The sequence below is a fragment of the Yoonia vestfoldensis genome (assembly GCF_002158905.1).
GTDB classification, from domain to species: Bacteria; Pseudomonadota; Alphaproteobacteria; order Rhodobacterales; family Rhodobacteraceae; genus Yoonia; species Yoonia vestfoldensis_B.
Map to the genome: position 1 here is coordinate 2,283,504 of NZ_CP021431.1, position 56,240 is coordinate 2,339,743.

The 56,240-nt window shown below is 61.4% G+C and carries 53 protein-coding genes and 2 pseudogenes (2 of these 55 cut by a window edge); 37 read left to right on the top strand and 18 right to left on the bottom strand.

What is annotated here, in order from left to right; translation table 11 throughout:
- The 7 genes from ilvE to LOKVESSMR4R_RS11415 all read left to right on the top strand — a co-directional run.
- Positions 1–79, top strand: partial view of a branched-chain-amino-acid transaminase gene (gene ilvE, locus LOKVESSMR4R_RS11385; protein WP_087208479.1) — the final stretch only. It extends 815 nt beyond the left edge of the window; 79 of the gene's 894 nt are visible here — the last part of the coding sequence; its start codon lies off the left edge, out of view; its stop codon occupies positions 77–79.
- Positions 61–1,677: a thiamine pyrophosphate-binding protein gene (locus LOKVESSMR4R_RS11390; protein WP_087208481.1), complete on the top strand. Its 1,617-nt coding sequence runs from the start codon at positions 61–63 to the stop codon at positions 1,675–1,677. The genes ilvE and LOKVESSMR4R_RS11390 overlap by 19 nt, the downstream gene beginning before the upstream one ends.
- 10 nt (positions 1,678–1,687) lie before the next feature.
- Positions 1,688–3,136, top strand: a complete 1,449-nt coding sequence (locus LOKVESSMR4R_RS11395) for an NAD-dependent succinate-semialdehyde dehydrogenase (RefSeq protein ID WP_087208483.1) — start codon at positions 1,688–1,690, stop codon at positions 3,134–3,136.
- A gap of 4 nt (positions 3,137–3,140) precedes the next feature.
- Positions 3,141–4,280, top strand: a complete 1,140-nt coding sequence (locus LOKVESSMR4R_RS11400) for an acyl-CoA dehydrogenase family protein (RefSeq protein WP_087208485.1) — start codon at positions 3,141–3,143, stop codon at positions 4,278–4,280.
- Positions 4,277–5,302 (top strand): enoyl-CoA hydratase/isomerase family protein, encoded by a 1,026-nt coding sequence (locus tag LOKVESSMR4R_RS11405; protein WP_087208488.1) that lies wholly within the window; start codon positions 4,277–4,279, stop codon positions 5,300–5,302. Before LOKVESSMR4R_RS11400 ends, LOKVESSMR4R_RS11405 begins: the two co-directional genes overlap by 4 nt.
- Positions 5,299–6,156 (top strand): 3-hydroxyisobutyrate dehydrogenase, encoded by an 858-nt coding sequence (gene mmsB / locus LOKVESSMR4R_RS11410; RefSeq protein WP_087208490.1) that lies wholly within the window; start codon positions 5,299–5,301, stop codon positions 6,154–6,156. Before LOKVESSMR4R_RS11405 ends, mmsB begins: the two co-directional genes overlap by 4 nt.
- Before the next feature lie 93 nt (positions 6,157–6,249).
- The gene (locus LOKVESSMR4R_RS11415) at positions 6,250–7,269 is read left to right on the top strand and encodes a YeiH family protein (RefSeq protein ID WP_087208493.1); all 1,020 of its coding nucleotides are present in this window, start codon (positions 6,250–6,252) and stop codon (positions 7,267–7,269) included.
- A gap of 71 nt (positions 7,270–7,340) precedes the next feature.
- Here the strand turns inward: LOKVESSMR4R_RS11415 and LOKVESSMR4R_RS20155 are convergent, their stop codons facing one another.
- Together LOKVESSMR4R_RS20155 and LOKVESSMR4R_RS11420 are read right to left on the bottom strand one after the other, a co-directional pair.
- Positions 7,341–7,517, bottom strand: a complete 177-nt coding sequence (locus LOKVESSMR4R_RS20155; RefSeq protein ID WP_157898191.1) for a hypothetical protein — start codon at positions 7,515–7,517, stop codon at positions 7,341–7,343.
- A gap of 2 nt (positions 7,518–7,519) precedes the next feature.
- Positions 7,520–7,738 (bottom strand): hypothetical protein, encoded by a 219-nt coding sequence (locus LOKVESSMR4R_RS11420; protein WP_087208495.1) that lies wholly within the window; start codon positions 7,736–7,738, stop codon positions 7,520–7,522.
- Positions 7,739–7,922: 184 nt separating this feature from the next.
- Between LOKVESSMR4R_RS11420 and LOKVESSMR4R_RS11425 the strand changes: the two genes are divergently transcribed.
- The 3 genes from LOKVESSMR4R_RS11425 (at position 7,923) to LOKVESSMR4R_RS20160 (ending at position 9,429) form a co-directional block, all read left to right on the top strand.
- Positions 7,923–8,114 carry a thermonuclease family protein gene (locus LOKVESSMR4R_RS11425; protein ID WP_087208497.1) on the top strand — a complete coding sequence of 64 codons (192 nt, stop codon included), beginning with the start codon at positions 7,923–7,925 and terminating at the stop codon, positions 8,112–8,114.
- Between the two features lie 186 nt (positions 8,115–8,300).
- Complete coding sequence (locus LOKVESSMR4R_RS20580; protein ID WP_237331772.1) at positions 8,301–8,996, top strand: hypothetical protein; 696 nt, start codon at positions 8,301–8,303, stop codon at positions 8,994–8,996.
- A 244-nt stretch (positions 8,997–9,240) separates the two neighbouring features.
- Positions 9,241–9,429, top strand: a complete 189-nt coding sequence (locus LOKVESSMR4R_RS20160) for a hypothetical protein (RefSeq protein ID WP_157898192.1) — start codon at positions 9,241–9,243, stop codon at positions 9,427–9,429.
- Here LOKVESSMR4R_RS20160 and LOKVESSMR4R_RS11440 read toward each other — a convergent pair.
- Positions 9,426–9,722, bottom strand: coding sequence for a hypothetical protein (locus LOKVESSMR4R_RS11440; protein ID WP_237331773.1), 297 nt, complete (start codon positions 9,720–9,722; stop codon positions 9,426–9,428). The genes LOKVESSMR4R_RS20160 and LOKVESSMR4R_RS11440 overlap by 4 nt on opposite strands.
- A gap of 183 nt (positions 9,723–9,905) precedes the next feature.
- Between LOKVESSMR4R_RS11440 and LOKVESSMR4R_RS11445 the strand changes: the two genes are divergently transcribed.
- Together LOKVESSMR4R_RS11445 and LOKVESSMR4R_RS11450 are read left to right on the top strand one after the other, a co-directional pair.
- Positions 9,906–10,259: a hypothetical protein gene (locus tag LOKVESSMR4R_RS11445; RefSeq protein ID WP_087213119.1), complete on the top strand. Its 354-nt coding sequence runs from the start codon at positions 9,906–9,908 to the stop codon at positions 10,257–10,259.
- 43 nt (positions 10,260–10,302) lie between these two features.
- Positions 10,303–10,878 (top strand): lytic transglycosylase domain-containing protein, encoded by a 576-nt coding sequence (locus LOKVESSMR4R_RS11450; RefSeq protein WP_087208503.1) that lies wholly within the window; start codon positions 10,303–10,305, stop codon positions 10,876–10,878.
- Positions 10,879–11,216: 338 nt separating this feature from the next.
- Here LOKVESSMR4R_RS11450 and LOKVESSMR4R_RS11455 read toward each other — a convergent pair whose 3' ends face one another.
- On the bottom strand, positions 11,217–11,528 hold the full coding sequence (locus LOKVESSMR4R_RS11455) for an ETC complex I subunit (RefSeq protein WP_087208505.1): 312 nt from the start codon (positions 11,526–11,528) through the stop codon (positions 11,217–11,219).
- A 100-nt stretch (positions 11,529–11,628) separates the two neighbouring features.
- A complete protein-coding gene (locus tag LOKVESSMR4R_RS11460; protein ID WP_087208507.1) occupies positions 11,629–12,861 on the bottom strand; it encodes an aminopeptidase in 1,233 nt (410 codons plus the stop codon).
- Between the two features lie 93 nt (positions 12,862–12,954).
- On the opposite strand from LOKVESSMR4R_RS11460, the gene uvrB reads away from it, so the two are divergent.
- Positions 12,955–15,156, top strand: coding sequence for an excinuclease ABC subunit UvrB (uvrB, locus tag LOKVESSMR4R_RS11465; RefSeq protein ID WP_087213122.1), 2,202 nt, complete (start codon positions 12,955–12,957; stop codon positions 15,154–15,156).
- A 70-nt stretch (positions 15,157–15,226) separates the two neighbouring features.
- On the opposite strand, the gene LOKVESSMR4R_RS11470 is transcribed toward uvrB, so the two are convergent.
- A complete protein-coding gene (locus LOKVESSMR4R_RS11470; RefSeq protein ID WP_087208509.1) occupies positions 15,227–15,490 on the bottom strand; it encodes a zf-TFIIB domain-containing protein in 264 nt (87 codons plus the stop codon).
- A gap of 116 nt (positions 15,491–15,606) precedes the next feature.
- Here LOKVESSMR4R_RS11470 and LOKVESSMR4R_RS11475 point away from each other — a divergent pair, with 116 nt between their 5' ends.
- On the top strand, positions 15,607–16,029 hold the full coding sequence (locus tag LOKVESSMR4R_RS11475; protein ID WP_087208511.1) for an excinuclease ABC subunit B: 423 nt from the start codon (positions 15,607–15,609) through the stop codon (positions 16,027–16,029).
- Positions 16,026–16,487, top strand: coding sequence for a pyridoxamine 5-phosphate oxidase (locus tag LOKVESSMR4R_RS11480; protein ID WP_087208513.1), 462 nt, complete (start codon positions 16,026–16,028; stop codon positions 16,485–16,487). The genes LOKVESSMR4R_RS11475 and LOKVESSMR4R_RS11480 overlap by 4 nt, the downstream gene beginning before the upstream one ends.
- On the opposite strand, the gene LOKVESSMR4R_RS11485 is transcribed toward LOKVESSMR4R_RS11480, so the two are convergent.
- Genes LOKVESSMR4R_RS11485 through LOKVESSMR4R_RS11500 form a run of 4 tightly spaced genes read right to left on the bottom strand, consistent with a single transcriptional unit; the run spans position 16,467 to position 20,257 of the window.
- Positions 16,467–17,006 carry an NYN domain-containing protein gene (locus tag LOKVESSMR4R_RS11485; protein ID WP_087208516.1) on the bottom strand — a complete coding sequence of 180 codons (540 nt, stop codon included), beginning with the start codon at positions 17,004–17,006 and terminating at the stop codon, positions 16,467–16,469. The genes LOKVESSMR4R_RS11480 and LOKVESSMR4R_RS11485 overlap by 21 nt on opposite strands.
- Before the next feature lie 45 nt (positions 17,007–17,051).
- Entirely contained in the window at positions 17,052–18,386 is a 1,335-nt protein-coding gene (locus tag LOKVESSMR4R_RS11490) for an ABC transporter permease (RefSeq protein ID WP_087208518.1), read from the bottom strand.
- Complete coding sequence (locus LOKVESSMR4R_RS11495; protein ID WP_087208520.1) at positions 18,386–19,189, bottom strand: taurine ABC transporter ATP-binding protein; 804 nt, start codon at positions 19,187–19,189, stop codon at positions 18,386–18,388. Before LOKVESSMR4R_RS11495 ends, LOKVESSMR4R_RS11490 begins: the two co-directional genes overlap by 1 nt.
- Before the next feature lie 60 nt (positions 19,190–19,249).
- On the bottom strand, positions 19,250–20,257 hold the full coding sequence (locus LOKVESSMR4R_RS11500; RefSeq protein ID WP_087208522.1) for an ABC transporter substrate-binding protein: 1,008 nt from the start codon (positions 20,255–20,257) through the stop codon (positions 19,250–19,252).
- A 453-nt stretch (positions 20,258–20,710) separates the two neighbouring features.
- Here LOKVESSMR4R_RS11500 and LOKVESSMR4R_RS11510 point away from each other — a divergent pair, with 453 nt between their 5' ends.
- Together LOKVESSMR4R_RS11510 and LOKVESSMR4R_RS11515 are read left to right on the top strand one after the other, a co-directional pair.
- Entirely contained in the window at positions 20,711–22,093 is a 1,383-nt protein-coding gene (locus LOKVESSMR4R_RS11510) for an aspartate aminotransferase family protein (protein ID WP_087208526.1), read from the top strand.
- A 60-nt stretch (positions 22,094–22,153) separates the two neighbouring features.
- Positions 22,154–23,101 (top strand): annotated as a pseudogene (locus tag LOKVESSMR4R_RS11515) (PLP-dependent aminotransferase family protein); the annotation flags it as partial.
- A gap of 259 nt (positions 23,102–23,360) precedes the next feature.
- Here LOKVESSMR4R_RS11515 and LOKVESSMR4R_RS11520 read toward each other — a convergent pair.
- A complete protein-coding gene (locus tag LOKVESSMR4R_RS11520; RefSeq protein WP_087205670.1) occupies positions 23,361–24,536 on the bottom strand; it encodes an IS5 family transposase in 1,176 nt (391 codons plus the stop codon).
- Positions 24,537–24,617: 81 nt separating this feature from the next.
- Here LOKVESSMR4R_RS11520 and LOKVESSMR4R_RS11525 point away from each other — a divergent pair.
- The 9 genes and pseudogenes from LOKVESSMR4R_RS11525 to LOKVESSMR4R_RS11560 form a co-directional block, all read left to right on the top strand.
- A pseudogene (locus LOKVESSMR4R_RS11525) lies at positions 24,618–25,145 on the top strand (aminotransferase class I/II-fold pyridoxal phosphate-dependent enzyme); the annotation flags it as partial.
- A gap of 102 nt (positions 25,146–25,247) precedes the next feature.
- Positions 25,248–27,020: a sulfoacetaldehyde acetyltransferase gene (gene xsc / locus LOKVESSMR4R_RS11530; protein WP_087208528.1), complete on the top strand. Its 1,773-nt coding sequence runs from the start codon at positions 25,248–25,250 to the stop codon at positions 27,018–27,020.
- Positions 27,017–27,766, top strand: coding sequence for a TSUP family transporter (locus tag LOKVESSMR4R_RS11535; protein WP_087208530.1), 750 nt, complete (start codon positions 27,017–27,019; stop codon positions 27,764–27,766). The genes xsc and LOKVESSMR4R_RS11535 overlap by 4 nt, the downstream gene beginning before the upstream one ends.
- 11 nt (positions 27,767–27,777) lie before the next feature.
- Positions 27,778–28,716 carry a phosphate acyltransferase gene (locus LOKVESSMR4R_RS11540; protein WP_087213126.1) on the top strand — a complete coding sequence of 313 codons (939 nt, stop codon included), beginning with the start codon at positions 27,778–27,780 and terminating at the stop codon, positions 28,714–28,716.
- Positions 28,713–29,795, top strand: coding sequence for an acetate/propionate family kinase (locus LOKVESSMR4R_RS11545; RefSeq protein WP_087208532.1), 1,083 nt, complete (start codon positions 28,713–28,715; stop codon positions 29,793–29,795). Before LOKVESSMR4R_RS11540 ends, LOKVESSMR4R_RS11545 begins: the two co-directional genes overlap by 4 nt.
- Positions 29,785–32,610 (top strand): molybdopterin oxidoreductase family protein, encoded by a 2,826-nt coding sequence (locus LOKVESSMR4R_RS11550; protein ID WP_087208534.1) that lies wholly within the window; start codon positions 29,785–29,787, stop codon positions 32,608–32,610. Before LOKVESSMR4R_RS11545 ends, LOKVESSMR4R_RS11550 begins: the two co-directional genes overlap by 11 nt.
- On the top strand, positions 32,592–32,720 hold the full coding sequence (locus LOKVESSMR4R_RS20710; protein ID WP_257790128.1) for a hypothetical protein: 129 nt from the start codon (positions 32,592–32,594) through the stop codon (positions 32,718–32,720). Before LOKVESSMR4R_RS11550 ends, LOKVESSMR4R_RS20710 begins: the two co-directional genes overlap by 19 nt.
- Positions 32,721–32,815: 95 nt before the next feature.
- The gene (locus LOKVESSMR4R_RS11555; protein ID WP_087208536.1) at positions 32,816–33,577 is read left to right on the top strand and encodes a 4Fe-4S dicluster domain-containing protein; all 762 of its coding nucleotides are present in this window, start codon (positions 32,816–32,818) and stop codon (positions 33,575–33,577) included.
- Complete coding sequence (locus LOKVESSMR4R_RS11560; protein ID WP_087208538.1) at positions 33,577–34,449, top strand: dimethyl sulfoxide reductase anchor subunit family protein; 873 nt, start codon at positions 33,577–33,579, stop codon at positions 34,447–34,449. Before LOKVESSMR4R_RS11555 ends, LOKVESSMR4R_RS11560 begins: the two co-directional genes overlap by 1 nt.
- 67 nt (positions 34,450–34,516) lie before the next feature.
- Here LOKVESSMR4R_RS11560 and LOKVESSMR4R_RS11565 read toward each other — a convergent pair whose 3' ends face one another.
- Genes LOKVESSMR4R_RS11565 through LOKVESSMR4R_RS11575 form a run of 3 tightly spaced genes read right to left on the bottom strand, consistent with a single transcriptional unit; the run spans position 34,517 to position 37,618 of the window.
- Positions 34,517–35,728 (bottom strand): threonine ammonia-lyase, encoded by a 1,212-nt coding sequence (locus LOKVESSMR4R_RS11565; RefSeq protein WP_087208540.1) that lies wholly within the window; start codon positions 35,726–35,728, stop codon positions 34,517–34,519.
- Between the two features lie 30 nt (positions 35,729–35,758).
- Positions 35,759–36,820 carry an ABC transporter ATP-binding protein gene (locus tag LOKVESSMR4R_RS11570; protein WP_087208542.1) on the bottom strand — a complete coding sequence of 354 codons (1,062 nt, stop codon included), beginning with the start codon at positions 36,818–36,820 and terminating at the stop codon, positions 35,759–35,761.
- Between the two features lie 3 nt (positions 36,821–36,823).
- Complete coding sequence (locus tag LOKVESSMR4R_RS11575) at positions 36,824–37,618, bottom strand: IclR family transcriptional regulator (protein ID WP_087208544.1); 795 nt, start codon at positions 37,616–37,618, stop codon at positions 36,824–36,826.
- A gap of 154 nt (positions 37,619–37,772) precedes the next feature.
- Between LOKVESSMR4R_RS11575 and LOKVESSMR4R_RS11580 the strand changes: the two genes are divergently transcribed.
- The 11 genes from LOKVESSMR4R_RS11580 (at position 37,773) to mnmH (ending at position 50,202) form a co-directional block, all read left to right on the top strand.
- Entirely contained in the window at positions 37,773–39,032 is a 1,260-nt protein-coding gene (locus LOKVESSMR4R_RS11580; protein WP_087208546.1) for an ABC transporter substrate-binding protein, read from the top strand.
- A gap of 99 nt (positions 39,033–39,131) precedes the next feature.
- Entirely contained in the window at positions 39,132–40,091 is a 960-nt protein-coding gene (locus LOKVESSMR4R_RS11585) for a carbohydrate ABC transporter permease (RefSeq protein ID WP_087208548.1), read from the top strand.
- Between the two features lie 96 nt (positions 40,092–40,187).
- Entirely contained in the window at positions 40,188–41,036 is an 849-nt protein-coding gene (locus tag LOKVESSMR4R_RS11590; RefSeq protein WP_087208550.1) for a carbohydrate ABC transporter permease, read from the top strand.
- 7 nt (positions 41,037–41,043) lie between these two features.
- Positions 41,044–43,128: an alpha-galactosidase gene (locus LOKVESSMR4R_RS11595; RefSeq protein ID WP_087208552.1), complete on the top strand. Its 2,085-nt coding sequence runs from the start codon at positions 41,044–41,046 to the stop codon at positions 43,126–43,128.
- Entirely contained in the window at positions 43,125–43,883 is a 759-nt protein-coding gene (locus LOKVESSMR4R_RS11600; RefSeq protein ID WP_087208554.1) for an SDR family NAD(P)-dependent oxidoreductase, read from the top strand. Before LOKVESSMR4R_RS11595 ends, LOKVESSMR4R_RS11600 begins: the two co-directional genes overlap by 4 nt.
- A complete protein-coding gene (locus LOKVESSMR4R_RS11605; protein ID WP_087208556.1) occupies positions 43,880–44,782 on the top strand; it encodes a 2-dehydro-3-deoxygalactonokinase in 903 nt (300 codons plus the stop codon). The genes LOKVESSMR4R_RS11600 and LOKVESSMR4R_RS11605 overlap by 4 nt, the downstream gene beginning before the upstream one ends.
- 2 nt (positions 44,783–44,784) lie before the next feature.
- Positions 44,785–45,390 carry a 2-dehydro-3-deoxy-6-phosphogalactonate aldolase gene (locus LOKVESSMR4R_RS11610; RefSeq protein WP_087208558.1) on the top strand — a complete coding sequence of 202 codons (606 nt, stop codon included), beginning with the start codon at positions 44,785–44,787 and terminating at the stop codon, positions 45,388–45,390.
- Positions 45,387–46,208: an SMP-30/gluconolactonase/LRE family protein gene (locus LOKVESSMR4R_RS11615; RefSeq protein ID WP_087208560.1), complete on the top strand. Its 822-nt coding sequence runs from the start codon at positions 45,387–45,389 to the stop codon at positions 46,206–46,208. Before LOKVESSMR4R_RS11610 ends, LOKVESSMR4R_RS11615 begins: the two co-directional genes overlap by 4 nt.
- 41 nt (positions 46,209–46,249) lie before the next feature.
- Positions 46,250–48,151: a beta-galactosidase gene (locus tag LOKVESSMR4R_RS11620; protein WP_087208562.1), complete on the top strand. Its 1,902-nt coding sequence runs from the start codon at positions 46,250–46,252 to the stop codon at positions 48,149–48,151.
- Positions 48,151–49,092, top strand: coding sequence for an aldose epimerase family protein (locus LOKVESSMR4R_RS11625; protein ID WP_087208565.1), 942 nt, complete (start codon positions 48,151–48,153; stop codon positions 49,090–49,092). Before LOKVESSMR4R_RS11620 ends, LOKVESSMR4R_RS11625 begins: the two co-directional genes overlap by 1 nt.
- A gap of 57 nt (positions 49,093–49,149) precedes the next feature.
- Positions 49,150–50,202 (top strand): tRNA 2-selenouridine(34) synthase MnmH, encoded by a 1,053-nt coding sequence (mnmH, locus tag LOKVESSMR4R_RS11630; RefSeq protein WP_087208567.1) that lies wholly within the window; start codon positions 49,150–49,152, stop codon positions 50,200–50,202.
- Here mnmH and selD read toward each other — a convergent pair.
- The 4 genes in view from selD to LOKVESSMR4R_RS11650 are tightly spaced (at most 24 nt apart) and all read right to left on the bottom strand, a layout consistent with a single transcriptional unit that may run on beyond the window.
- A complete protein-coding gene (gene selD, locus LOKVESSMR4R_RS11635; protein WP_087208569.1) occupies positions 50,189–52,285 on the bottom strand; it encodes a selenide, water dikinase SelD in 2,097 nt (698 codons plus the stop codon). The two genes, mnmH and selD, sit on opposite strands and share 14 nt — an antisense overlap.
- A 24-nt stretch (positions 52,286–52,309) precedes the next feature.
- Complete coding sequence (locus LOKVESSMR4R_RS11640; RefSeq protein WP_087208571.1) at positions 52,310–52,867, bottom strand: pyridoxamine 5'-phosphate oxidase family protein; 558 nt, start codon at positions 52,865–52,867, stop codon at positions 52,310–52,312.
- Entirely contained in the window at positions 52,860–53,885 is a 1,026-nt protein-coding gene (locus LOKVESSMR4R_RS11645) for a lipocalin-like domain-containing protein (RefSeq protein WP_087208573.1), read from the bottom strand. Before LOKVESSMR4R_RS11645 ends, LOKVESSMR4R_RS11640 begins: the two co-directional genes overlap by 8 nt.
- Positions 53,875–56,240, bottom strand: partial view of an ABC transporter permease gene (locus LOKVESSMR4R_RS11650; protein ID WP_087208575.1) — the 3' portion only. It continues 16 nt past the right edge of the window; only the last 2,366 of its 2,382 coding nucleotides appear in the window; its start codon lies off the right edge, out of view; its stop codon occupies positions 53,875–53,877. The genes LOKVESSMR4R_RS11645 and LOKVESSMR4R_RS11650 overlap by 11 nt, the downstream gene beginning before the upstream one ends.

Consider the following 56,240-nt stretch of genomic DNA (forward strand, 5'->3'; position numbering starts at 1 on the left):
CCAGACCTTGCGGTCACAATTTGATGCGCTGACTCAAGGCACTGACACCAGCCACCCCGAATGGAGAACTTACCTGTGACAACTGGCGCGGATATCATTGCACAAGCCCTGTATAAATCCGGCGTACGCTACGCGTTTGGCATTCCTGGTGGCGAGGTATTGGCCCTTGTGGATGCTTTGGTGCGCACAGGGATTCAATTTGTGATCGCGCGTCATGAAAATGCAGCTGGTTTTATGGCTGAAGGCGCCTACCGCGCCACAGGGGCGCCGGGCGTGTTGGTTGCAACCGTGGGACCAGGTGTTGCGAATGGATTGAATTCGGTCGCCAACGCCGCCCAAGAGCGCGTGCCGCTGATCGTGCTGACAGGCAAAGTGCCCGAAGAAGAGACGCTGACCTATACCCATCAGATTTTTGATCATCAGGCCGCCCTCCGCCCGTTTGTCAAAGCCAGCTTTGAGGCCCGCATCGGGGCATGTGATCTGGTGATCGACAAGGCCGTGGCCATTGCGACGTCCAACCGCCCCGGTGCGGTTCATATTGACCTGCCCATACCTGTGGCGAATGCCGACCACGCACCGCATCGATCAGCCCCCGACATCATCCCGGCCCCGCTTGCGCCTGCCAGCGGCATCGCAACTGAAACCGCCCAAAAGCGTTTCAGCGCGGCAGAGCGGCCGATCATCGTTGCGGGACAGGATCTGTTGAATGAAGAGGGAGGACCGGACGCTGTTGCGGCCTTTGCCACCAAACACAACATCCCGGTCGTAACCACATATAAGGCTAAAGGGGTCTTGGCTGAGGAACATTCACTGTCCTTGGGCGGTCACGGGCTAAGTCCGAAATCCGATGCGATCATCTTGCCGCTTTTGGCGCAGTCGGACTGCGTTATTTGCGCAGGCTACGATCCGATTGAAATGCGCATGGGCTGGCGCGACCCATTTGCACCCGGTACCGCGATCTCATTTGTGCAAGCACAAAACGACCACTTTATGCATCGCGAAGATATCCTGATCACCGTGCCATCGGCGCAGGGACTGGTCTTGTTTGATGGGTTGGAACCAACCGCAGTCTGGCCCGACGGCGCGCCTGCCAAAGCACGCGCTGATCTAAGCGCGGCCTTCGGCCAAACCGATGCTTGGACGCCAGCGTCGCTTTATCACACGCTGAATGATGCCTTGCCAAGGGACATCGCTGTCACGGTGGACAGTGGTGCGCACCGCATTTTGTGGAGCCAGATCATGACCTGCACACGGCCGAACCAGTTGTTGCAGTCAACAGGGCTGTGCACAATGGGCTGCGCCTTGCCACTGGCCACGGGCCACGCATTGGCTAGCGGCAAACCGGTTGTTGCGGTCATGGGGGACGGCTGTTTGGACATGGTTCTGGGCGAGCTTGCGACGCTGCGCGATCTTGCCCTGCCCGTGACGGTTGTTGTGGTGGTCGATGGATCGTATTCATTGATCGCGCATAAACAACGCGGCGAAGGCTATCAATCAGCAGGCGTAGATTTCGGTGTCACCGATTACGCGGCCACGGCGCAGGCGATGGGGATTGCGTCAAGCACCGCTCGCGATGCCGAGGCGCTGCGTAATACGGTACAAGACGCCATACACAGTGGCAAACCTACGTTGATTGCTGTGCCTATGCCGCGCGGCGCGTATCACACTCAAATCTAAGGACGCAGAGATGGCAAAAGAACCCGGTTTCAACACGCTGAAATTGTTGATCGACGGGCGTTGGTGCGACGGCGGATCAGGCGGCTCAGAGCCTGTGTATAACCCTGCCGATGGGACGGTCCTCGGCCAACTCGCCCATGCGGATGCATCAGATCTGGATCGTGCCTTGGCGGCGTCTCAAAAGGGGTTTGATCACTGGCGCCATGTCTCAGCCGTTGAGCGGCAGGCGGTGATTGACCGCACCGTTGCGCTGATAAAGGACCGCCGCGATGTAATTGCACGAATTCTGACGCTGGAGATGGGGAAACCGCTTGCAGAGTCCTTGGTCGAGGTTGATTTCGCCACCGATACGTTGAAGTGGTATGGCGAAGAAGGGCGGCGGGTCTATGGCCGCATTTTGCCGCCGCGAGCACCGGGACTGCGGTCGCATGTGCTCAAAGAGCCAGTCGGCCCCGTCATCGGTTTTGTGGCGTGGAATTTTCCAGCGGTGAATGTGATACGCAAAGTGGCCGGCGCCGTGGCATCAGGCTGTTCCATCGTGCTGAAACCGAGCGAGGAAACGCCGGGGACTGCCATTGCCATCGCGCAGTGCTTTCTGGACGCGGGCCTGCCGGACGGCGTTTTGAACCTTGTCTTTGGCGTGCCGGACATGATCTCGCGGCACCTGATGGCGTCACCTGTTCCGCGCAAAGTTACGGTTACGGGATCGACGGCTGTGGGCAAGCACCTAACACGTTTGGCGGCGGATACCTTGAAACGGTGCACCATGGAGCTGGGCGGCCACGCGCCCGTGGTCATCGCAGCGGACGCCGATATCGATCTTGCGGTGTCGCAGTTGATTGGGGCCAAGCGACGTAATGCGGGTCAGGTTTGCACGTCGCCCACGCGGTTCATCGTGGAACAAGATGCTTACGCTGATGTTTGCGATGCGTTCAGTGCGGCATTCGAAAAGACCAAAGTGTCGGATGGTCTGCAAGAAGGCGCACAGATGGGACCGCTGATTGCACGGCGCCGATGCGAATGGATGGATCAGCTGACCGAAGACGCCCTGTCAAAGGGGGCGCGGGTTCTGTGTGGTGGCGAAAGAATGGGCAATCAAGGATCGTTTTATAAGCCAACCGTCATTGCAGATGCGGGCCCGGATATGATGGCGATGAACGACGAACCTTTTGGCCCAATGGTTTTGATCATGCCAGTGCCCGATTTGGATGCAGCGCTGACAGAGGCAAACCGCCTTGACATCGGCCTTGCAGCCTATGGCTATACCACGTCGCAACGCAGCGCACTTGATCTGCAAAATGGACTGAATGCCGGCGTCGTGGGGATCAACAACGCAGGTGTGAGCCTGCCCGAAGCACCGTTCGGTGGCGTTGACGAAACAGGCCAAGGGTCAGAAGGCGGCAGCGAAGGGATCGAGACATTCCTGCGCACAAAATTTGTGAATGAGTTGGCGGTGTAAGCAGATGGATTTTTCACAAACAGAAGAACAAACCGCAATTTTCGATCTGGCCCTCGCATTTGGCGCTGAGCATATCGCCCCCAACGCGCAAGCGTGGGATGAGGCGGGTGAAATCCCCAAGGACCTTTGGCCGAAACTGGCAGAGCTTGGCTTCGGCGGTCTTTTTGTGTCTGACGCTTCAGGCGGGATTGGCCTGACCCGCCTTGAGGGAACGTTTGTATTCGAAGCGCTTAGCCATAGCTGCGCGTCTGTCGCAGCACTCCTGTCTATTCACAATATGTGCGCCGCAATGGTGGATAAATTCGGGTCGGACGATCTGAAATCGCGCATCTTGGGCCCTACAATCGAAATGGAAAAGCTGCTGGCCTATTGCCTGACCGAGCCGGGGTCTGGGTCTGACGCAGCAGCATTAAAAACGCGCGCTGTACGAACGGGCGGCGGGTATGAATTGACTGGCACCAAGGCCTTTATCTCCGGTGGTGGGTATTCTGATGCCTATATCGTCATGTGCCGCACAGGCGACGCCGGCCCCAAAGGGATCAGCGCAATTGTTGTCGACGACGGGGCTGACGGCCTTAGCTTTGGCGGGCTGGAAACCAAGATGGGTTGGAAATCGCAACCCACCCGACAGGTGCAATTGGACAAATGTGTAACGCCCGCCAGCAACTTGCTTGGCCAAGAAGGCCACGGGTTCACCTATGCGATGCAAGGACTTGACGGAGGCCGTCTGAATATCGCGGCATGTTCACTGGGCGCGGCCCAAGCTGCGATGAATCAGACCGTGGCTTATCTGAACGAACGCAAGGCCTTTGGACAAAACCTCGCTCAGTTCCAGGCGCTGCAATTCAAAATGGGTGCTGCGGAAATCAAATTGCAAGCCGCACGGGTCCTGTTGCGCCAAGCCGCGTGGAAATTGGACACCGGCGCGCCTGATGCCACGCACCATTGCGCGATTGCAAAGGCCTACGTGACAGAGGTCGGATCCGAGGTTGTGAACCAGTGCCTTCAACTGCATGGCGGCTATGGCTATCTCTCTGACTACGGGCTTGAAAAACGTCTACGCGACATTCGGGTGCACGAGATTTTGGAAGGCACCAACGAGATCATGCACATGATCATCAGTCGTAATTTGCTGAAACCATGACGATTTGGTGCAGGATAGAAGACGTGGCCGGACGCATAACGCTTCAGCGTCCAGATGCGCTTAACGCGTTAACACATGCGATGTGCCTCGAAGTTGACAAGGCATTAGACGCATGGCGCGATAAGGTAAGCATTGTCATAATTGACGCCGATGGAGACAAAGCGTTTTGCGCAGGTGGCGATATCGCAGACCTTTATGCGTCTGCACAGCGCGGTGACGTCACCTATGGGCAGACATTCTGGCGCGACGAATACCGGATGAACGCCAAGATCGCTGCATATCCTGTCCCCATCGTCAGTTTCTTGCACGGGTTCACGATGGGCGGCGGCGTCGGGTTGGGATGCCATGCCGCGCACCGAATTGTTTGCGAGACAAGCAAAATCGCGATGCCGGAATGCGGGATCGGGCTTGTTCCTGACGTGGGCGGATCAAGGATACTTGCGCGCGCACCAAAGCGCTACGGAGTCTTTCTTGGCCTCACAGGGCAACGTATGGGCCCAGAGGATGCGATATACGCGGGCTTTGCGGATTGCTTTGTTCCGCAAGCCCTTTGGGCGGACTTGAAGTCGGCACTAATCCACAGCGGAGATACCGCAGCTATCGCAGAAGTCGCAAACGAGGTTTCGCCGCCTGATATTCCCGTTGACATTGAGACTCTGTTTGCTGGAAGGGATCTGCGTACGATCCGTGATCGGCTTGCTGAGATCGATGATCCTGCATTCGTCCACGCCCGGGCGGCCTTGTCGCGTAATGCGCCGCTTGCGATGGCAGCGTTTCTTGAAATGATCGGCCGCTTGGGCACCACACCAACGCTGCATGACGCGCTGACCCTTGAATACCGGTATACGTCACGGTCCATCGCGCAAGGCGATTTCATCGAAGGCATTCGGGCAGCCGTCATTGACAAAAATAATGCACCGCAGTGGCACCACGCAAACGAACCCGACGTACCGCGAGATTTGGTTTTGAACATGCTCGCAACTCTTGGTGACGATGAGCTGAATTTGGAGGGAATAGGATGAAAATAGGGTTTATTGGGCTGGGCAATATGGGCGGGCCGATGGCCGCAAACCTTGTCAAAGCGGGGCATGAGGTTGTGGGGTTTGATGTCACATCGCCACACATCGACGGGGTAGCAGCCGCAGCGTCTGCGGCAGAGGCAGCGCAGGGCGCAGATGTCGTGATCACGATGCTGCCCAACGGCGAAATCCTCCGTAATGTTGTGGCGGAGATTTTACCGTCAATGTCACCTCAGACGTTGTTTTGTGACTGCTCGACTGTCGATGTCGCAACGACAAAAAACGTCGCAGACCTGTGTGCTGCCGCATCTATTGCGGCCATCGACGCGCCTGTTTCAGGCGGAATTGGGGGGGCTGTGAACGGAACACTTACGTTCATGGTGGGCGGCAGCGTTGACGCGGTTGCAGCCATAGCGCCTTTGCTAAATATTCTTGGTCAGAAAACTGTGCATTGTGGCCCGTGCGGCACCGGCCAGGCTGCAAAAGTTTGCAACAACATGATCCTCGGCGTGACCATGATCGCCACCTGCGAGGCCTTTGCACTGGCTGATAAGATCGGGTTGGACCGCGAAAAATTGTTCGACGTGGTGTCAACATCATCAGGATCAAGCTGGTCCATGAACACCTATACCCCAGTCCCGGGCGTTGGCGCAAAAAGCCCGGCTGACGATGATTACAAACCGGGATTTGCAGCGGAGTTGATGCTCAAGGATCTGCGCCTGTCGCAAGATGCTGCACAGTCGGTTGATGCGGATACGCCGATGGGGCAACTGGCCCAGAATCTCTACGCGCAATTTGTTGAAAACGAAGGCGGCGCGGGCCAAGATTTTTCGGCAATCCTGCTGACATATACTTAGGCGATTACGCGCCCCGCTTCCAATCAAATTGAAAGCGGTATCGTCCTATAAAGGACATTCCGGCTCTCTAGAAGTATACTCATAGCAAGGTTCATGCAGATTATGAATATTCGATTTCTCGACTTGCTCAGCATACATGCTCTATTTCCAGGTTTCTTGATCTCGGCGTTGATCGCACTGGCGGCCCAATTCATTTCCGAACACTACGGGGCACCCGCTATGCTGATGGCTTTGCTTTTTGGCATCGCATTAAACTTTCTGTCTGAAGATTCGCGCTGCAAATCAGGTATTGCGTTTGCCGCGCGTCCAGTTTTGCGATTTGGTGTCGCGCTCCTTGGGCTCCGTATCAGCTTTGATATGGCGGCAGATTTAGGTTGGCCAATTGTTGGCATTGTTGTTAGCGGCGTGATCGTCACTATTTTGTTCGGGTTGGTGATTGCCCGTTTCTTTGGCCATGGGTCGCGTTTTGCATTTTTGTCCGCTGGGTCCGTCGCGATTTGCGGCGCGTCCGCGGCGATGGCAATTTCTGCGATTTTACCGCGCGACGAACGAACTGAAGAACGACTTGTTTTTACGGTTGTCGGGGTTACAATACTCTCGACCCTTGCCATGATCGTATATCCGATTATCGCCCATTTCATGGAATACGATGCCAGAACGGCGGGCATTTTCATCGGCGCAACAATTCACGATGTGGCCCAGGTTGTCGGAGCGGGATTTTCGATCTCCGAGGAGACTGGCGATGTTGCTACCGTCGTAAAGCTCATCCGAGTGGCCATGCTGGCGCCCATCATTTTGGTGGCTACAGTCGTCATTAGGCGTTCTAGCGGTGGCGATATGGACAGCACCAATCGACCTCCATTCGTGCCCTTTTTTCTCGCTGCATTTGCGGTGCTTGTTTTTCTTAACTCCTTTGGACTGTTTCCGCCCGCGCTGACTTTATTGGGGGCAGAGGTATCCCGCTGGGCGCTCTTGACGGCCATCGCCGCAGTCGGAATGAAATCCGCCTTGAAAGAAGTCCTAAAGGTCGGATTGCCGGCTATCTCACTTTTGATTGCAGAAACACTGTTCATAGGTTGTTTTACCGTATCATCACTGCTTTGGGTGTCCTGACGTTCTGTCGATTGCGTGGATGCCCCTCTCGACGGCATCGCAATGAGCCATTGTAGTGAGTGTTAGAGCCATCACAAAGGGAAGAAGTATACATTTCCGAAGTTACCCTTATCGGTATAGATTTGGCGAAACGCGTTCTCCAGATGCACGGGGCTCGCAGGGACGGTTTCGCAAAACACCGCGGACATGACGATGGTTGAAATCACGCCAAGCGGCGTGCTGATCATTTCAATTAGAAGTTCCTTCATAGTCACTCTCCTTTCGCTGCGGCCGACAGGCTGCGCTCCAACTCAGCTGCAAAGTCGCTCAAAACGTTCTGCCGGGATTCAAGGGCCGCATCTTCTGAAAGACGCTCGATCTCGGCCGCGAGCTCCGCCCGCTCGCTGTTAGCTTTTCCAATCCATGCCACAGCAACACCGCCAACGATTATCGCTGCAACCAGGGCTCCAATTTTCTGTTCTCGGCTCATGGCCACCTCCTGTTAAGAGCACACCATCAACCGGAGCGATTCACGGTGCCTCTGCCAAGCAATCGGCATGTCTGGACGCCTGGTTGAGGGCCACGCAAAAAAAATTGCGGCAGGACGATCCGATCAGGTTACTTGCATCTACTGAAGGCGTCGCGACAGATGCCGCTGGTCAAAGATTCAGGGCATGTACCGGTTCATATTACTTATCCTGCTTCAGTTCGTCGCCGTACCACCGGCCTACACCGTCCATGTGACCGGCATCGCCAACGTAATCGATGACGACACGCTGGAAATCCAGGGGCAGCGCATCTGGATGCATGGGATCGATGCTCCAGAAAGCCGGCAGATCTTCGAGAACCCAGCGGACCAGCGCTAGCGGTGCGAGCAGGAGGCCGCATTTCTCCGTGAAATTAGGAAGCAGTTAAACGCAATCACATGCCTCGCGACGACAGAATTCATGTTCCAAAAATCTACATAAACCTTATTATGCGCCCCTATACTTAGCGTTGCGATAGTATATTATTGTATGTATGCTAAACTCCTATCCCGGAGGCTCCACAGCATGCGCCATTTACTCAAGAAGCTCCTCCCCTCGGTCGCAGTCGCTTTGACCGTGACAAGTTCTTCGCTGCCAATACCCGCCCGCGCGCAAACATACCCGATCGATTGCGCGATCCTCTTGTGTCTGTCTGGCGGCTGGCCCGCTTCCGACCCTTGCGCCCGAGCCCGCGCCGAGTTCATCCGGCGGATTACACCTTGGCCAGTGGAACCGCCGCTGCAAATCTGGCGCTGTCCCATGGGCGCCTCTTATGAGAGCGATCGGCTATCAAACAACGCTGGCCGCATCTTTGAAGCCTTGTACCGGGCGAACAGCCGTCGACCACTCCAATCCTTGCCAGTCGACGATCTCGTTCCCACTGATCGGGCACTCCGGCTCGCTCAGGATCGCGCAGACATCGATATCAGCGGACCTGAGTTCAACTTCGTGCGTTCCATCCGCGTCTTCGATGTACGGTATGCCCGACAGCACGAGTCTGGGCGCGATGGTGACTGCAACCGAAGCGCGGCCGTGGTTCTCGGCACTTACGGGACCCAAGGTGACTTCGCCTGGCAAAGGTCTTCCGTCACAGCTCTTCCTTCGGCTCACGTAGGCCTTGATCGCTGGGGCGAGCATTGCCCTGGCATTTATCACCGGTCCGTCTTCGTCGAGTGGCGGGACTATGAGGGCAACTACGGTTTTGAACAGGTGAACTACTAACAGCGATCGGAAATCCAGCACTCATGTTCTTCGCGAGTCGTATTGTCGGGGCAGAAACTGAATGTTGCATCTTCCGAAAGATGAGCGAGTTTCCGCAACCTAATCAGAGTGTTGTGCGGATTTCAGCCGCGCTGGCGCTCGTTTACAGCAACGCTTCGCCCGAAACCCTTACCAAATCAAGTCATGATTGTTTTTGTCCTGATCATGGGAAACGCTCAGCTAAGATTTGACCAATGAGCGCGTCATGAATGATAATCCATCAGACCTTTTGGAAGCCGTTCCTGTATTCAGATTGGTGTGCCCGAATACCGGTGAGGTTGTAGGCGTCGAATACCATTGGAACAATGGCGAAGCGGGCATTTTGTGGCGCGCCGACCCCATCGACAATTATGTGCGACAACCGTTGCAAAGCTCGAATCCGACAAACTGTTAGCGATTCCCGTCGCCTTGGCCCTGCAGAAACCGTGCATAATCTTGACTGACTTCTCTTGCCTCCTCAAACGCTCGGGCCCGCTCTTCGTCCAAACACCGGAAATACGCCTGCACATCGTGGATGTAGGTCTCAAAGTCTTGGCTTATCAGGTCTGCAAATTCGGCAATTGCAACCGAGTCATTGGGGACAAATGGACGGGCTGGCGGAAAGCATGTCTGCGCATCAGCTGCACCTGAAATAACAAGAGTCAATAATATAGCCTGTGGGATACGCTGCAGTCGCTTCATCTTCATGCGCAAATCTCCTACAGTGGGCAAGCATTAAGGTAATTCACCGGTTTTGGCGAAGGTCTGCCGACTGGACAGCCGAAGCGATAATATCACTTGATGCTCGAAAATATACTTTCGTATGTTCGTCCTGTCCATGGTGGACAAGGCGATCATGCGTCTCAAATGAAGAGAAGTGTGACCGCAGGTATGAACTGGGACATCGAAGCACCAAATGTGGTCACTGAAGCCAGATTCCGCGATCTCGTGGAGAGCGGCTATAGCGCCGAGATCTTGTGCCAGGAACCTGCGCACAAGAAAGGCCCCAGCTATTATGGGGTCTGGATCATGCGTGCGGTCTCTGACGAGGGCGTGGAAAAGCTGCTTGTCACGGCCCGTACCCGAACGACCTACAACGACATCAAGATTCGAGAGTTCAAAACCATCACTGGCGTCGTGTCTTTCCTCATCGGCATCGGCTTCTCTCATGCCGATGTCCCGCTCGAGGAAGGCCAGCGGACAACGCATAAGCTGGCTGCTTCCGAAAAGAGCAGCAGCAAGTAGCCTTCTCTTTTTCTGGTTTCTGGCGGGTCCCGCCTCCACGCAAATGGTGCTGGTCATGGAGAGCGATGGCTCTCTGACCTCGTCCCGCTCCCAGGACAGTTTTGCCCGCAACTACAATGACGGCATAGGTCAGGGGTCTGCTGCTGATGAGCTAGCGATCCTCGGTGAAGATGAACCAGATATTGAACCTGACGAATTGCGTCTTGCAGCCTTCTCGCGGCCCGCTCCCCTGCCCCGCGCCGATGTTCTAGCGGCCATCGAAGCCACAGCTATGCGTTATGCCGGGCATCCCGGGCTGCGGCGTGCCGACCTCTCCGCCCGAGACTGGCTGACCCTCTATCGCGCCAATATCGAGGTGGAGAGCGCCTACCGGCAGGATGCGATTTCAAGTGCAGGTGCCATTGGCCTTGGTCAACTGATGCCCGCGACGGCGCGTAACCTCGGCATCGACCCGCGCGATCCGCTGCAGAACCTCGACGGGTCCGCCCGCTACCTCGCGATGATGTTGGAGACATTCGGCGATCCGCACCTGGCGCTGGCTGCCTACAACGCCGGACCGGATGCGGTCCGCCAACACGGTGGCATTCCCCCTTGCTGCGGCGTCCGACTGACAGGTTGAACCCAGCGAGTTCCGTGTCGTGATACCAGTCGGTGGAATCGTGGAATGGCAGGCCCTCGACGAAGGCCTGTGTGATCTTGGTGTGGGGCATTGTCGCAACTCCGATTTTGATGGCGCTTTGACCGCTAAGTCGCCATCGTTGTCGGGCCTTGTCGGTAGATGACACAACCGGAATTGCGAGGTAAGTCGTTGAAATACAAGGTGGACATGCAACGTCGCATGTCGTCGGTAGGTAGGCGGCAGTGATTAGAAGTCAGCTGCTCTATCCAGTTGAGCTATGAGACCGTCACGATGCGGTATCGCGCGGTCGGGGGGCTTTTGGCAAGCCTCAAACCGCCTTAATGGGTCCAGACACCGCGCCGGTTGGTGGCGAAATTTTCGCCATAGCCGCCGGGGCGGATGTTGGGCTTGCGCGATTTGGGCTCTTGCACAATGGCCTCGATCCCGTTTTCGCGGGCGTAATCCAGCGCTGCTTCTTTGCTGTCGAAATACAGCTTTACCTGCGCCTGGGTGTCATCCGATGATGTCCAGCCCATCAGCGGGTCGATGCCGCGCGCGGTCTGTGCGACATGTTCCAGCACCCAGGACCGCGTTTTCGCAGTGCCCGAGGACATGGCGGTTCTGGCTGGCTTGTAGATTCGTGCGCGCATCTTTGGCCCCTTTGCTGACAATCCCTATATGTGCAAAACGCGCAAAGCACGCAAGCCCCGCGTCAGGCCCCATGTCAGGGACCGCGTGTCAGGGACCGCGTCAGGCCCATTCGCCTTTGCGCATGACGGGGATCACCGCGCCGGTCTTGGTGATCCCGTCGATATCCACCGCATCCGACCCCATCATCCAATCGACATGGATCAGGCTTTGGTTGCCGCCTTTTTGCTGCAATTCTTCGGGCGAATACTCTGACCCGCCTTGGATCGTATCGGCGTAACATTGGCCAAGTGCGATATGACAGGACGCGTTTTCATCAAAGAGCGTGTTGTAAAACAATGTGCCGGACTGGCTGATCGGGCTGGAATGGGGCACCAAGGCCACCTCGCCGATGCGGCTGGCGCCATCGTCGGTTTGCAGCAGCGCCTGTAGCACAGCCTCGCCTTTGGTGGCGGTCGCCTCGACGATGCGGCCGGCCTCGAAGCGGACCTTGATGTTTTCGATCACATTGCCCTGATGCGCCAGCGGCTTGGTGGCGGACACCACCCCGTCGACCTTATAGGCATGCGGACAGGTAAAGACCTCTTCGGTGGGAATATTGGGCTGGCAGATCACGCCGTTCAGCGCAGGCGATGCCCCGCCTTTCCAGATATGCCCATCGGCCAGACCCAGCATCAGATCGGTGCCGGGGCCGGTATATTTCAGCGCGGCGAAATCATGATCATTCAGCCATTTGACGCGCTTTTTCAGCTCTGCCGTATGATCGGCCCAATTGGCCACCGGATCGTCGCCATCCAGACGGGATGCTTTATAGATCGCATCCATCAGCTTGCCCTGCGCCTCTGCCACCGGCAGGTCGGGAAAGACGCGCGCAGCCCAGCCAGCACCGGGGAAAGCGACGATGTTCCAGTTGACCTCGAATCCCACGATCGGGGCCATGGCGGGTTTGGCGGCGATGCTTGTGGCCTTTGACAGGCGCGCGACCTTCGTGGGGTCTTGATCGGCCAGCAGCATCGGGTCATCCCCCGTGATCGCCATCCGCGCGGCCCCGCCTTTATAGGCGGCAGCCAGCCCGTCATAGAACCAGCCGGGCGCATGGTCGAAACTGGCATCATCGGCGTTTTCATAACGCGCCAGCGTGATCGCCTCATCGGTGAAAAAGGGCATCACGACCCCCGCCCCGGCCTGATAGGCATGCACGGTGATCGCGCGGACCAGCTCGATCGCGGACAAGGGCGCGGTGATCACCAGATCCTGCCCTTTTTGCAGGTTCACGCCGGTGCGCACGGCGACTTCGGCCAAGCGGTCGAGTTTCACGGGATCAATCATTTTCATACCTCTTTCGTTTGGCCAGAGCTTAGGCCAAGGGTCGCCCTTGATCCAGTGAGCAAAGACAACAACTATGGGTCAACCAAAGGAATCCCCGCCATGGCCTATGCCCAGACCGACAAATCGCCGCCCGTCTATCTGGCGAACCCCGCGCCGGATGTGAAAACCCGCGAAAAAATGGAAGGCGGCAAGCGTTTCAAGCTGCAGACAGAGTTTGAACCGGCAGGCGACCAGCCCACCGCGATTGCCGAGCTTAGCGCCGGGATCATCGCAGGCGAGCGTGATCAGGTGCTGCTGGGGGCGACGGGGACCGGCAAGACATTCACCATGGCCAAGATGATCGAACAGACCCAGCGCCCTGCGATCATCCTTGCCCCGAACAAGACGCTGGCCGCGCAATTATACGGCGAATTCAAAGGGTTCTTCCCCGACAATGCCGTCGAATATTTTGTAAGCTATTATGATTACTATCAGCCCGAAGCCTATGTCGCGCGGTCCGATACCTATATCGAGAAAGAATCCCAGATCAACGAACAGATCGACCGGATGCGCCATTCAGCGACCCGTGCACTGTTGGAACGCGACGATGTGATCATCGTGGCCTCTGTATCCTGTATCTACGGGATCGGGTCGGTCGAAACTTACGGCGCCATGACGCAGGATATCCATGCGGGCCAGATGTATGACCAGCGGCAGATTATCGCCGACCTGATCGCCCAGCAATATCGCCGCAATGATCAGGCCTTTCAGCGCGGCACCTTTCGGGTGCGCGGCGATAGTCTTGAAATCTGGCCGGCCCATCTTGATGACCGCGCGTGGAAATTGTCCTTCTTTGGCGAAGAGCTGGAGGCGATCACCGAATTCGACCCGCTGACCGGCACCAAGACCGGCACCTTCGACAAGGTCCGCGTCTATGCCAATTCGCATTATGTGACGCCCAAACCCACGATGCAGCAGGCCATCATCGGCATCAAGAAAGAGCTGCGGATGCGGCTTGATCAGCTGGTCAATGACGGCAAACTGCTGGAAGCACAGCGGCTGGAACAACGCACCAATTTCGATCTCGAAATGCTGGAGGCGACGGGCGTCTGCAACGGGATCGAGAATTATTCGCGCTATCTGACCGGCCGCGCGCCGGGTGAACCACCGCCCACCCTGTTTGAATTCATCCCCGACAATGCCATCGTCTTTGCCGATGAAAGCCATGTTTCGGTCCCGCAGATCGGCGGCATGTATAAAGGCGACTTTCGGCGCAAGATGACGCTAGCCGAACATGGGTTCCGCCTGCCGTCCTGCATGGATAACCGCCCGCTGAAGTTCGAGGAATGGGACGCGATGCGCCCGCAATCGGTCTTCGTTTCGGCCACCCCCGCGGCATGGGAGATGGAACAGACCGGCGGCGTATTCACCGAACAGATCATCCGCCCCACCGGCCTGATTGATCCGCAGATCGAAATCCGCCCCGTTGAAACGCAGGTCGATGATCTGCTGGACGAGGTCCGCAAGGTCGCCGCCGCAGGCTATCGCACATTGGTGACGACCCTGACCAAACGCATGTCCGAGGATCTGACCGAATATATGCATGAACAGGGTATCCGCGTGCGCTATATGCACAGCGATATCGACACGATCGAACGGATCGAGATTTTGCGCGACCTGCGCCTTGGCGCCTTTGACGTACTGATCGGGATCAACCTTTTGCGTGAAGGGCTCGACATCCCCGAATGCGGGCTGGTCGCCATTCTGGATGCCGACAAGGAAGGGTTCCTGCGGTCTGAAACCTCGCTCGTGCAGACCATTGGCCGTGCTGCGCGCAATGCCGAAGGCCGCGTCATCATGTATGCCGACCGGATCACCGGCAGCATGGACCGCGCGATGAAGGAAACCGAACGCCGCCGTGCCAAGCAGCTGGCCTATAACGCTGAACACGGGATCACGCCGACGACGGTGAAAAAGAACGTCGAGGATATTCTGGCGGGCCTTTACAAAGGCGATGTGGACATGAACCGCGTCACCGCCAAGATCGACAAAGGCCGCGCGGGTGGCAATATCCAGACCGTGATCGAAGGTATCCGCAATGATATGCGCAAAGCCGCCGAGAACCTCGAGTTCGAAGAGGCCGCGCGCCTGCGTGACGAGCTGAAACGGCTCGAAGCGGTGGAACTGGCCATCGCCGATGACCCGCTGGCGCGCCAACAAGCGGTCGATAAGGCGGTGGATGACGCGGCAAAGGCATCAGGGCGCAGCACCGGCGGCCGCGGCGGCATGCGCGGCGGCAAAAGCCGCTATGCCAAAAGGTAGGGTGCGCATGTTGCGCACCCCCTGAAATACGTCCGCAAAAAAGGGCGCGGCCAGCGCGCCCTATGATGCGTCAGAAATCGAACAGGTCTTCCAGAAAGCCACCGCGCTTTTTCTTGCGGGGGCGGCCATATTGATCACGGCTGTCGTCATAGCCGCGTTCGGCGCGCGCAGGCAACGGGGGCGGTGGCGGTGGTGTATAGGCGGCGCTGCGCTCGATGATCTTGTCCAATTCGCCCCGGTCGAGCCAGACACCCCGACATTGCGGGCAATAGTCGATCTCGACGCCAGAGCGGTCAGAGATCACAAGTTGGGTTCCGTCAATCGGGCATTGCATCGCAGCTCTCCTGTGTTTCACTGCGCAAGATGGGAAAGGAGGGACGCAGAAACAAGGGCTTGGGCGGAATGTCGCACCGCCATCGCCATTTGCCAAAATACCGCTATCATCGTACCATGCGCCACCTGCTTGCCCTTTTCATCCTTGCCTCGCCCGCTGCTGCCTGGGACTTCTCGGCGCAGCCGATTTGCACCCTGACGGATGCGGCGGGCACGATCACCGTGACCTATGACGCGGCCTTGCCCGTCTATAGCCTGACAATCACCCTGCCACAGGGCAGATGGTCCGATGATCCGACCTTCGCGATGAATTTCGCAGGGCCCCGTCCGATCTTTATCCAGACCGACCAGCACCAGATCAGCCCCGATGGCCGCAGCCTGACGGTGACGGATCGCGGGTTTGGCAATGTGCTGGACGGGTTGGATTTCAACCAGCGCGCCTATGCGATATCGGGCGATACGACGGTAGGCGTCTCGCTTGACGGGATCGGCCCGGCGATGGCCGCCTTTCGCGCCTGCCCTGCGGCCAATCTTGCATGACAGGCGACACGATCAATCCCACCGATGATGCCGCCCGCGCGCTGGTGCGCCAATTGCTGGCGGATATGCGCCATGCAGCGCTGGGCGTGACGCATCCCGAAACCGGCGCGCCCTATGTCGCGCGTGTCGCGCTGATCTGGGATGGCACCGCCGCGCTGACGCTGGTGTCGACCCTGTCCACCCATACCCAAGCCTTGCTGGCCAGTCCCGCCTGCGCCGCCCTGATCGGCGAACCGGGTGCCAAGGGCGATCCGCTGACCCATCCGCGCCTGACGCTGCATGCGCGGGCAGAGCCGGTGGACAAGCCCGCCCATAAGGACAAATGGCTGGCCGCTGTGCCCAAGGCCAAGCTTTACTACGATTTCGCCGATTTCATGATGTTCCGGCTGGTGCCCAGCGGCATTGACCTGAACGGCGGGTTCGGCAAGGCCTATCGCCTAGGCCCGGACGGGTTTTAGCCGCGCGTTCCAGACCACCGCACCAGCGTCATATCTGCCCCGCAGCACCGCCCCCTTGCGGCGCAGATGCGGGAATTGCACGCGCCAGTCGCGATAGAGGTCATTGCTGACGATGCGCAGCCGGTGCTGGGCGGCAAAGCGCAGGATCGCGCTATCGGCGATCACGCCTTTATCCACAACGCTGACCTGCGCGGCAGGCAGGCCGATCAGCGGTGACAAAGCGCTGGCGTCCAGATAGCGATCCGCCAGCCGGTAACCCGCGCTGGCATCAAAGATCACGATGGGCGCATAGCCTTTGGCCTGCAAGGCGCGCAGCACAAGCGCCAGCACTTTGGCCGATGCAGCGCCGCCCCAATGCATCACATTGGACCCGTCCACCACGATGGCATGGCGCGGGATCGCAGGGCCATGGATCACAGGATCGGGGCGCGCGGACTGGCGACGCCGCCGCAGCAGCAGCAGCACGCCAAGGCCGATCAGTGCCGGCAACAGGATCAACAGCTCGGCTGGCATCATCATCGCGCCATATCAGCCACAAGCCCGGCCCGGCGCAAGCCTGCACCGCTAGCCCCGGCCCTTCCACGGCACCAGCAGACGTTCGGCCCAGCGGATCAGCATATCGATCCCAAAGCCGATGACCCCGATCAGGATGATCCCCATCAAGACGATATCGGTGCTTTGAAATTGCGAGGCGACCATGATCATCATCCCCACGCCCTTTTCCGCCGCGACCAGTTCAGCGGCCACCACCGTGCCCCAGCAGACCCCCATCGCGACACGCGCGCCGGTAAAAATCTCGGGCAGGGAATTGGGTATGATCACATGGCGCATGATCTGCCATTTGGACGCGCCAAGGCTATAGGCCGCATGGACCTTTGATATCCGCACGCCCGACACACCCGAGCGCGCGGCAATCGCCATGATCCAGAGTGCGGCCAGAAACAGCAAGATGATCTTGCCGGTCTCGCCGATGCCCGCCCAGATGATGACCAGCGGGATCAAGGCCAGCGGCGGGACCGGCCGCATGAATTCGACAATCGGGTCAAACCAGCCGCGAAACCAGTTCGACAGCCCCATCGCATAGCCCAGTGGAATGCCGACCAAAGCCCCCAGCGCAAAGCCCACGACCACCCGGAACAGCGAATAGCCCAGATGCTCGGCCAAGGTGGAATTGCGATATCCCGCCGTCGCGATCTCGGTCATGCGCGCCCAGACGGTTTCGGGCGCGGGCAGCCAGATCGGTTCCATCTGCAGGCCCGTTGCGGGGATGATGTTCAGCGTGCCGCGTTCCGACATCGCCACCCGCCCAAAGGCCACATCCACCGCCGCGCCGGGCGCGATGTTCTGGCCGTCAACAGCGGTGATAAACGTCTCCTCGGCGCGGCCCATTTCATCGTTTTCATCCACCCGCAGCAGCTGTGTCCGGTAGGCGGCAATCGTGGTGGAATCGTTCTTGGCGATCCCGTCACCCGGATCAACCTGCGGTGCCGTGGCCGTCGCGCCAACCGGATGGACCAGCACCTGCACCATGGCGTCATCGGTTTCGCCACTGGGCGTGGTGATCGTATAGCTAAAGCTGCCCGTGCCGATGAACGGGCCCGGCGCATGCAGCACCTCTGGCAAGAGCCGCGATCCGGTAAAGGCCGCCCAGAAGACAAAGATCAGCACGACCGACACGACCGAGGCCACAAAATTCGAGCTGACCGCGCTTTCATCGCCGAAGGTCACGGTCTTGAGTGATGTATAATCACGCCGGGGCCGCAGCAGCCGCTTGATCCATGTCCAGATCAGCAGCGTCGCCAGCACCAGCGCCACATAGCCGACCAGATAAGGCAAGGCGCGCGCAATGGTGCGCAGCACCGCCCAAAGCTCTGCGCCCAGATTGCCAAGAATTTCCATCACACACTCTCCGTCCGGCCCATGATTTCCTCTTCCATGTCCCAGATCATCGACAGGATTTCTTCGCGGCGGGCGGCGAAATCGGGGTGTTTCTTGACCTCGCGCAGGTCGCGGCCCACGCCCATTTCAGCGAATGGCAGGCGGTATTCGGTATGTATCCGCCCCGGACGCGGGGCCATGACCAGCAGGCGTTCGCCCAAAAGCAGCGCCTCTTCGACGGAATGGGTGATCAGGATGATGGTCTTGCCGGTCTCTTTCCACAGCTTGAGCACCAGCCCCTGCATCTTTTCGCGCGTCAGCGCATCCAGCGCGCCCAAGGGTTCATCCATCAAGATCACATCGGGATCATTGGCCAGACAGCGCGCCAGCGCCACACGCTGTTGCATGCCGCCCGATAATTCATAGACCGCCTTATCCTTGAAATCCTGCAAGCCGACCACGTCGAGCAGGTGATCGACGATCTCGGCCTTTTGCGCCTTGGCCATGCCTTTCATCGCGGGGCCAAAGCCCACGTTCTGGCGCACGTTCATCCATTCGAACAAGGCCCCTTGCTGGAACACCATGCCCCGTTCGGCCCCCGGTCCGCGCACGCGCTGGCCGTTCAGCACGATCTGCCCGTCCGTGGGGGCCAGAAACCCCGCCACGATGTTCAAAAGCGTGGTCTTGCCACAGCCCGAAGGCCCCAGCACCGACAGCAATTCGCCCGCTTTCAGATCCAGCGAGACATCCTGCAACGCCTGCACCGATGTGCCATTGGGCAAATCAAAACGCATCGACAAACGGTCGATCTGTAATCCTGACATTGATTGGTCCCTTGTCCGGGTCACGGGCGCGCCCAGATCGACGCGCCAGTGACGGCTGGCTTACATGTCGCCGACAGCCCGCAGCGGGCCAAGGTTGACCGTATCGGCATAGCTATCCAGCGCCGAGGGGATTGATCCGCTGTCCACGAACACATCCGCCACGCCTTTCATGAAGGTCGGGGCATTGGCCCCCAGCCAGGCGTCTGACAATTGGTCAGACACGGCCGGAAAGACGAAAGTCGCCATCGTGTCGCGGGCGGTCTCGATGCTCATCCCGGCATCTTGGGCGATGACGGGCAGCATGTCTTCGACCATGGACCCGTCGTTCCAGGCGGCATTCGCCTCGGCGGTGACTTGCAGGAAGGCTGCGACCAGATCGGGGTTTTCCGCCACGAAACTGGCCGGGGCCGTGGTCACGTCAAAGACCAGAATGCCCAAAGCCTCCTTTTCGGCGCCGGTCAGCAAGACATTGCCGAATTCCTTCATCCGGCGCAGCGAGCCGCCCCAACCGCAGGCCATATCAACCTGACCATTGGCGATGGCCGCCGCACCATCCGGCGGTGCCATATTCACGACATCCAGCGAGGCAAGGTCGATGCCGAAATGATCCATCTGGCGCAGAAACCCGTAATGCGCGGCGGTGCCCAAGGGCACGGCGACTTTCTTGCCCGCCAGATCGCCCACCGTGGTCTGATCGATCTCTAACCCCGCGGCCACGACGCAATTGTCGTTATCCGCATAAGAGACCGCCACATCGAGGATCTGCAGATCCTGCCCCGCCGAGGTCGCCACCACGAAAGGCGGCACCCCCTGGCTGACCGACATCTGCACATCGCCCGAGGCCATCGCCGCCGACATCGCGGTGCCCGCATCGAAACTGACCCAATTGACCTTGACGCCCAAAGCCGCGTCATAGGTGCCGTTCACCTTGGCGAACTGAAAGGGCATCGGCCATTCAAGGAAATAGGCGATAGTGATTTCATCGACCGCCTGCGCCTGGGACATGCCTGTCCCGGTCATGACGGCTGCGGCCGCGGCCGCGCTTTTCAGCAATGTCTTGAGTGTCATCTTTCGTCTCCCGTGTTGCGATCCGGCATGCGGATCGTTGCGTGGCGCGGGTTGATCCCGCTTTGACAAGCGCCGCCCAGCACCGCCCTTGCCGGGCATGGCGATGTCTTGGTACAGCGCGCCTGAAGCGGGCCAAGGCAGCTTGTCGCATCAGACAAGGTCAAGCGAACGCAAATGCCGCATCTGCGTCAATCATCACGCAACAGCCGGTCACAGCCGCTGCGGGACGCTCTTTTCGCCCGGCCCGCGCGGTTTATGCCGCCGTTTCATCACGTTAATCCACCTGCGCGGCCCTGTGCGCAGGATCATCACCCGCAATCTGGCCCTATTCATGCAAATGATCTGGCCCTATTGAACCTGCTGAAAGACACGTCAAACTGCTTGCCAATAAGGCGTTGTGCGTATTGGATTCGCACAGCCCTTTTGTCATTCCTCATAACGGAGCCGCCGGACATGGATACAATGAACTTTGCCAACGACCCCGGGCATGTGGTCGAGGCTGATCGCGCCCATGTCTGGCACCATATCAGCCAGCACAAGGCCTATGAAACCATCGACCCGCGCATCATCGTCGAAGGCCGCGGCCTGCGGGTCTGGGACATCAAGGGCAAGGAACATATCGATGCCGTGTCGGGGGGCGTCTGGACCGTCAATATCGGCTATGGCCGCGAACGCATGGGCAAAGCCATTTCCGACGCCGTGACCAAGATGTGTTTCTTCGGCGGCGCGCTTGGCACCATTCCGGGTGCGCAATTCGCCGAAATGCTGATCGAAAAGATGCCGGGGCTGGACCGCGTCTATTACGCCAACTCGGGGTCCGAGGCGAATGAAAAGGCGTTCAAGATGGTCCGCCAGATCAGCCATAAACATTACGGCGGCAAGAAGTCCAAGATCCTCTACCGCGAACGCGATTACCACGGCACCACCATCGCCAACCTGTCCGCAGGCGGGCAGGACGAGCGCAATGCGCAATACGGCCCCTTTGTGCCGGGGTTCATCCGCGTGCCGCATTGCCTTGAATACCGCTCTCAGGACGGGACCTTGGGCGAGGAATATGCAGCCAATGCTGCAAAGGCGATCGAGGATGTGATCCTGGCCGAAGGGGCCGATACGATTGGCGCGCTCTGTCTGGAACCGATCACCGCAGGCGGCGGGATCATCGTGCCGCCACCCGGCTATTGGGAACGCGTGCAGGAACTTTGCCGCAAATACGACATCCTGCTGCATATCGACGAGGTTGTCTGCGGTCTGGGCCGCACCGGCGCTTGGTTCGGCTATCAGCAATTCGGCGTGCAGCCCGATATCGTGACCATGGCCAAGGGCGTGGCCTCTGGCTATGCCGCGATTTCATGCTGCGTGACCACCAATGCCGTCTTCGACATGTTCAAGGACGACACCGACAAATTGTCCTATTTCCGCGATATTTCCACCTTTGGCGGCTGCACGGCGGGGCCAGCGGCGGCGATCGAGAACATGCGCATCATCGAAGAAGAAGACCTGCTGGGCAATTCGCGTGCGATGGGCGCGCATCTGTCGGGCAATCTGCATGCGCTGATGGACAAGCATAAATGGATCGGCGACGTGCGCGGCATGGGGCTTTTCCAAGGCGCCGAACTGGTCGCGGATCGCGACAGCAAGGAACCGCTGGACGAAAAGAAAGTGCAGGCCATCGTGGCCGATTGCATGGCGCAGGGTATCATCATCGGCGCGACCAACCGGTCACTGCCGGGGTTCAACAATACGCTGTTGTTCGCGCCTTCGCTGATCGCGACGCAGGATGATCTGAACCAGATCACCGAGGCCGTGGATCAGGCCATCACCCGCGTTCTGGGCTAGAACAGCCGCTTGCCTTGGCCCTGGGATAAGTCCAGTCTGGACGGATTCTAGGGCCAGCGCATGTCAATTTCCGTCGAAACCTTTTTCCTTGATCCCAGTGCGATCGGCACATTGCAGGCGCGGATCCAGCAGATGGTCGCGCAAGGCATTCTTGCAGGCCGGTTCCGGCCGGGGGAACGCCTGCCCTCTTCGCGGATGATGGCGCAGCATCTGGGGGTCAGCCGGATCACCGTGACGCTGGCCTATACCGAACTGGTCGCCGATGATTACCTGACAGCGCGCGGGCGGTCGGGCTATTATGTCTCGGAAAATGCGCCCGAACCGCCCGCCTTTGCCGCCCCGCAGGCGCAGATTGGCACGGTGGATTGGACCCGCGCCATCGGCCAGCGGTTCACGCCGGGGCTGAGCCTTGAAAAACCGGCCGATTGGGCGAATTACCGGTATCCTTTCATCTATGGGCAGGCCGACCGGACGCTGTTTGATACCACCAATTGGCGGCTTTGCGCCCTGCGGGCCTTGGGGCTGCGCGATTTCGGCGCGCTGACATCTGATTATTACGATGGCGACGATCCCGAATTGGTGGATTTCATCAGCCGCCAGACCCTGCCACGGCGCGGCATCCTGGCAAATCCCGATGAGATCCTGATCACGATGGGCGCGCAGAACGCGCTCTGGCTGTCGGGGCAGGTGCTGCTGAACAACCGCCGCCGCGCCGCGATCGAGGATCCTTGCTATCCCGCTTTGCGCAATATCCTGACGCAATCGCGCTGCCATCTGAGCATCGTGCCGGTCGATCAGGACGGTTTGCCGCCCGCGGCGCTGCCGGATGATATTGATGTGCTGTTCACCACGCCCAGCCACCAATGCCCTACAGCGGCGACAATGCCGCTTGACCGGCGCAAGGCGCTGATCGCGCAGGCCGAGGCGCAGGATTTCATCATCGTCGAGGATGATTACGAATTCGAGATGTCATTCCTGCGCCCGCCCTCGCCCTCGCTTAACAGGCTGCTGAAAAACTCATTCGGTGCCTGTGTTGATGGTAATTTTCGCGCCATTGAGGACCATTTTGTCGGTTGGTATCGCCAGCTCTTTTTCCTCAAGATCAAGCAAGATCATCAGAAGTATGCCGTGGAGATGGGTCAGAGCTTCTTCCTTCGTTTCTCCGCCGGTTCTGGCTCCGAATTCCTCCATCGCTGGACATCGCGCGGTCCATGATCCTGAGTTCTTGTCGATCAATACGCTGTAAATGTATTCCATTGTGCGGTTCCTAAGCCAAGAGCTTTGGTAGGCGCGCCAGGTTATTCGCTGCCATTGTTAACGTGAAGCGGGCGCAGACACGTTCAACACCGCGAAGCGTGGTCTGCGCCATGCCGCCGACGGTCTTTGCCCAACCAAACGGTTCCTCGATCTTCTTGCGGTGCCGCTGAGACAGGGCGTAGCCGGGCTGCCCGGTGGTCCGTCCATCGATTGCGGAATGCCGGGCTTTCTGCGCGACGTGCGGTGTCACAACCATGCGCCTGAGTTCAGCAACGAAATCGGCACTGTCGTATCCCTTGTCCGCACCAAGCGTCAGTCGTCGGGTCGAGCCCGGTGAATGCCGGTTGATCATCTCAAGGGCCGCCTTGCGCTCACCATACCCATCTGCGTGGGTCAACTCTGCCTGCACCACGAAGCCATTGCGGTTCTCCATCAGTGTATGTCCCATGAAGCAAAGCATCGCCGCCGCGCCCGGGGCCTTCTTGTAAAGGCGGGCATCCGGATCCGTAACCGAGGCATGAGTGGCGTTCGAGCGCTTCTCGCCCCGGAAGTTTACCTCTGCGTTGCGGGGCTGGCGAGGCGTATCGGTCATCGGCTGGGTCTCTGTCGGCTGGGGCTGGTCGGCGTTCAGTGCGGTATCGTCGGTTGGCGGTGGCGGAGGCCCACCAGGATCACCATCCTGTGGCGGCGGGGCGTATTCTTTCGGCTGGAAACTCTTCATGGAAGCCCACGCCTTGATCAGGGTGCCGTCGACCGAGAAGTGCTCGTCCGACAGCAGCGGCTTGACCTCGGGGTGTGCGAGGATCGCGGCCATGACCTTGCGCGACATCTCGGTGGTCAGTAGCCGGTCGCGGTTCTTGCTGAACACCGTGGGAACCCACACCGCGTCGTCGATGCCCAGGCCGACAAACCAGCGGAACAGCAGGTTGTAATCCATCTGCTCCATCAACTGCCGCTCGGAGCGGATCGAAAACAGGATCTGGAGAAGGCTCGCCCGGATCAGGCGCTCAGGCGCAATCGAGGGGCGACCAAAGTCAGTATACAGCGCATCGAAATCGGCATCGAGGCTCGTAAGTGCATCGTTCACGATCTGTCTGATCTTGCGAAGCGGATGAACCGCAGGAATTCGCTCTTCAAGGTCAACATAGCTGAACAGCGAACCGCTCGTTTTGTCCGTCCCACGCATCGCCACCCTCGCCACCGCTGCCGTAACAAGGGTGAATCATGTTCTTGAAACAGCGTCGAGCCCCGACTTTTTCAGCAGCCTGTTAAATCGCTCGATCCGTATGGGCGGGTGATCTATGTCGGCTCGTTTTCGAAATCGCTGTTTCCGGGATTGCGGCTTGGCTATCTGGTCGGGCCGGCCCCGTTCATCAAAGAGGCGCGCGCCCTGCGGGCCACTGTCCTGCGCCATCCGCCCGGCCATATCCAGCGCACGGTCAGCCATTACCTGTCGCTGGGCCATTACGACGCGCTGATCCGCCGGATGAGCCGCGCCTATCACGACCGCAGACAGGTCTTGCACAGCGCCTTGCAGGATTACGGGTTGACGGTCGCGGGGCAAAACACATCGGGCGGATCATCGATCTGGGTGCGCACCCCGGACGGGACCGATACGACAGCGCTGGCGCTGGCCTTGCGGGCCGATGGCGTGCTGGTCGAACCGGGCGCGCCGTTCTTTGCCGCCAAGACACCGCCGAGCGAGTATCTGCGGCTGGCCTATTCCTCGATCCCCGAGACCCGGATCAGGGATGGCGTGGCGCTGATCGCGGCGGCATTGGCACGCGGCGGTTGACCGGTCTTGGACTTAGGCTCGGGGGTCAACTGGCCCTAACCGGCCTTGCCAGTTGGACCTATGATCCCTGCAAATCTTTCCCCGTTTTCAAGGACGCAACCCATGCAGATGACCACCGAAGAAGCCTTTGTCAAAACGCTGCAAGCGCATGGGATACGCCACGCCTTTGGCATTATCGGGTCAGCCATGATGCCGATTTCCGATATCTTTCCGGCGGCTGGCATCACCTTTTGGGATTGCGCGCATGAAGGCTCGGCCGGGATGATGGCCGACGGCTATACCCGCGCCACCGGCGAGATGTCTATGATGATCGCCCAGAACGGCCCCGGGATCACCAATTTCGTCACCGCCGTGAAAACCGCCTATTGGAACCACACGCCCTGCCTGCTGGTCACACCGCAAGCCGCCAACAAGACCATCGGCCAGGGCGGGTTTCAGGAAATGGAACAGATGAACCTGTTCAAGGATTGCGTCGCCTATCAAGAAGAGGTCCGCGACCCGACCCGCATCTGCGAAGTGCTGGCGCGCGTGATCGCCAAGGCCAAGCGCCTGTCTGGGCCCGCCCAGATCAACATCCCCCGCGATTTCTGGACCCAGGTGATCGACATCGACATCCCCCAGCCGGTGGAATTCGAAACCAGCCCCGGCGGGACAGTTTCCATCGCCAAGGCCGCCGCCCTGCTGTCAGAGGCGAAATTCCCCGTGATCCTGAATGGCGCAGGCGTCGTGCTGGCGGCAGGCGGGATCGCGGCGTCGCGGGCTTTGGCCGAACGGCTGGATGCGCCGGTCTGCGTGGGGTATCAGCATAATGACGCCTTCCCCGGCAGCCATCCTTTGTTCGCTGGCCCCTTGGGCTATAACGGGTCCAAGGCCGGGATGGAGCTGATCGCCCGCGCCGATGTGGTGCTGGCGCTGGGCACGCGGCTGAACCCGTTTTCCACCCTGCCCGGCTATGGGATCGATTATTGGCCGACGCAGGCCAAGATCATCCAGGTCGATATCAATCCCGACCGGATCGGGCTGACCAAGAAAATCACCGTGGGCATCGTCGGTGATGCCGCCAAGGTCGCGCAGGGCATCAGCGCCCAATTGGCAAAGACCGCAGGCGATGCAGGCCGCGCCGAGCGCCGTGCGCTGATCGCGCAGACCAAATCGGCCTGGGCGCAGGAACTGACCTCGCTGGACCATGAACAGGATGATCCGGGCACCACATGGAACGCACGTGCCCGTGCGGCGCGCCCTGACTGGATGTCACCGCGTCAGGCCTGGCGCGCCATTCAGGCCGCAATGCCCGAGGAGGCGATCATCAGCTCTGACATCGGCAATAATTGCGCCATCGGCAATGCCTACCCCAGCTTTCCGACAGGGCGCAAATACCTCGCCCCCGGTCTGTTCGGGCCCTGCGGATACGGTCTGCCCGCGATCATCGGGGCCAAGATCGGCCAGCCGGATGTGCCGGTGATCGGCTTTGCCGGTGACGGGGCCTTTGGCATTTCGGTCAATGAGCTGACCGCCATCGGCCGCGACGAATGGCCCGCGATCACGCAGATCGTGTTCCGCAACTACCAATGGGGTGCCGAAAAGCGCAATTCGACCCTGTGGTTCGACGATAATTTCGTCGGCACAGAACTGGATATGAAAGTATCCTATGCCGGTATCGCGCAGGCTTGTGGTCTCAAAGGCGTGCAGGTCACGACAATGGACGGGCTGACAAATGCGCTGAAAACCGCGATGACCGACCAGATGGACAATAATACCACCACCTTGATCGAAGTGATCCTGAACCAGGAACTGGGCGAGCCGTTCCGCCGCGACGCGATGAAAAAGCCGGTGCGCGTCGCCGGCATCAATGCGGCCGATATGGCGGCAGAATAGCTTTGCCCTTCGGCTTTGACCCCGGCACCTCGGTCGCGCTGGCCTTTGCGCTCTTGGCTGCGGCCTTTGTGCGGGGGTATTCGGGGTTCGGGTTTTCCGCGATCTTCATCGCCTTCGCCGCCTTGTTGACCAATCCGCTGCCGCTGATCCCCGTGGTTTTCGCCTGCGAGATCATGATGACCGCCTTTCAGGCACGCGGCATCCGGGCGCATATAGACTGGCGCCGTGTCGGCTGGTTGATGCTGGGTGCGGCCATCGCGCTGCCGTTTTCGGTCGCCATGCTGCTGTCGGTGGGCGAAGATATCGCGCGCATTACTATTTCCGGCGTGATCCTGCTGATGGCGCTGCTGTTGCTGTCAGGCTGGCAGTTGCAGCGCCGGATTGGCGCGCTGGGGCACAGCAGCGTCGGTATCCTGTCGGGCATGTGCAACAGCGCCGGGATCGGCGGTCTGCCTGTCGCGGCCTTTCTGTCGGCGCAACCGATGCAGGCTGCGACATTCCGCGCGACAATGATCGTCTATCTGACGGCGCTGGACCTGATCACCCTGCCCTTGTTATGGATGGGGGGTCTGGTCACTTGGGACACGGTGATCGCCGCGCTGCTGGCCTTTCCGATCCTGGGGCTGGGCGTCTGGCTGGGAGGGCGGCGGTTTCTTGCGGCCTCGCCCGCAGCATTCCGGCAATCGGCGGTCTTGCTCTTGCTGCTATTGTCTGCGCTTGGTCTGATCCGGGCGCTGGTCATGTGAAAGGCGCGGTGATGCAAAAGGATTTCCCCTTTCTGTCGCAGGCCCATGCGCGCTGCCCGCAAAGCCTGCTGGATCATGCGCGCCGCCTGCCCGTCCCCCGCGTCGCCTTGGTCAATGCAGGCGGGGCAGAGCCGCTGCAAGGCCTGCGCGAGGCGGCGGGTCTGGGGCTGGCCGTGCCGGTGCTGATCGGTGATCACCCCCGCATAGCCGCCACCGCCGAGGCGATTGGCTGGGACATCACCGACCTGTCCGTGATCCATGCGCCGGGGCCTGCGGCAGCCCAGAAAGCCGCCGAAATGGCCCGCAAAGGCCAGGTTGATGCGATCATGAAAGGCCAGCTGCATACGTCTGTTTTCCTCAAGGCTCTGCTGCCCTTCAGCGCGGGTTTGCGCGACAAGGACAGCCTTTGCGGCCATCTGTTCCACCTGACGATGCCCGGCGCGGACCGGCCTTTGTTGCTGACCGATGCCGCGGTGAATGTCGCGCCCGATATCGCCACGCGGCAGGCCTGTCTGTCCCATGCCGTGCGGCTGGCGCAAAGGCTGGGGATCGCCTGTCCGCGCGTTGGCCTGCTGGCCCCGACCGAAGATGTGGTGCCTGCGATCCCCTCGACGGGCGAAGCGGCGATCATCGCGGCTTGGGCGAAAACCGCCTTGCCCGATGCCATTGTCGAGGGGCCGATGGCACTTGATCTGATCTTTTCGCGCGCGGCGGCTGTGGCGAAAGGCTTTGCCTCCGATGTCTCGGGCAGGCCCGATATCATGCTGGTGCCTGACATCTCGGCGGGGAACGCGCTGGCCAAGCTGATGTCGCTGGGCATGGGCTGCTGTGCGGCAGGCATCGTGCTGGGGGCCAAAGTGCCGATCATGCTGACCAGCCGGTCGCAGACCGCACAGGACCGGATCGCCTCGGCGGCGCTGGGTGTGATCGCGGCGGGGATGCGGGCATGATCCTTGTCGTCAATGCCGGATCATCCTCAGTCAAGGTGGCGCTGTTTGACAGGGGCTTGACGCGGCTTGCGGCGGGCGAGGTGACAGAGATCGGCGGCGATGGCCTGCTGAAACATAGCACAGACAGCAAGCCGATCCGCGCCACCGACCATGCCAGCGCCTTGGCGGCCTTGCTTGCGGCGCTGGTCCCCCAAGGCCACCGCCTGACCGCCGCCGCGCACCGGATCGTGCATGGCGGGGCGGACCTGACCGCCCCGGCCCGCGTGACCCCCGCAGTGATCGCGCAGATCGCCGCCTGCAATGCGCTGGCACCGCTGCATAATCCGCATAACCTTGCGGGTATCGCGGCGATTGCAAAGGCGCTGCCAGACCTGCCGCAATATGTCAGTTTCGACACGGCCTTTCATGCGACCAACCCCGCCATCGCCACCAGCTATGCCCTGCCCGCACAGGAAACCGCCAAGGGCATCCGGCGCTATGGGTTTCACGGGCTCAGCTATCAAGGCCTTGTGCGATCCTTTGGCGACAGGCTGCCGGACCGGCTCTTGGCCTTCCATCTGGGCAATGGGGCCTCGCTTTGCGCGATCAAGGCGGGCAAATCCGTGGCCTCCTCGATGGGGTATTCCCCGCTTGACGGGCTGGTCATGGGCAGCCGCAGCGGCAGCATCGACGGGATGGCCGTGCTGCGACTGGCGCAGGACCACGGGATCGCGGCGGCAGGCGATATCCTGAACCGGCACAGCGGGTTGCGCGCCTTGGGCGGCACCAGCGACATGGCGCAATTGCTGCGCATGGACAGCGAGGGCGCGCGTTTTGCCGTGGATCATTTCTGCTATTGGGCCGCGCGGCAGGCCGGATCGGCCGTGGTCGCGATGGGCGGCGTTGACGCCATGGCCTTTACTGGCGGGATCGGTGAAAATGCACCGCAAATCCGCAGCCGGATCATGGACCATCTGGCGTTTCTTGGTAAGGTGCCCCAGCATGTGATCGCCGCCGACGAGGAACAGCAGATCGCCCGCGATGCGCTGACCCTGTTGGCGCAAGACCAGCCACGCGAAGGAGCAAGCCATGTCCCTTGACCAGCCACCGATTGACACATCGCCGCATGTGTCCGACGAGGTGCGCAAGACGACCTGCTATATGTGCGCCTGCCGCTGCGGGATCAATGTGCATATGAAGGATGGCAAGGTCGCCTATATCGAAGGCAACCGCGACCATCCGGTGAACCAGGGCGTGCTTTGCGCCAAAGGGTCCGCAGGCATCATGCAGCATAATGCGCCGTCACGGCTGCGCGCGCCTTTGCGCCGCACCGGCCCGCGCGGCTCGGGCCAGTTCGAGGAAATCTCTTGGGAAGAGGCGTTGCAGACCGCCACCGATTGGCTGGCCCCGATCCGCGCGAACCACCCTGAAAAACTGGCCTTCTTCACCGGCCGCGACCAATCGCAATCCTTTACCAGTTTCTGGGCGCAAGGGTTCGGCACACCCAATTACGCGGCCCATGGCGGGTTTTGTTCGGTGAATATGGCCGCCGCCGGTATCTATACGATGGGCGGGGCCTTCTGGGAATTCGGCCAGCCTGATTGGGACCATACGAAATTGTTCATGCTGTTCGGCGTGGCCGAGGATCACGACAGCAACCCGATCAAGATGGGCATTGGCAAGATCAAGGCCCGCGGCGCGCGGATCATCGGCGTGAACCCGATCCGCACCGGATATAATGCCGTGGCCGACGATTGGGTCGGCATCACGCCCGGCACCGACGGGTTGTTCATCCTTGCGCTGGTGCATTGCCTGATGCAGGCGGGCAAGGTCGATCTGGATTATCTGGCGCGGTTCACCAATGCCTCTGTGCTGATCAACGAGGACCCCAAATCCGACCAATTCGGCCTGTTCCTGCGCGATGCCGCAGGCCAGCCACAAGTGATCGACCGGCGCACAGGCCAGCTTGCGCCCTGGAACGGGCAAGGCGTGGAACCTGATCTGGCCGCCACCCACCGCGCCGCAGGCATCACGCACCGGCCCGTCTTTCACCTGATGGCCGACCGCTATCTTGATCCCGCTTACGCGCCAGAGGCCGTGGCCGAGCGTTGCGGCATCCCCGCCCAGCGCATCCGCGCATTGGCCGCCGATCTGGCACGGGTGGCCTTTGACGAACCGGTGATCCTTGACCGGGAATGGACCGATTTTCGCGGCAAGAAACACGCCCAGATGATCGGGCGCCCCGTCAGTTTCCACGCGATGCGGGGCATTTCGGCCCATTCCAACGGTTTCCAGACCTGCCGCGCGCTGCATATGCTGCAAATCATACTTGGCGCGGTGGAAACGCCGGGCGGGATGCGGTTCAAACCGCCCTATCCCAAACCCGCCACGGCCCATCCCAAACCGCATGGCAAGGTAACAGCGGGCGCCGCCCTTGACGGGCCGCATCTGGGCTATGTGCAAGGCCCCGAAGACCTGCTGTTGCATGATGACGGCAGCCCGATCCGCATCGACAAGGCGTTTTCATGGGATAATCCGATGTCGGCGCATGGGCTGATGCATATGGTGATCAGCAATGCCCATGCGGGGGATCCCTACAAGATCGACACTTTGTTCATGTATATGGCGAATATGTCGTGGAATTCGTCCATGAATCTGGGCGGCGTGCATAAGATGCTGACCGATACGGATGCCAACGGCGATTACGTCATCCCGCGCATCATCTATTCGGATGCTTATTCCTCGGAAATGGTGGCCTATGCCGATCTGATCCTGCCCGACACGACCTATCTGGAACGGCATGATTGCATCAGCTTGCTCGACCGCCCGATCTGCGAGGCAGACGGGGTCGCCGATGCGATCCGCTGGCCGGTTGTCGCGCCCGACCGCGATGTGCGCGGGTTCCAATCGGTGCTCTGCGATCTGGGCGCGCGGCTGGGCCTGCCGGGGTTCGTGAATGACGATGGCAGTGCGAAATACAAAGATTACGCCGATTACATCACAAATCACATCCGCCGCCCCGGCATCGGGCCGCTGGCCGGGTTTCGCGGCGCGGATGGCAAGGATGAAGGGCGCGGCGCGGCCAACCCCGATCAATTGCAAAGCTATATCGACAATGGCGGCTTCTGGATCAGCCATGTCCCCGACACCTGCGCCTATTACAAACCTTTCAACGCGGCCTATCAGGATTGGGCGGTCAAGATGGGCTTTTACGACGTGGTGCAGCCCTATATCTTCCAGCTTTACGTCGAACCTTTGCGCAAATTCCAGGCCGCCGCCGAAGGGCATGGGCACCGCCAGCCGCCCGATCATCTGCGCGGCCAGATCAAGGCCACGATGGATCCGCTGCCGATCTGGTATCCACCCTTCGAGGATGGCCATGTCGATCCCGCCGCCTATCCGATCCACGCGCTAACCCAGCGGCCGATGGCGATGTATCATTCCTGGGGCAGCCAGAACGCCTGGCTGCGGCAGATCCACGGACATAACCCGCTCTATCTGCCGACCAAGATATGGGACCAGCACGGATTTCAGGACGGCGACTGGGCCTGCGTCACCTCGGCGCATGGATCGATCACCGTGCCGGTGGCCCATCAGGCGGCGTTGAACGAAAATACGATCTGGACATGGAACGCCATCGGCAAACGCAAAGGGGCTTGGGCGCTGGACGAACATGCCCCCGAGGCGACCAAGGGGTTCTTGCTCAACCACCTGATCCACGAACTTCTGCCGCCACGCGGCGACGGGCTGCGCTGGGCCAATTCGGACCCCATCACAGGCCAGGCCGCCTGGTTCGACCTGCGGGTGAAAATCGAAAAATCAGCCCAGCCGAACGAGGCCCAGCCCGTCCTGCCCGCCATCTCATCCCCCGTCCCGCAAGGGCCAAAAGACATCGCATGGACATCGCGCAAATGACCAAAGGCCAAATCCTTCTGCTGATCGCCCTCTTCGTGGCGCTGACGCTCGGCAGCTTCATCTGGTTTATCGCCACATGGGATGCCAGCGCGCGCGCGCCCATCGGATAAAGCGCCATGCCCCCGCATCTTCCGAGCCCAAATATCCCCGCCGGAGGCCGCGTCTTTCGCCAGAAAGGCGCGCCCCCACAATATAGGCCAAGCATATGACCCAACTGCCCGCCAGCACCGCCAAGAAACTGGGCCTTGTGATCGACCTTGATACCTGCGTGGGCTGCCATGCCTGCGTGATTTCCTGCAAAGGCTGGAATACCGAAAACTACGGCGCGCCCTTGTCGGATCAGGACGCTTACGGCGCGGACCCGTCCGGGACCTTTCTGAACCGCGTCCATTCCTATGAAGTCCAGCCCGAGATGGGCAGCGCCCAGCTGATCCATTTCCCCAAATCCTGCCTACATTGCGACGACGCGCCCTGCGTGACGGTCTGCCCGACAGGGGCCAGCTATAAACGGGCCGAGGACGGGATCGTACTGGTCAATGAAAGCGCCTGCATCGGATGCAGCCTTTGCGCCTGGGCCTGCCCTTACGGCGCGCGCGAACTCGACGCCAAGGCCGGCGTGATGAAGAAATGCACGCTTTGCGTTGATCGGATCTACAACGAAAACCTGCCCGAGGAGGACCGCGAGCCCGCCTGCGTGCGTACCTGTCCCGCTGGCGCGCGGCATTTCGGCGATCTGGGCGATGAAACCTCGGATGTGTCGCAACTGGTCGCAGCGCGCGGCGGGTTCGACCTGATGCCCGAACAAGGCACAAAACCCGTCAACAAATACCTGCCGCCACGGCCCAAGGATGTGATGCCCGACTATGACGTGCTGGCGCCGTTTCTGGAACCGGTCGCCACCGATGGCAAAGGCTTTGCGCATTGGCTGGACAAGGCGCTGTCGGCCCTGCCCGGAGGGGCGAAATAATGCATCCCGCGACATCCGTTATCATCTTCACCACCTTCTCGGGCCTCGGCTTTGGGCTTTTGTTCTGGCTTGGCATCGGGGCGATCACGCCCAGCGGGCTGATGGCCTTCATCTGGTTTGCCATCGCCTATCTGGCGGCGGTGGGCGGGTTGCTTGCCTCGACCTTTCACCTTGGCCGGCCGGAACGTGCGATCAAGGCCTTCAGCCAATGGCAGACCAGCTGGCTGTCGCGCGAAGGCATTGCCGCTGTCGCAACCTTGCTGGTCATGGCCGTCTACGGCGCGGGGCTGGTGTTTTTCGACACGGTGCTGGCCCCCTTGGGCTGGATCGGCGCGCTGGGGGCGCTGGCGACGGTCTTCACGACCGCGATGATCTATGCGCAGCTGAAAACCGTGCCGCGCTGGCGGCATTGGAGCACGCCTGCGCTGTTTTTGACGCTATCCATCGGCGGCGGGGCCTTGCTGGCCGGTCAGGTGACAGAGACGCTGGCGCTGCTGGGCCTTGCCGCCGCTTTGCAGGTCTATGCATGGGTCACAGGCGATACGCGGCTGGCGCGGTCGGGCACGGATATGGCCAGCGCCACGGGGCTTGGCCATATCGGTGCCGTCCGCGCCTTTGAGCCACCCCATACCGGCACCAATTACCTGATGCGCGAATTCATCCATGTGGTGGGGCGCAAACATGCGCAGCGTCTGCGGGTCATTGCAGCACTACTGGCCTTTGTGCTGCCCGCCTTTTTTCTGCTGCTGCCATTCAGCCATCTCTGGGGCGCGCTGGCGCTGGTCAGCCATATCGCGGGGGTGCTGGTGCTGCGCTGGCTGTTCTTTGCGCAGGCTGAACATGTGGTCGGGTTCTATTACGGCAAGCGTTGAGGGGGCGCTGCCCCCGCCCCGGACAAGATCCGGGGCCCCCCGGGATATTTATGCTCGGAAGATGCGGTTAAAGGTCTTGCGCCGTGCGCACCGATAGGCCCGCATCGCGCAACAGGCCGGTGATATCATCGACATGGCGTTGGTCGCGGGCCTCGATCACGATTTCGAGTTCGGCTTTTTTCAGCGAGACGCTTTGCATCATCCGCTGGTGGATGACCTCGATCACATTGGCGCCCGCATCCCCGATGATCCGCGAGATCATGGCAAGCTGGCCAGGGCGGTCGTCGATTTCGAACACGAGCCGCGTGATCCGCCCGTCGCGCATCAGCCCGCGCAGGATCAGCGTCGACAAGAGCCGCGAATCGATATTGCCGCCGCAGATCACCAGCCCGAGTTTTTGCCCTTTGAACTGCGCCAGATTGGCCTTGATCACGGCAAGGCCCGCACCGGCGGCACCTTCGGCCACCAGTTTTTCGTGGCTCAGAAGATCAAAAACCGCGCTTTCGATCTCGCTTTCGCTGGCGCTGTCGATCCGGGCGACATGGTCGCGGATCACGGCGATATTGGCGGGGGCGGGTTGGCGCACGGCGATGCCTTCGGCCAATGTGGCCCCGGCGAAATGCGGCGCGAAACCTTCGATCTGGGCTTTGGCGGCGTCGAAAAGATGCGCCTGCGCGCCGATCACGCTGATGCCGGGATTGACCGATTTCGCCGCCACCGCCATGCCCGCGATCAACCCGCCGCCGCCCACGGGCACCACGATGCAATCAAGATCGGGCACCTGTTCGAGCATTTCCAATGCCACCGTGCCTTGGCCCGCCGCGACCACCGGATCGTCAAAGGGATGGATAAAGGTCAGCCCCTTTTGCGCCGCCAGATCCAGCGTGAATTGCACGCTGTCGTCAAAGCCCGCGCCATGGATCACCACCTCGGCCCCCAGATCGGCGGTGCGCTGCACCTTATTGAAGGGCGTGCCTTCGGGCATCACGATGGTGGATGGGATGCCCAGCCGCGTGGCGTGATAGGCCACGCCCTGCGCATGATTGCCCGCAGAACAGGCGATCACGCCCGCCTTGCGCGCGCCTGCATCCAGCGTCAGCAATTTGGCCAGCGCGCCGCGTGCCTTGAACGCATTGGTATGCTGGAGGTTTTCAAGCTTGAGATAGAGATCGATCCCGAGCATATGCGACAGCCGCGTCGCCCGGATCATCGGGGTGCGGATGGTGGCGGGGGCGATTGCCGCATAGGTCCGGGTGATCAGGGCGGCGGTCAGTTCCAACGATCTTCTCCTGCAGGCCGCAGACGTTGATCATCCGGTGCGGATGCGTGTCTCGGTTTGCGCATCAAACAGGTAAAGCCGCGATTTGTCGATGGTCACACCGACGCGCGCGCCCTCGACCGAGCGATCATCGCCGCGTTCCTCGATCACGATGCGCTCGCCCGTGTCGCAGGTCAGATAGACAAAGGACACGCCACCCAGGCTTTCGGTCAGATCGACGGTATGGGTGTCACCGTCCGGATCGACGGCCAGATGTTCGGCGCGCATCCCCACGGTTACGTCACCGCGATAGGATGCCGGGATCACGCCGGCGAAATCGGCTTTCATGCCCGGCACGGTGACATTGCCATCCTTGGCGGTGCCGCCCAGAAAATTCATCGCAGGCGAGCCGATAAACCCGGCCACGAATTTGTTGTCGGGGTCGCGATAAAGGTCCATCGGCGCGCCGACCTGTTCGATCCGGCCTGCGCGCAGCACGACGATCTTGTCGGCCAGGGTCATCGCCTCGACCTGATCATGGGTGACATAGATCATCGTCGCCCCGATTTCGCGGTGCAGCCGCGCGATTTCGACCCGCATTTCGACCCGCAATTCGGCGTCGAGGTTGGACAAAGGTTCGTCGAACAAGAAGACTTCGGGGCCGCGCACGATGGCGCGCCCGATGGACACGCGCTGGCGCTGACCGCCGGACAGGGCGGCGGGTTTGCGGTCAAGATAGGGTTCGAGTTTCAGGATCCGCGTCGCCTCGGCCACTTTGCGGGTGATTTCGGCCTTGGGGTGCCCGTTCATTTTCAGCCCGAACCCCATATTGTCGCGCACTGTCATATGCGGATAAAGCGCATAGGTCTGGAACACCATCGCCACCCCGCGCGCCGAAGGGTCCAGCCGGGTCACGTCGCGGGTGCCGATGGCCATGCTGCCTTCTGTGGTTTCCTCCAGCCCTGCGACCATGCGCAGCAAGGTGGATTTGCCACAGCCCGAGGGGCCAACGAAGACGCAGAATTCGCCATCCGCTATGGTCAGGTCGATGCCATGGATGACCTGCACATCGCCATAGCGCTTGACCACGTTCTTGAGCGTGACACCCGACATTGCCTATCTCCCCGTTTGTTCTTTTGCGTCGTAATCGGGAAAGCTCCAGCTTTGGGCATCCCTTGCGATTTTGCCGGCCGTGTCCTGCAGGATCGGCACATAGGATTCCAGACCCGCCAGATTGGTCCGGCTGGTCGTGCTGGTCACCGACAAGGCCCCCAGCACCCGCCCGGCATCCGACAGGATCGGCATGGCGACACAGATGATGCCGGGTTCATGTTCCTCGCGGTCGAAACCATAGCCGTTGGCCCGGATATCGGCCAGTTCCGCGCGCAACGTGGCAGGCGTGGTCAGCGTGGCGGCGGTAAAGCGATGAAAGCTTTGCTGTTCAATCACGGCCTCGATGATCGCAGGGTCGGAGAAGGCCAGCATCACCTTGCCGACACCCGTGCAATAGGCCGGGCCGACCTTGCCCGCCTGGCTGAACATCTGCACCGGATTATTGGCGTTGCGCTTGTCGATATACAGCACTTGGGCATGGTCAAGCTGGGCCAGATGCACCGTTTCGCCGACCGCCGCAGACAAGGCGTCGATATGAGGCCGCGCGATCGGGGCAAGCGTGGATTGTTCCCAAGCCGCATGGGCCAGCCGCACCAACCGGACGCCCGGCGAATAGGTCTGCCGGTCAGGATCATAGGCCAGCATCCGCTGGTTTGTCAGTGTTTGCAGAAAACGATACAGCGTCGGCTTGGGAAAGGGCGATGCCGCCAGCAATTCGCTGAACCGCACAGGCCGGCTATAGGCGGCCACCTGGTCCAGCACCTCCATCGCCTTGCCGACCGTGCCATCGCTTGTCATCTGCTGTCCCCCCGCTTGCGCCGCTGCGCTGGTGGCGCAGATCTGTCTTGACTGTTGACAAGGCTAGCGGCTTTGCGATTAAGTATCAATATGCAAAACCGAGTTTCATATAATGAAACCACGGTTGACCATGGAAGCACCTAGGGAGGATACAATGCATTCCATTCTGAAAACGTCGTTCGCGGCGTTCGTTGCAGCAGGCATCGCGGCATCCGCCATGCAGGCCAATGCACAATCGCTGTCGGGCGATCTGGTCATTTTCTCGGACATGTCCAACCCTGCGCCGCGCGCAGTGATGGAAGACATGGTCGCACGTTTCGGCGAAATGCACCCGGATCTGAACATCGAACTCACGGTGATCGACCGCGAAGCCTACAAGACCCAGATCCGCAACTTCTTGACCGCCAATGCGCCGGATGTGGCCAATTGGTATGCCGCCAACCGCATGCTGCCCTATGTCGAGGCCGGATTGTTCGAAGATATCTCTGACATCTGGGAAGGGGCGATGAGCGAAGAGCTGGCATCCACCAAAGCTGCGCTGACGGTGGGTGACGCGCAATATGGCGTGCCTTACACCTATTATCAGTGGGGCGTATATTACCGCAAAGACCTGTTCGACCAGTTCGGCCTGACCGAGCCTGCCACCTGGGAAGAAGAGCTGGCCAATTGCCAGACCCTGCTGGACAACGGGATCAAATGCTACACGATCGGCACCAAGTTCCTGTGGACCGCCGGCGGCTGGTTCGACTATCTGAACATGCGCACCAATGGCTATGACTTTCACGCGCGCCTGACCAATGGCGAAGAAAGCTGGACCAGCGACGAGGTCCGCGCCACCTTTGCCAATTGGCGCGAGCTGATCGACATGGGGGCCTTTGTCGACGACCACCAGAATTACAGCTGGCAAGAAGCCCTGCCCTTCATGGTCAATGGCGAGGCTGCCAGCTATCTGATGGGCAATTTCGCCGTGGCCCCGCTGCGCGAAGCAGGCCTGAGCGATGACCAGCTGGATTTCTACCAATTCGTCGAAATCACCCCTGGCATTCCAAAGGGTGAAGACGCGCCGACAGATACGTTCCACATCCCCTCGGGTGCCCAGAACAAGGAAGCCGCGCGTGAATTCCTGCGTTTCGTGGTGTCTGCCGAAAACCAGACGCTGATCAACAATGGCGCGAACCTGGGCCAGCTGCCCGTGAACGCGCTGTCCTCGGTTGATGATGACAAATTCCTGCAGCAAGGGTTCCAGATGCTGTCAAGCGGCGCCCCCGGTGGGATCGCGCAGTTCTTTGACCGTGACGCCCCTGCCGAAATGGCGGCGGCAGGCATGGAAGGGTTCCAGGAATTCATGGTCTTCCCTGACAACCTTGATGACATCCTGGAGCGGCTGGAAGCGACACGCCAGGACGTCTATTGATCCTCCCCACGGGGTGCGCGGTCTTGCGCGCCCCGTTCGTGCCGGTCGTGGCCTCATCCGCGTCCGGCATAAACCTTTGCCCAACAGACAGGGAAGCGCATGAGCATTTCCGCTGATAGCGACAGCCAGAGACAGCGCAGCTGGTACAAGCGCAACGAGATCGCGATCACGCCATGGCTGTTCCTGGCCCCCGGTGTGCTGTTCTTCGTGGTCTATGTCATCGCGCCGATCTGGCAAAGCTTTGGCATGTCGCTTTATGACTGGAACGGGCTGGGCGATATCGACACCAACGGCACCTATATCGGGCTGGAGAATTACAACAAATTATTCGGTCTGAACGGCGAACGCGCGGATCGCAATTTCCAGATTTCGCTGTGGAACAACCTGCGTTGGCTGGTGCTTTACCTGCTGGCGATCCCGCTGGGGCTGTTCATCGCGCTGTTTCTTAATCAGAATGTGCGCGGTATCCGGCTATACAAATCCCTGTTCTTTTTCCCTTTCGTCATCAGCCAGGTCGTCGTGGGCCTGGTGTTTTCCTGGTTCTACCTGCCCAATAACGGGCTGTTCACGGTGATGACCGGCTGGTTCGGGATTGAAATCCGGGGTGGCGTGCTGGGCAATCCCAATACCGCGACTTACGGGATCATCGCGGCGGGCCTCTGGCCGCAGACGGCCTATTGCATGATCCTCTATCTGACCGGCCTGAACGCGGTTGACCCCGAACAGGTCGAGGCCGCCCGTCTGGATGGCGCCAAGGGACGCAAGATGCTGTGGCATGTGATCCTGCCGCAGCTCAAGCCTGCGACCTTTATCGCCTTTGTCGTCACGATCATCGGTGCCCTGCGCAGTTTCGATCTGGTCTCGATCATGACAGGCGGCGGGCCGTTCGGGTCAACCCGGGTGCTGTCTTATTATGTGTTCGAGAAATCGCTTTCCGAACGCGGGCTGCAATATGGCTATGCCGCCGCCGTTGCGGTGGTGCTGTTCCTGATCATGCTGGTCTTCATCTCTTATTTTTTGTGGACGATGTACCAAGACGAAAAAGAGGCACGCGGATGACATTCATGCACACACCCGTCCCGGACTTGATCCGGGACCTGCTGGTCCGGGTCAGCGCGGGGTCCCGGGTCAAGCCCGGGACGGCGGAGCGCTGATATGTTTCCGACACCCGTGCAGAAATCATCCCCCGCCCTGCGCCTTGGCTATCAGGCCTTTCTGCCTGTCGCGCTGATCCTGTGGCTTTTGCCGCTGATCGCGGTGATGATCTTTTCGATCAAGCCCGATGTCGATTTCACCACCGGTAATTACTGGGGCTGGCCTTCGTCTTTCGAGGGTTTCACCAATTACGGGCGGGTGTTCTTCGAAAGCGCGATGCCGCGCTATCTGCTGAATTCCGTGCTGATCACGGTGCCTACGGTGATCGGCACTGTGGCTTTGGCCTGCATGACCGGCTTTGCGCTGGGGGTCTATAAGTTCAAGGGCAACCTTTTGATCTTCTTCATGTTCATCGCGGGCAATTTCGTGCCCTTCCAGATCCTGATGGTGCCGGTGCGCGATCTGACCGTGGATATGGGGCTATACAATACCAAGACCGGGCTGGTGCTGTTTCACATCGCCTTTCAGACCGGGTTTGCCACGCTGTTCATGCGCAATTTTATCCGCGCGCTGCCCTTTCCGCTGATCGAGGCCGCCCGCGTCGAAGGTGTCGCGGAATGGCGCATCTTTCTTTATGTCGTGCTGCCCTTGATGAAACCCGCAATCGCCGCGATGGCGGTGCTGATCTTCACCTTCATCTGGAACGATTATTTCTGGGCCGTCGTGCTGACCCAAGGCCCCGAAAGCCAGCCTGTCACCGCAGGCATCACCAGTTTCAACGCGCAATATCGCGCCGCCTATCACCTGATGAGCGCAGGTTCCATCGTGGCCGCCCTGCCGCCGGTCTTGATGTTTTTCCTGATGCAGAAACATTTCATCGCGGGCCTGACGCTCGGGGCTGTAAAGTAAGAAAACCATGACCCAGACTTACCGGATCGACGACGGACGCCAGACGCTTGTGCTGGCGGCCACAAATGCCCGCCTGCCACAGGTCGTCTATTGGGGCGCCAGCCTGCCCGCAGACGAAGACCTTGCCATGTTGCACATCGCCCATGCCATCGACGTGACCGGCGGGATGCTGGATGAAAACCCCGATCTGTCGCTCTGCCCCGAGGCCAGCCGCAGCTTTCCCGGCCAGCCCGGCCTGATCCTGCGCGATGGAGGCGGCGCGGCGCTGCTGGCGATGTTCCGCTTTGTGAAGGCAGAGCAAACCGATGCTGCCCTGCGCCTGACATACCGCGATGCCGACAAGGGGCTAGAGCTGACCTGCGCGTTCCGCTCGGACCCCGAAACCCATATCATCACCTGCCAGACCATGCTTGACGCGGATCAGCCGGTGCATCTGGACTGGCTTGCCGCCCCCGTTCTGCCCGGCCCGCACTACAGCGACGAGATGATCGACATCTCCGGCCGCTGGTGCGGTGAATTCCAGCTGGCCCGCACGCCCTGGTCCCCCGGCATCCGGTTGCGCGAAAGCCGCACAGGCCGCAGCGGGCATGAACATGTCCCCGGCCTGATCGTGCCCTGCCGTGGCGCAACGAACACCCAAGGCGAGGTCTATGCCTTTCACTATGGCTGGTCCGGCGGGCATCGCATGATCGCCGAGGAATTGCCCGATGGCCGCCGGCAAATCCAATGGGGCCACACGGCCGGGTCGGAAACCAGCGCGGCGACACATTTCAGCACCGCGCCTTTATATATCACCTATTCCGACAGCGGTCTGAACGGCTGCGCGATCGCCTTCCAGCGCCATTTGCGCGACCGGGTCGTGACCTGGCCCAAACCCGATGCCCCGCGCCCGGTGCATTACAATTGCTGGGAAGCGGTCTATTTCGACCATGACCTGCCGGTGCTCAAAGACATCGCCAGCCGCGCCGCAGCGCTGGGCGCGGAACGGTTTGTGCTGGATGACGGCTGGTTCGGCAGGCGCGATGATGACACCACCAGCCTTGCCGATTGGGTGGTGGATGCGCGCAAATACCCCGAGGGGCTGCACCCGCTGATCGCCCATATCCAGGGGCTGGGCATGGGCTTTGGCCTCTGGTTTGAACCCGAGATGATCAACGAGGACAGCGACATATATCGCGCCCATCCGGGTTGGGTGCTGGGCCGCGCCGAACAGATACGCGGGCGGCAACAATTGGTGCTGAACATGGCGCTGCCTGCCGTGCGCGATTATCTTTATGACCGGATCGCCGCGATCCTGACCGATCATCCGATTGAATACATCAAATGGGACCATAACCGCGTCCTGCCGATGCCCGATGCCGCCCAGACGCGGGGAACCTATGCCTTGCTGGACCGGCTGCGCGCGGATTTCCCCGGCGTCGAGATCGAAAGCTGCGCCTCGGGCGGCGGGCGGATCGACTTTGGCATCCTGCAACGCACGCAGCGGGTCTGGCTGTCCGACAGCAATGATGCGCTGGAGCGGCTGCGCATCCAGCATGATGCGGCGCTGTTCCTGCCGCTGGCCGTGACCGGCAGCCATGTTGGCCCGCGGCTTTGCCATACCTCGGGCCGCACGCTGGATATCTCTTTGCGCGCATGGGTCGCGGCCCAGCGCCATATGGGGTTCGAGATGGACCCGCGCGAATTGACCGACCACGAGGCCGCTGTGCTGACCAAGGTCACGGCATGGTGGAAACAGCACCGCCATTGGCTGCAAACGGCCGATATCCTGCGGCTGGACAGCGCCGATCCTGCGGTGATCGCTGAACAGCAACTGGCGCGCGACAAGCAGTGTTTCGTGGTTTTCGTTGGCAAGGCCGCGACCAGCAGGCAGATTGCACCGCGCCCCTTGCGGCTGACGGGCCTTGACCCGCAGGCGCGCTATCAGGTCACGCTGGTCAACCGCGACGAGGCGCCCGGCCTTTCACGCGGGGCGCCCTTGCTCAAATCCGGATCGCTGGTTGCGTCGGGCCGCTATCTGATGCAGCACGGCGTGACATTGCCCTGGTCCTTCCCCGAACGGATATGGGTGCTGCAAGGAGAAAGCCTATGACCGCCAGCTTTCATGATCTGATGGGTGCATCGGTGTTCATCACCGGGGGCGGCAGCGGCATCGGGGTCGCGCTGACCGAGGGGTTTCTGGCGCAGGGTGCCAAGGTCGCTTTTGTCGGGCGCTCCGATGCCAGCGCTTTTGCCGATGCGATGGCCGCCAAACACGGCAACCGGCCCTTGTTTATCCAATGCGACATCACCGACACCGATGCCTTGCAAGATGCCATCGCACAGGCCGCGCAGACCCATGGCCCGCTGAAAGCGCTGGTCAATAATGCCGCCAATGACGCCCGCCACGCGGCCGCAACCATCACCCCGGCCTATTGGGATGAAATGCAGGCGGTGAACCTCAAGGCCTATTTCTTTGCCTGCCAGAAAGCCGCCAGCCTGATGGCCCCGCAAGGCGCGATGATCAACTTTTCCTCGATCAGCTATATGTTCGGCGCGGCGGATATGGTCGCCTATACCACCGCCAATGCGGGGATCACCGGGCTGACACGTTCGCTGGCCCGCGAATGGGGGCCGCGCGGGATCAGGGTCAATGCCATCGCCCCCGGCTGGGTCTTTACCGAGAAACAGGAAACCATGTGGGCCACGCCAGACAGCAAGGCCGCCTTTCTGGAACGGCAATGTTTGCAGGATTTCATGCAGCCCGCCGATATGGTCGGGCCGGTGCTGTTTCTGGCCTCGGACGTCTCGGCGATGATGACGGGCCAGACCATGGTGGTTGATGCCGGCGTGGTGACGACAGGATGATGGCACCGGTTACCCCCGCTTGGATCGCCGTTGATTGGGGCACCTCGCATCTGCGCGCCTGGGCGATGTCGGCCAGCGGCACGGTGCTGGCACAGGCCGGGTCCGACAGGGGCATGGGCCAGCTGGACCGCGCAGGGTTTGAACCCGCATTGCTGGCGCTGGTCGGCGACTGGCTGACCGCGCCTACCCCGATCATTGCCTGTGGCATGGTCGGATCGCGCCAAGGCTGGGTCGAGGCCCCCTATACCGCCACGCCCTGCGCGCCGCTTGCCGCACCATTGGTGCGCGCCCCCAGCCAGGACATGCGCTTGCAGGTCCATGTCATCCCCGGCATCAAACAGCTGCAGCCCGCCGATGTCATGCGCGGCGAGGAAACCCAGATCGCGGGCTTTCTGGCGCAGAACAAGGGCTGGGACGGTGTGGTCTGCCTGCCGGGCACCCATACCAAATGGGTCCATGTCAGCGCGGGCGAAATCGTCAGTTTTCAGACCTTCATGACAGGCGAGCTGTTCGCCACCCTCGCCACCCAAACCGTGCTGCGCCATTCCGTGGCCGCCGAAGGCTGGGATGATGCGGCCTTTGACACGGCGCTGGCCGATGCATCGGCACGGCCTGAAAAGCTGGCAGGCCGGCTGTTTTCGCTGCGCGCCGAAGGGCTGTTATGCGATCTGTCGGGGGCCGCTGCGCGCGCGCGGCTGTCGGGCTTGCTGATCGGGGCGGAACTTGCCTCGGCCAAACCTTACTGGCTGGGCCAGCAGATCGCCGTGATCGGCGCGGGCGCGCTGGCACGGCTTTACGTCACGGCGCTGGCACAGCATGCTGCGCCTGCCACTCAGGTCAATGCCGAGGCCGCGACACTGTCCGGGCTGACCGCCGCTTACCGCCAGTTGAAAGGATAAAGATGCACCGCCCCCTGATCGCCATCCTGCGCGGCATCACCCCCGCAGAGGCCGAACCCGTCACCGCCGCCCTGATCGCCGCGGGCATCACCAAGATCGAGGTGCCGCTGAATTCCCCCGACCCGTTCGACAGTATCGGCCGCATGGCGCGCGCCTTTGGCGATAAGGCGCTGATCGGGGCGGGCACGGTATTATCCACCGACGATGTCGGCCGCGTGGCACAGGTCGGCGGCAAATTGATCGTGTCACCCAATTGCGACCCGCGCGTGATCGTGGCCACCAAGATGGCGGGGCTGCACAGCTGGCCGGGGGTGATGACACCGACCGAATGTTTCGCCGCATTAAAGGCCGGTGCCGATGGGCTGAAGATCTTTCCCGCCAGCCTGATCGGTCCCGACGGGATCAAGGCGATCCGCGCCGTGCTGCCCCAAGGCACGCAGATCTATGCTGTGGGCGGTGCGGATGATAGCACTTTTGCAACATGGATGGCCGCAAGTGCCAATGGATTTGGTATTGGAACTGCACTTTATCAACCTGGTCGGGATATCGCCGAAATTACCGCCCGCGCCCGCGATATCGTCGCCGCCTATGACGAGGCCGCAGCATGATCTTTGACGACACCCAATGCAGCCTTGGCGAAGGCCCGTTATGGCACCCTGTGCGCGGCACCTTGTTCTGGTTCGATATTCTGGGCAAGCGGCTGCATAGCAAGGCGCGGCATTGGCAGTTTGACGAACATGTCTCGGCGGCGGGCTGGGTCGATGCGGATAGATTGCTGATCGCCAGCCAGACCGCGCTGATCCACTTTGATCTGCGCGATGGCAGCCAGACCCCTTTGTGCCCGCTAGAGGCGGATAATGCCGTCACCCGGTCCAATGATGGCCGCGCCGATCCGCAGGGCGGGTTCTGGATCGGCACGATGGGGATCAATGCCGAACCGGGCGCAGGCGCAATCTATCGCTATTACAAAGGTGCGCTGCGCCAGCTTTTCGCGCCAATCACGATCAGCAATGCGATCTGTTTCGCCCCTGATGGCCGCACCGCCTATTTCACCGATACGCCGACGCAAAAGATCATGCGCGTGGCGCTGGATGCGCAGGGCTGGCCATGTGCCGACCCCGTGGTCCATATCGACCTGAGCGACACTGATTTCCGCCCCGATGGCGCGGTCGTCGATGCGCAGGGCAATCTGTGGAACGCGCAATGGGGCGCGGGGCGCGTGGCGGGCTATGCCCCCGATGGCCAGTTTATCGACAGCTTCGGCTTTGCCGCGGCGCAAACCTCTTGCCCCGCTTTCGGTGGCGATGATCTTTCAATCCTGTTCTGCACCACGGCCGCAACGGGCCGCGAGGGGCCGGATGAGGGCAAGACATATACCACCCCAACATCCTACAAAGGGCAGGCAGAACATCAGGTGATCCTGTAACCCTGCCCCCCCCTTTGGTTTGCATCTCAAAAGGCTGACACATGCACCGCACGCTTGGCATCTGCTATTACCCCGAACATTGGCCAGAGACCCAATGGCCCCAGGATGCCGCCCGCATGGTCGAGGCGGGCCTGTCCTGGGTGCGGATCGGCGAATTCGCCTGGGCACGGATGGAGGCTGTTCCGGGCACCCTGACATGGGATTGGCTGGACCGCGCGATCGACGTGCTGGGCGCTGCGGGGCTGAAGGTGGTGCTGGGCACCCCCACCGCCACGCCGCCGCGCTGGATGCTGGACACATATCCCGACATGCTGGCCGTCGATGCGCAGGGGCGCGCGCGCAAATTCGGATCGCGCCGGCATTATGATTTCAGCCATCTCGGTTATCGCGACGAATGCCGCCGGATCGCGCGGCTGATGGGTGAACGCTATGGCACGCATCCGCATGTGGCCGCATGGCAGATCGACAATGAATATGATTGCCATGACACGACCCTGTCTTATTCGGATGCCGCAAGGCGGGGGTTTCAGGATTGGCTGGCGCAGCGCTATCAATCGACCGATGCGCTGAACCGGGCTTGGGGCAATGTGTTCTGGTCGATGGATTACGACAGCTTCGACCAGATCGACCTGCCCAACCTGACCGTGACCGAGCCCAACCCCGCGCATGTGCTGGCCTTCCGGCGCTATAGCTCTGATCAGGTCGCAGCGTTCAACAAGGTGCAAGCGGATGAACTCCGCCGCCACACCGCTGCGCCGCTTATTCACAATTACATGGGCCGAATCACGACCTTCGATCATTGGAAGGTCGGCGCTGATCTGGATATCGCGTCTTGGGACAGTTACCCGATCGGCTTTCTATCTGACCGGTTGGAAGGCACGGCCAAGGAAAAGGCGGCGTTTCTGCGCCAAGGCCACCCCGATATGCAGGCATTCCACCACGATCTATACCGTGCCGTGGGCAAAGGCCGGCTGTGGGTGATGGAACAACAGCCCGGCCCGGTGAACTGGGCACCTTACAACCCCGCCCCCCTGCCCGGCATGGCGCGTCTTTGGGCCTGGGAGGCATTCGCCCATGGCGCCGAAACCGTCTGTTATTTCCGCTGGCGGCAGGCGCCTTTTGCGCAGGAACAAAACCATGCGGGCCTGCTGCGCCCCGACAGCGCGCCAGCGCCTGCTTTGGCCGAATGCCGTCAGGTTGCGGATGAAATCGCGGACCTGCCCGATGTGGGCACCGCCACGGCACAAGCCGCACTTGTCTTTGATTACGACAGCGCCTGGGCTTGGGACACCCAACCACAAGGGGCCGATTTCGAGGGGTTCCGTCTGGCCTTTGCCGCTTACCGTGCGCTGCGGCGGGCGGGGCTGAATATCGACATCCTGCCCCCCGATTGCGCCGATCTGGCGGGCTATAAACTGGTGCTGGCCCCCGGCCTGATGAAGATCAGCGCCCCGCTTCGCCACGCATTGGCCCGCTTTGACGGGATCGCCCTGATCGGGCCGCGTAGCGATACCAAGACCGATGAGCTGAGCATCCCCACCCCGCTTGGCCCCGATTTGCCCGATACCGATATCTCGGTCGTGCTGACCGAAAGCTTGCCCCCTGATGCCAAGATCAAGCTGCAAGGCGGCGGCCGGTTCCGGCATTGGTTCGAACATCTGGACGGGACCGCGCCTGTGCATCTGTCCACCAAATCAGGCCAGCCCGCGATCATGGGCGGCGATCATCTGCGCTATCTGGCGGGCTGGCCCGATGATGCGACCTTTGATGCGATCATCGGCGGGTTGTGCGATGCGCTGGACCTGCCCAGCTATGCCCTGGCTGACGGTTTGCGGATCAGGGATACGGCCACACATCGCTTCGTGTTCAATTATGCCCCCAAAGCGCAGGCCTGGGGCGATGTCATCGTGCCCGCGGCGGGCGTGCATTGGGAAACGCTGTGATGCAGGTTTTCGGCACCACCAAGGACGGTAAGACCGCGCATACCATCACGCTGCGCGCGGGCGATCTGACGGTCACGCTGCTGACCTATGGCGCGCGGGTGCAGGATCTGCGGCTGGCGGGGGTCGATCACGGGCTGACGGTGGGATCGGACGATCTGGCCGATTACGAAGGGGCCATGCTGTATCACGGGGCCATTGTCGGGCCTGTCGCCAACCGGATCAGCACGGCGCGGGTCCGGCTGGACGGGATGATGTATGAACTGGAACGCAATGACGGACAGGCCCATCTGCATTCGGGGTCCGAGGGTGCCCATGCGCAGGTCTGGGATGTGGTCGCGGTGACGCAGAACGCGGCCACGCTTGCGCTGGATATGCCCGATGGTTTTGCGGGGCTGCCCGGACAGCGGCGCGTCACGGCGACCTTCACGCTAAGCGCCCCTGCCACGCTGACGCTGACGATCAATGCGACCAGCGACACGACAAGTTTGATGAATATCGCCAATCACAGCTATTGGAACCTTGATGGATCAGGCACATGGCACGGCCACCGCCTGCGGATCGCGGCGGATCATTACCTGCCAATTGATGATGCCTTTTGTCCGACCGGCGATGTGCTGGATGTGACCGGCACCGGCATGGACTTCCGCGCCGCCACCGTGCTGGGCGCGCAGACCCCGCCGCTGGATCACAATTTTTGCCTGTCCGAGGGCGTGGAACCGCTGCGCGATGTGCTGTCGCTGACAGGGCAAGGTGGGGTCGGCATGGTGATGGCGACAAATATGCCGGGGCTACAGGTCTTTGACGGCCGCCCGCAGCATGATGCGCTGGCCATCGAGGCGCAGCATTGGCCGGACGCGCCCAACAATGCGCATTTCCCCCAGATCAAGCTGCGGGCAGGCGCGACTTATGCGCAGGTGACACGCTGGACCTTCGCAGGCTAGGGCCACGCGACGCGACTTGCCCCTTACGCCCGCGCGACCAGCGCGCTAGACAGCGCCATGCCGATTGCTTTTGCCACGCTTGATGATCTTTTGAACCACGGTTTCGACACCGTGATCGACGTCCGCTCGCCTGCCGAATTCGCGCTGGACCATATCCCCGGCGCGATCAACCTGCCCGCGCTATCCAATGCCGAACGCGCGCAGATCGGCACGATCTATAAACAGGTCAGCCCTTTCGAGGCGCGCAAACTGGGCGCATCCTTGGTCGCGCGCAATGTCGCCGATCATATCGCGCAGGCGATGGCCGATAAGGACGGCAGCTGGCGGCCCTTGGTCTATTGCTGGCGCGGCGGGCAAAGATCGGGGTCTTTCGCCGCGATCCTGTCCCAGATCGGCTGGCGCACCGATACCGTGCAGGGCGGCTATCAGACATTCCGGCGGCTGGTGCAACAGGCGGTCTATGACAGGCCCTTGCCGCAGCGGATCATCCTGCTGGATGGCAATACCGGCACGGCGAAAACCGCCCTGCTGGCGCGGCTGGCTGCAAAGGGCGTGCAGGTCATCGACCTTGAAGCCCTGGCCAACCATCGCGGGTCATTGCTGGGTGGCACCGCGCAGGGCCAGCCCTCGCAACGCGCCTTCGAGACGCGGATCGCGCTGGCGCTGCACCGGCTGGACCCCGCGCGCCCGGTGCTGATCGAGGCGGAAAGCAGCAAGATCGGCCGTCTGATCATCCCGCCAATGCTCTGGTCTGCGATGTCTGCGGCCGGGCGGATCACCGTCCACGCGCCGCTTGCCGCGCGTGCCCGCTATCTCGCACAAGCCTATGCCGATATCGCCGCCGACCCCCAAGAAATGGCGCGCAGGCTGACGCCGCTGCGCTATATCCGCGGCCATGACGTCGTCGATCACTGGCTGGCCTTGCTGCATGCGGGCGATCTGACAGGCTTTGCCCATGCGCTGATGGACCAGCATTACGACCCCGCCTATGCGAAATCACGCAAAGCCGTGGCACATGACATTCTGGCCGATCTGCAGAGTGACACGCTGGATGATGCCGGGCAGGACCGGCTGGTCGCGGCGATCCTGCCGCTGCTTAGCGCAGGGTGATCTCTGGCGCTTGGGTGATCTGCCCGATGATGGCGGCCTGATAGCCCGCCTCGGTCAATGCGCGCAGCAGATCATCGGCGCTCTTGGCCGCGACCGCCGCAAGCAAGCCGCCCGCTGTCTGCGGATCATAGGCCAGATCGGGCACCGCCCCGCCGATCATGCCAGCGCCGGCCTGATTATCGGCAAAAAGCGTCGAGCGCACGCCTTTCGCCGCCAAAGCCGCCGCCCCCGCCATCAAAGGCACCTGCGCCCAATCCAGCACGGCCCCAGTGGCAGAGGCGTCACAGATCCCGCGCAGATGCCCCAAAAGGCCAAAACCCGTCACATCGGTCATCGCATGGGCCTGCCGCAGGATCGCAGAGGCCGCAGCCTGCGATTGCACCATCAGGTCCAGACAGGCGATCACATCACCCCCGTGCGCCTGCCCGGCCATGTCAGCCGCCATGATCGTCCCACTGCCGATAGGTTTGGTCAGGATCAGCGCATCGCCCGGCCGCGCGCCCGCCAGCGTGATGGGTCTGTCCACCAGCCCGGTGATGGTAAAGCCGATGGTCAGCTCGTCGCCCAGCGCGCTATGCCCGCCGACGATCCGCGCCCCAGCCTTGGACATGGTGGCGGTCACGCTCGCCATGATCTCGGCCATGCTGCGCTGCTGCAAGGCGGCATCCATCCGGGGCAGGATGATCTGCGCGGTGGCGGCCTGCGGGGTGGCCCCCATCGCCCAGATATCACCCAGCGCATGGATCGCGGCGATCTGTGTCATCAGCACCGGATCGGCCACCAGCGCGCGCAGATGATCGGTCGTGATGACCTGCCCCATCTGCACCTGCCCTGCATCATCGCCAAAGGCATCGCCCAGCACTTGCTGCAAGGCCGCGCGCCCCACCTTGGCCCCGCACCCGCCGCACATGGGTTTATCGCCCAGCGCCTCGCGCAGGCCAAGGGCGGCGGTTTTCGGCATCACGGGCGCGGGCATCGCGGGCAGATCATCCAGCCGCATCATGAATTTGCGGTCGATCCGGTCCTTGAGCCGCCACAACAGCGGCCCTTGCCAGATGGTCCCGAATTTTTCCGCCAGCGCCGATTTCCGCCCCAGCGAGATCAGCTTGAGATAATCGCGCTGCGCCGAATAATCGCGCATCTGCCCGCCGGACAAGACCGCGCGCAGATTGTCAAACAGCACGGGCGCCTGCCGCACGGCATAGACCCCCGCCTTGGGGCGCGGGCTCGCCGCCATATGCGCGCAATCGCCGACGGCAAAGACCATAGGGTCGCTGGTTTGCAATTGCGCATTCACCGTGATGAACCCGTCTTGCAGGTCCAGCCCCGTGCCTGCGATCCAGTCATGCGGTTTTGCCCCGGCCGCACCGGTGGTGAAATCGCTCTGGATCAGGCGTCCGTCTTTCAGCAACACGCCTTGGGGTAAGACCTGCGTGACGTCGGCATTTTCGATGATATCCACGCCGTAACCCGCCAGCGCCGCCAGCATTTTGTGCCGGGCTTTGTCACCCAAGGCGGCCAAGGCCCGGCTGCGGTCGATCAGATGCAATTTCGGCGATCTGTCGCGCAAAGCATGCGCCATGGCCAGCGCCAGTTCCGCCCCCGCGACACCGCCCCCGATCACGGCGATTTGCGGGGCTGTCGCGCGGGCGCGGTAATCCTCCCAAGCCTGCGCAAAGGCACCAAGGGGTTTGGCCGGAATGCCATGCGCGGCGAAACCATCAAGCGCGGGCATTTCAGAGGTGATGCCGACATCAATCGCCAGCACATCATAGCCGATGGGCGGGCGCCCCGGCACGGTGACGGTGCGTGCCGTGCGGTCGATGCCCGTCACCGCCCCGTTGATGAACCGCGCGCCTGCAAAACGCGCCAATTTGACCAGATCGATATCCAGATCGTCACGCGTGTAATGCCCCGCCACGAACCCCGGCAACATGCCCGAATAGGCCGCTGTCGGGCCGGGGTTGATCACGCTCACCCGCACGCCTGCCAGCGGGTCCATCCCCCATTTGCGCAAGACCAGCGCATGGCTATGGCCGCCGCCGATCAGCACAAGGTCACGGGTGAAAGGGTATCTATCCATGCAACGCCTTTAACGCGCCCGCCATCACGGCGCCAGCCATTGCCCCGCCCAATCATCGCCGCGCGCATAGGCCGCGCGGCGGTGCTGCTCGCCCAGATGCACAAGGTCGATCTGCATCACACGGCAGGACAAAACGGCAAAGGTCGCGGGGTCGGGCTGTTTGACATAATCCAGCGCCGACCCGATGGGCGCACCGGGGGGCGGGGTCACGCCATAGCTTTGCTGCGCATGATCGGGGATCTTGTCCCAAAGCGCGCGGACATCGGCCCCGCTTTGCACCGTCACCTCGGCCTGCAATCTGATCTGCAAGGCTTGCGGGCGCAGCCAGACATGCAGCGCCACGCGCGGATTGGCCTGCAGGCTGGCCAGCTTGGTCGATTGCAGATCGGTATGCAGCGTGACCACCGCCGCGCCCTGATCGGCGGATCGCAGCACCATCGTGCGCGCCTCGGGCCAGCCATCGGGGTTGGTGGTGCAGACGGTGGGCAAGCGGCAGGGATGACGCGCATCGGCCACGCCGCGCGCCAGCATCGCCCAAGCGCGCCCCCGCAGCCCGTCAAGCGTGGTGAACCAATCAGTCATAGCCTGTCATCTCCAGATAGCCGCGCCCTTGGTGGCTGCCCGCAAAGGTGACCGGCCCCTCCCAATATGGAACAGAGGTCGTCATCCATGCATCATCATTCAGCGCCTGCACCGTCACATCGACCCCGCGCACAGGCAAGGTCAAACGCCAATGGACCGGCACGCCCGCCGCATTGCTCATCAGCGGTTCCACCTGCAAGGCCCCGTCGGGATAGGCCGTGGTTTGCCCCTCCGCCGTGATCCATGTGGCCGAGGTGTAATGCATCCCATCCGTCTGTTGCAGGCGGAAACCCATCAGCTTGGCCCCGTCATCAAACGACAGCGAAAACCAGTCCCAGCCGGTCTGGTTATTCGCCAAAGGCTGCGACGACCATTCCCGGTCCAGCCATGCGCTGCCTGTCACCTGCACATCGCCCGTCGGCAGGTGCAAGCTGCCTGCAATCTCGAAAAACGGCTGGGAATAATAATAGGACGCCTGCCCCGCCGCCGATTTGACCGAATAGCCGCCATCGCCGTGGAACACCAAAGGGCCGGTCGCGGTCAGCGCCATGTCATAGCCGAAATCCGCACCCGTCGCGCGCATCTGCATGGACTGCCAATCGCCTTCCAGCGCCCAATCGTCGATCCAGGCGCTGAACGGCGCGGCCCTCACACCCGCCTGCCCGATCCCGCCGCGCGCCAGCCGTTCGGCGACGAAATGGTCGGTCTCGGTTGTCACCGCCGCATGACCCATCCATAGCTGCGGGCTGTCCCAGCCATCCGCCTCGTAGGGTGCAAGCGCGGAGCGGAACAGGGTCCATTGCAACCCGTAGGGCGTGCCGTTTTCATCCTCCAGATTGGCGGTCAGATACCACCATTCGATCCGGTAATCGGGATGCGCGCCGTGATCGGCGGGGAAATCGAACACGGGGTCAGGGGCGGGGGTGGAAAAGCCGTCCACTTCCGTCCCCAGCCCGGCGAAGCCTTGGGCCGATGCGGACAGGGGCAGCAGGCACAGGATCAGTGCTTTAGCGTTCATTGGCAAAAACCTTTAGCAGATCACCGGGCGGCGTGCGCGCCAGCCGCCATGCGGGCCAGCCTGCCGCCAGCACAGCAGCCAGCAGCGCGAACCCGCCCAAACGTGCGTAATCCAGCGGGAACAGATACATCGGCAATTGCCAGCCAAAGGCCGCGACATTCACGACCGCCAGCAGAACCCAAGCCAGCGCAAGGCCCAAAGGCAGCGCCAGCGCCGCCGTCAGCACCGCCAGCATCACCGCGCGCAACAGTTCCAGCCGCCCCAGCGCGGCCCGCGTCATGCCCATGGCCCAAGCGGGGGCCAGTTGCGGCACCCGCATCGCGGCTAGGGTCAGCAGGCTCATCAGAATGGCGAAACCCGCGACCGCCAGCGTCAGGATATTCAGCGCGGTGGTGACGGTAAAGGTGCGCTCGAAAATCGCGAGCGACAGCGCCTTGATCCCCGCCTGGTCGATGGTCTGGCCTGCGCCGATCCCTGTCGCCTCGGTCAGATCCGCGACGAAATCCGCCGGATCACCCGCCACGCGCAGGCCGAACTGGCGCGCCTCGACCATCGGGAATTGCTGCGCAAAGGCATCCTCGGCCAGCACGACCTGCCCGATAGGATTGCCGTAATCGCCGTAAATGCCCGCGACCGGCAGGGTCAGGCTGCCGATGGCTACCATATCACCAAGGTCCAGCGCCCCCCGCCGCGCCAATTGTTCATTGATCACCACTGCCTGCCCCGCAAAGGTCGCGTCCCATGCAGCGGGCGTGCTTTGCAGGAACCGCCAATTGTCGCGGTAAGTGGCATGGTCGCGGGTGCCGAACACCTCGGCCGGTTGGCCCACGATCTGCACATCGGCGGATTGGATTGGCAGCACGGCGGCCCCCGCATCTTCGGCAAAGGCGACCAAGGCGGCGGTCTGTGCAGCGCTATCGGTGCTGATATAAAGCTCGGCCGCGAGGCGCTGATCCAGAAAGCCGGTGAAGGTCAGCCGAAAGCTCGACACCATGGTGGACACGCCGATATTGGCCGCAATCGCCAGCATCAAGGCCATCAGCGCCAGCGACAGGCCCGGCAATTGCTGGCGCGTGTCGGCCCAGAACCATTGCGCGGTGACGCTGCGCGCACATCCGCTGGCAAAGGCCAAAACCGCGTTCAGCACCGGCGGCAAGGCAAGGGCTGCGCCAATCAGCAAGCTTCCCAGCAAGGCAAAGCCCGTGACCAACCCATCCGCGTTGAAGCCCAGCACCAAGGCCACGGCCAGCAGCACCAGCGCCGCCCCCATCTGCCACCGCGCCCGCCGCCCCGCCGCCATGGCCAGCGCGCGCGGTTGCGCCGCAGCCAGCAGCGGCATCCGCGCGATCCCCCACAAAGCCGATCCGCCCGCCAGCAAGGTCCCCGCCAAGGCGATCCCCAATCCCGACAGCCACCACACGGGCCGCAATTGCAGATTGCCCGCCACCTCCGCCCCGTAAAGCCCGCGCAAGGTTGCGGCCACATCGGGCAGTAGCAATGCGGCGATCACATAGCCCAAGGCGACCCCGATCACGCCCGCGACCAGCGCAAAGACCAAGAGTTCCGCCAGCATCAGCCCGATCAGCCGGTGCAGCGGCAGGCCCAGCGCGCGCAAAATGCGCACCATGCCGCGGCGTTGTTCAAACGCCAGCCCAATCGCGCCATGCACGATGAAAATGCCCACGGCAAAGGACAAAAGACCAAAGGCGGTCAGGTTCAGATGGAAACTTTCGGTCAGCCCCGCGATGTCACTGCCGCCTTGCGCGGCTTGCAGGGTCAAGTCAGGCGCGATCTGCGCCAAGGACGGCAGGTCGCGGGGTTGGTCGGGCAGCACCAGCAGGCTGTCGATCAGCCCCTGCCGCCCCAGCAATCCTTGCGCCGTGCCGATATCGGCGATGGCCGTGTCATCGGCCAGATCGGGCGCGATCAGCACCTCGACACCGGACAGCTTGCGCGCGGTTGCGGCATTGGCAAAGACCTGATTGCCGCCTGTCAGAAAGGCGCCAAGGTTCACTTCACCGTCCAAAGTGACCGGCCCCATGCCCGCAGGCGCGCTTAACACGTCGATCCCGATCAGGCGCACAGCGTCCAGATCGCCCGACAGCATCGGGCTGACCAGCCAGCCCGCGCGGCGGAGTGTCACGAAAACATCCTGCCCAAAAGCCGCACCATCGCGCGCGACCAGCCGGTCATAGCGGCCCTCGTCCAGCGTATTGGCGGCGGCATCATAGCTGGCGCGCGCCTCGGCATTGATCGCCTGCACCCCGGACCACAGGCCCGTCGCCAGCGCCAGCCCTGCCAGCAGGGTGAATAATTGCACCGGATTGCGCGCCCAATGCGACAAAAGCGCTGCAA

Coding starts and splice junctions, on each gene's coding strand:
- LOKVESSMR4R_RS11390 (WP_087208481.1), top strand. CDS start 61: ATGGAGAACTTACCTGTGACAACTGGCGCGGATATCATTGCACAAGCC.
- LOKVESSMR4R_RS11395 (WP_087208483.1), top strand. CDS start 1,688: ATGGCAAAAGAACCCGGTTTCAACACGCTGAAATTGTTGATCGACGGG.
- LOKVESSMR4R_RS11400 (WP_087208485.1), top strand. CDS start 3,141: ATGGATTTTTCACAAACAGAAGAACAAACCGCAATTTTCGATCTGGCC.
- LOKVESSMR4R_RS11405 (WP_087208488.1), top strand. CDS start 4,277: ATGACGATTTGGTGCAGGATAGAAGACGTGGCCGGACGCATAACGCTT.
- mmsB (WP_087208490.1), top strand. CDS start 5,299: ATGAAAATAGGGTTTATTGGGCTGGGCAATATGGGCGGGCCGATGGCC.
- LOKVESSMR4R_RS11415 (WP_087208493.1), top strand. CDS start 6,250: ATGCAGATTATGAATATTCGATTTCTCGACTTGCTCAGCATACATGCT.
- LOKVESSMR4R_RS20155 (WP_157898191.1), bottom strand. CDS start 7,517: ATGAAGGAACTTCTAATTGAAATGATCAGCACGCCGCTTGGCGTGATT.
- LOKVESSMR4R_RS11420 (WP_087208495.1), bottom strand. CDS start 7,738: ATGAGCCGAGAACAGAAAATTGGAGCCCTGGTTGCAGCGATAATCGTT.
- LOKVESSMR4R_RS11425 (WP_087208497.1), top strand. CDS start 7,923: ATGTACCGGTTCATATTACTTATCCTGCTTCAGTTCGTCGCCGTACCA.
- LOKVESSMR4R_RS20580 (WP_237331772.1), top strand. CDS start 8,301: ATGCGCCATTTACTCAAGAAGCTCCTCCCCTCGGTCGCAGTCGCTTTG.
- LOKVESSMR4R_RS20160 (WP_157898192.1), top strand. CDS start 9,241: ATGAATGATAATCCATCAGACCTTTTGGAAGCCGTTCCTGTATTCAGA.
- LOKVESSMR4R_RS11440 (WP_237331773.1), bottom strand. CDS start 9,722: ATGAAGATGAAGCGACTGCAGCGTATCCCACAGGCTATATTATTGACT.
- LOKVESSMR4R_RS11445 (WP_087213119.1), top strand. CDS start 9,906: ATGAACTGGGACATCGAAGCACCAAATGTGGTCACTGAAGCCAGATTC.
- LOKVESSMR4R_RS11450 (WP_087208503.1), top strand. CDS start 10,303: ATGGTGCTGGTCATGGAGAGCGATGGCTCTCTGACCTCGTCCCGCTCC.
- LOKVESSMR4R_RS11455 (WP_087208505.1), bottom strand. CDS start 11,528: ATGCGCGCACGAATCTACAAGCCAGCCAGAACCGCCATGTCCTCGGGC.
- LOKVESSMR4R_RS11460 (WP_087208507.1), bottom strand. CDS start 12,861: ATGAAAATGATTGATCCCGTGAAACTCGACCGCTTGGCCGAAGTCGCC.
- uvrB (WP_087213122.1), top strand. CDS start 12,955: ATGGCCTATGCCCAGACCGACAAATCGCCGCCCGTCTATCTGGCGAAC.
- LOKVESSMR4R_RS11470 (WP_087208509.1), bottom strand. CDS start 15,490: ATGCAATGCCCGATTGACGGAACCCAACTTGTGATCTCTGACCGCTCT.
- LOKVESSMR4R_RS11475 (WP_087208511.1), top strand. CDS start 15,607: ATGCGCCACCTGCTTGCCCTTTTCATCCTTGCCTCGCCCGCTGCTGCC.
- LOKVESSMR4R_RS11480 (WP_087208513.1), top strand. CDS start 16,026: ATGACAGGCGACACGATCAATCCCACCGATGATGCCGCCCGCGCGCTG.
- LOKVESSMR4R_RS11485 (WP_087208516.1), bottom strand. CDS start 17,006: ATGATGATGCCAGCCGAGCTGTTGATCCTGTTGCCGGCACTGATCGGC.
- LOKVESSMR4R_RS11490 (WP_087208518.1), bottom strand. CDS start 18,386: ATGGAAATTCTTGGCAATCTGGGCGCAGAGCTTTGGGCGGTGCTGCGC.
- LOKVESSMR4R_RS11495 (WP_087208520.1), bottom strand. CDS start 19,189: ATGTCAGGATTACAGATCGACCGTTTGTCGATGCGTTTTGATTTGCCC.
- LOKVESSMR4R_RS11500 (WP_087208522.1), bottom strand. CDS start 20,257: ATGACACTCAAGACATTGCTGAAAAGCGCGGCCGCGGCCGCAGCCGTC.
- LOKVESSMR4R_RS11510 (WP_087208526.1), top strand. CDS start 20,711: ATGGATACAATGAACTTTGCCAACGACCCCGGGCATGTGGTCGAGGCT.
- LOKVESSMR4R_RS11520 (WP_087205670.1), bottom strand. CDS start 24,536: ATGCGTGGGACGGACAAAACGAGCGGTTCGCTGTTCAGCTATGTTGAC.
- xsc (WP_087208528.1), top strand. CDS start 25,248: ATGCAGATGACCACCGAAGAAGCCTTTGTCAAAACGCTGCAAGCGCAT.
- LOKVESSMR4R_RS11540 (WP_087213126.1), top strand. CDS start 27,778: ATGCAAAAGGATTTCCCCTTTCTGTCGCAGGCCCATGCGCGCTGCCCG.
- LOKVESSMR4R_RS11545 (WP_087208532.1), top strand. CDS start 28,713: ATGATCCTTGTCGTCAATGCCGGATCATCCTCAGTCAAGGTGGCGCTG.
- LOKVESSMR4R_RS11550 (WP_087208534.1), top strand. CDS start 29,785: ATGTCCCTTGACCAGCCACCGATTGACACATCGCCGCATGTGTCCGAC.
- LOKVESSMR4R_RS20710 (WP_257790128.1), top strand. CDS start 32,592: ATGGACATCGCGCAAATGACCAAAGGCCAAATCCTTCTGCTGATCGCC.
- LOKVESSMR4R_RS11555 (WP_087208536.1), top strand. CDS start 32,816: ATGACCCAACTGCCCGCCAGCACCGCCAAGAAACTGGGCCTTGTGATC.
- LOKVESSMR4R_RS11560 (WP_087208538.1), top strand. CDS start 33,577: ATGCATCCCGCGACATCCGTTATCATCTTCACCACCTTCTCGGGCCTC.
- LOKVESSMR4R_RS11570 (WP_087208542.1), bottom strand. CDS start 36,820: ATGTCGGGTGTCACGCTCAAGAACGTGGTCAAGCGCTATGGCGATGTG.
- LOKVESSMR4R_RS11575 (WP_087208544.1), bottom strand. CDS start 37,618: ATGACAAGCGATGGCACGGTCGGCAAGGCGATGGAGGTGCTGGACCAG.
- LOKVESSMR4R_RS11580 (WP_087208546.1), top strand. CDS start 37,773: ATGCATTCCATTCTGAAAACGTCGTTCGCGGCGTTCGTTGCAGCAGGC.
- LOKVESSMR4R_RS11585 (WP_087208548.1), top strand. CDS start 39,132: ATGAGCATTTCCGCTGATAGCGACAGCCAGAGACAGCGCAGCTGGTAC.
- LOKVESSMR4R_RS11590 (WP_087208550.1), top strand. CDS start 40,188: ATGTTTCCGACACCCGTGCAGAAATCATCCCCCGCCCTGCGCCTTGGC.
- LOKVESSMR4R_RS11595 (WP_087208552.1), top strand. CDS start 41,044: ATGACCCAGACTTACCGGATCGACGACGGACGCCAGACGCTTGTGCTG.
- LOKVESSMR4R_RS11600 (WP_087208554.1), top strand. CDS start 43,125: ATGACCGCCAGCTTTCATGATCTGATGGGTGCATCGGTGTTCATCACC.
- LOKVESSMR4R_RS11605 (WP_087208556.1), top strand. CDS start 43,880: ATGATGGCACCGGTTACCCCCGCTTGGATCGCCGTTGATTGGGGCACC.
- LOKVESSMR4R_RS11610 (WP_087208558.1), top strand. CDS start 44,785: ATGCACCGCCCCCTGATCGCCATCCTGCGCGGCATCACCCCCGCAGAG.
- LOKVESSMR4R_RS11615 (WP_087208560.1), top strand. CDS start 45,387: ATGATCTTTGACGACACCCAATGCAGCCTTGGCGAAGGCCCGTTATGG.
- LOKVESSMR4R_RS11620 (WP_087208562.1), top strand. CDS start 46,250: ATGCACCGCACGCTTGGCATCTGCTATTACCCCGAACATTGGCCAGAG.
- LOKVESSMR4R_RS11625 (WP_087208565.1), top strand. CDS start 48,151: ATGCAGGTTTTCGGCACCACCAAGGACGGTAAGACCGCGCATACCATC.
- mnmH (WP_087208567.1), top strand. CDS start 49,150: ATGCCGATTGCTTTTGCCACGCTTGATGATCTTTTGAACCACGGTTTC.
- selD (WP_087208569.1), bottom strand. CDS start 52,285: ATGGATAGATACCCTTTCACCCGTGACCTTGTGCTGATCGGCGGCGGC.
- LOKVESSMR4R_RS11640 (WP_087208571.1), bottom strand. CDS start 52,867: ATGACTGATTGGTTCACCACGCTTGACGGGCTGCGGGGGCGCGCTTGG.
- LOKVESSMR4R_RS11645 (WP_087208573.1), bottom strand. CDS start 53,885: ATGAACGCTAAAGCACTGATCCTGTGCCTGCTGCCCCTGTCCGCATCG.